We start from the raw sequence: 57,671 nt of genomic DNA, 5'->3' as shown, positions 1-57,671 counted from the left end.
GCCGACCTGCAACATCGTGCCGGCCCCGGCGGCTGTCGCTTCGACGAAAAACGACAGCTGGTGCCTGAAGCAGGATTTGGAAGGTGCAAACAAGCTGCTCGACGATGCAGGCTGGGTGAAGGGCGCCGATGGCATCCGCGCCAAGAACGGCGTGAAGCTGTCCTTCCTCTACCAGACCTCCACCAACTCCGTTCGCCAGGCAGCGCAGGAACTGGTGAAGGACATGTGGTCGCAGATCGGCGTTGCATCCGAACTGCGCAATGTCAGCGCCTCGGTGTTCTTCGGCGGCGATCCGGCAAGCCCGGATACCTTCCAGAAATTTTATGCCGACGTTGAAATGTACACCAACAATTTCGACGGCACCGACCCGGAAAAATATCTGGCGGAATGGCTCTGCGACAAGATCCCTGCCCCCGCAAACGGCTGGCAGGGCCAGAATGTTCCGCGTTATTGCAATCCGGAATTCGACAAGCTGGTGGGCGTCCTTTCCAGGACGACGGACTTTGCCAAGCGAGGGGAAATCGCCAAACAGCTAAACGACATGCTGACGGAAGAAGGCGCGCATATTCCGCTCATCCACCGCGGCAGCGTCTCCTCGCACTCACTGACACTCGAAGGCGTTCGCATGAATGCCTGGGATTCGGAACTCTGGAACGTCGCGGACTGGTCCCGCAAAAAGTAACACGCAAATGCGCGGTCGCCCCAAAAAGGGCGGCCGCGCTCGTTTTGCGAGACCCTGACGGTCTGGAGACTTTCCGATGTTTACCTTTACGCTCCGGCGGCTTGCCTTTGCCGTACCGACGTTGCTCGTCATCAGCTTCGTCATCTTCGCCCTGCTCGATCTTGCGCCGAATGATCCGACCGGCGACCTGCCGCTGACCATTCCGCCCGAAGTGCGCGAACAGATCCGCGCCTCGCTCGGCCTCGACCAGCCGTTCTTCATCCGCTACCTGCTCTGGCTGCAGCAATTCTTCATCAATGAGCCGCTGAACCTGTTCGAAAAGCTGACCGGCTGGCAGATCGGCGACGGCAATCGCATGCGCGTGCTGTCCTGGGCAACGCGCAGCCCGGTGGTCGATCTCGTCATCCAGCGCATGCCCCAAACGCTCTGGGTGGTGGGCCTTGCCTATCTCTTCGGCGCGCTTCTGGCGATCCCGATCGGCGTCATTTCCGCCTACAAGCAATATTCGATCTTCGACCAGATCGGCACCTTCGTCTCGATGGTCGGTTATTCGGTGCCGACCTTCTTCACCGGCGTGCTGCTGGTGGTGATCTTCAGCTCTTACCTGCAATGGTTCCCTTCCGTCTATGACACCAATCTGCAGGTAACGGACTGGGGAAGCTTTGTGGCGCAGATCAAACAGATGTTCCTGCCGGTGCTGGTATTGACCCTCTACAATGTCTCGCAGATCAGCCGCTTCGTGCGCGCCTCCATGCTCGACAATCTGCATCAGGACTATGTGCGCACCGCAAGAGCAAAGGGCGTGAAGGAAAAATCCGTGCTGCTCGTTCACGTCCTGCGCAACAGCCTGATCCCGGTCGTGACGGTGATTGCACTCGGCGTGCCGACGATCTTTTCCGGCGCCATCATCACCGAGCAGATATTCCGCGTGAACGGGCTTGGCCAATTGCTGATAACCGCCGTTCAGGGCGCGGATATTCCGCTGGTGCAGACGCTGACCTTCATTTTCGCGGTGCTGATCGTGCTCTTCAACCTGATTGCCGACGTGCTTTACGGCATTCTCGACCCGAGGATCCGCTATGACTGACGCCACCATTACAGCACCGACGGTTGCGGCCACCCCAACACAATCCGCCCTTGCCGATATCTGGAAACAGTTCCGCGTCCACAAGGGCGGCGTTGCCGGGCTTTTTGTCTTCATCTTCATCCTGCTTGCGGTCTATGTCGGCCCCTATATCCACACCGTTGCGCCCAACGTCATCAACGTGAAGGAACGCAACCAGTGGCCGTCGCTGGCGCATCCCTTCGGCACCGACAATCTCGGCAAGGACATGCTGGCGCAGGTTCTGGCCGGCGGGCGCATCTCGCTTGCCGTCGGCATCACCGCCATGTTGCTGGCGCTGTTTCTCGGCACGCTGGTGGGGGTATTGTCAGGCTATTTCCGCAGGCTCGACGGGCCGCTGATGCGGCTCACCGACCTGTTCCTCGCCCTGCCGCTGCTGCCGCTGCTGCTCGTCATCCTCATGCTGTTTCGCGATACGCTGCGCGCCGCCTTCGGGCCGGAAACCGGCATCTTCATCCTCATCGTTTTCGTGATCGGGATAACCAGCTGGATGCATACCGCGCGCATCGTGCGCGGCGATGTGCTGACGATCAAAAGCCAGGAATTCATCATGGCGGCGAAATCGAGCGGCATGCGCGAATACCGCATCATCCTCAGGCATATTCTGCCGAATGTGCTGAGTTCGATCATGGTTTCGGCCACGCTCGGCATCGCCTCGGCCATCATCACGGAATCGGCGCTGTCCTTCCTCGGCCTCGGTTTTCCGTCCGACTTCCCGACCTGGGGACGGCTGCTGTTCGACGGCGCCAACTTCCTGCAGCTGACGCCCTCGCGTGTGCTGTGGCCGGGACTGGCGATTTCGCTGACGGTTCTGAGCGTCAATTACATTGGCGACGCCGTGCGTGATGCGCTCGACCCGAGGGCGCTGAAGAGCTGAGAAGATATGCGAGAGAGGGGAATCGTGGAACCATTCCCACGTCATCCTCGGGCTTGTCCCGAAGATCTAATCACGTCGAAAAAAACGATACGTCGGCAGATCCTCGGGACAAGCCCGAGGATGACGTCGAGTGTACTGTGACCGCCTAGTGGTAATTCACCTGCTCCGCCTCAAGGATGCTGTCCGCATCCAGTGCCGCAATCGGGATATCGCTGCGCGCCGGAATATCGCCGGAAAGCTGAAGCGCAAGATAACGCCCGCAGCAGACCCGCAAAAACGAGGTGAAATTGCCGAGATCATGCCCGGCGTCGATCGATTCATTATAAAGCTTGGCGATAAGCTGCACGCTGTTCATGCCATCCCGTCGCGCGATCTCGTCCAGCGTCGTCCAGAAGAAATTCTCGAGCCGGACGCTGGTGACCATGCCATCGATCCTCAGCGACCGCGTATGGCTTTCCCAAAGCGCCGGGTCTGCCTTGATGAAAAGCTTGCACATGGTTTCCTCCCTCACCACGCTTCAAAAGATAAACGGGAAACGGGGCTGGAAAAAGCCCCGTTTCGCAGGTCTTATTTGCCGAGCACCGCCATGAATTGCGAAAGCCATGCCGGATGCGCCGGCCATGCAGGGGCGGTCACCAGCTTGCCGTCAGTAACGGCCGCATCGATGGCGATATCGGCATAGGTGCCGCCGGCAAGCTCGACCTCGGGACGGCAGGCGGGATAGGCCGAGCAGGTGCGGCCCTTCAAAACGCCGGCAGCCGCGAGCAATTGCGCACCGTGACAGACGGCGGCCACCGGCTTGTCAGCCTCGAAGAAATGTTTCACCACCGCAAGCACATCCGCATTGAGCCGCAGATACTCCGGCGCGCGGCCGCCCGGAATGACCAGCGCATCATAATCCGCAACCTTGATATCGGCGAAGGTGGCGTTGAGCGCGAAATTATGGCCGCGTTTTTCCGAATAGGTCTGGTCGCCTTCGAAATCATGGATGGCCGTCGCGATCGTCTGGCCCGCCTTCTTGCCGGGGCAGACGGCATGGACCGTGTGGCCGACCGCAAGCAGCGTCTGGAACGGCACCATGGTCTCATAATCCTCGGCGAAATCGCCGGCGATCATCAAAATCTTCTTCGGCATGTTTGCTCCTCCCGTTTTCGAATGCCTTTGGGCAACGTAACAGGCCGGGCGCGGATGCGGGTATTATGGCAATACTACATGGTCGATAAAGGCGCGGTCAGCCACCCCGCGGCGGCTCCGGCCAGCGACGCACACCGCCGCCCCAGGTCTCAAAGGCTCTGGAAAGCTTCAGCACGAACAGATCTTCGTAACGCGGGCCGACGATCTGCAGGCCGATCGGCATGCCCGATTTCGAGAAACCGCAATTGATCGAGGATGCCGGCTGTTCGGACATGTTCCACGGCACGGTGAAGGCGATATGTTCAAAGGGCCGTGCGGGATCATTGGTGGGCGAGGCCCAGTCGGCCGGATAGGAGACGATGGGATTGACGGGTGAAATCACCGCATCAACCAACTGCATCAACCGCCCGCAGAGCTTACGCATTTCCATGGTCTGGTTGAAACCGAAAACGGCGCGTGCGCCGGAAATATCCGCCCCCTTCTGTGCCCATTCGTGAATATAGGGAAGGATCGCGGCGCGGCGGTCTGCGCTCAGCGCCGCCATATCGCCCCAGAACTTCGCCCGCCAGAAATCATCCAGCCCATCCAGCATCTCCCGCGTCAGCACCGGCTCGACCGGAATGACAGTGGCGCCTGCCTCTTCGAACAGTTTGGCGGCGGAGAGCACGGCATCGCGCACCTCTTCCTCCAGCGGCAGGCCGCAGCCGGCATCCAGCATCAGGCCGATTTTCAGGCCCTTCACGTCGATATCGAGGTCCATCCAGTTGATATCGTTGGGCGGCAGCGCGGTGCCGTCGCGCCAGTCGGGGCGGGAAAGCGTGGCCATGGCATAGGCGGCATCGATGACGGTCCGGGTCATCGGCCCGGCGCAGCGGCCAGTATAATAGGGATCGACGGGAATGCGGCCCTGGCTTGGCTTGAAACCGAACAATCCCGTCCACCCCGCCGGCAGCCGCACCGAGCCGCCAATATCCGTGCCGATATGCAGCGTGCCGTAACCCGCAGCACCGGCAGAGGCCGCACCGGCGCTGGAGCCGCCGGGGTTCTGTGTCGGGTCCCACGGGTTGCGGCTGAGCTTGTGAAAACTGGAAAGGCCTGATGATAACATGCCGTAATCCGGGCAGGTCGTCTTGGCGTAAAGGATCGCGCCATCCTCGCGGCAGCGGGCGGCCACCGGCGCGTCTTCAACCGCAGGCACCAGTTCCACCGCTTTGGTGCCAAGCGGAACGGGATGGCCTTTCGTGGCGATCAATTCCTTGAGCGATACCGGAATTCCATCAAGGGCCCCACGCGTTTCACCCTTTTGCCAGCGCTCCGTCGCGGCCAGCGCCTGCCTTCGTGCGTCCTCCGGATCATAGGCGTAAAGCGCGTTCACGACCGGTTCGAACGCCTCGATACGAGCCTCCACCGCCTGCCAATATTCGGATGGCGAAAGCCTCTTATCCCGGTAAAGCGCCAGGATTTCGAGCGTGTTGAGGTCTATGAGATCGGTCATCAGCTTCGTCTCGTCAGAAAAACAGGAAATAGGGGCGACAGCTTTCTTGGGCGGTCAGCTAGTATCGCGCGGGTCCAGCAGGTCGCGCAGCCCATCGCCGAGAAGGTTGAGGCCGAAGACGGCAAGCGCAATCGCCAGGCCGGGCATGATGGCGAGCCAGGGCGCCACGCCAAGATAGGTCTGAGCGTCCGCGAGCATCCGCCCCCAGGTGGCGGCGGGCGGCGGCATGCCGAGACCGAGGAAGGAAAGCCCTGCCTCCGTCAATATCGCAAGACCGAGCTGGATCGTCACCTGCACGATGATCTGGTTGGAAATATTCGGCACGATATGGAAAAGCGTGATTCTCGCGCGGTTCTGGCCGATGCTGGTGGCGGCGGTGACATATTCCCGCGACCATATCTGCAGCGCCGCCCCCAGCGTCAGCCGGGCGAAGACCGGCACCATGAAGGTGGCGATGGCGATGATGGCGGTGAAGCGCCCCGTGCCGATGAAGGCGCCGAGCATCATCGCCGACAGGATCGGCGGCACGGCGAAAATGATATCGCAGACGCGCATGACCACGGTTTCGGTGAAACCGCGCAGCGCCGCGACCGCAACGCCGATGGCCGTGCCGATAGATGCGCCGATGGCAACGGCGGCGATGGAGGTGGACAGCGAGTTCCAAGCACCCGCCATCAGCATGGACAACACGTCGCGGCCGAAATGATCCGTGCCGAGGCCGCCATAGACGAACGGTGATTTCAGCTTCTGGACGATCTGCATCTTCGTGGGGGACACCGGCGTCCAGACCAGCGACAGCAGTGCGATGGCGACCAGAAAGATCGTGACGGCGATGCCGACGGCAAAGGCGGGGCGGCGGCGGATCAATCGCATCATCGCGCACCTGCCCGCAGTCTGGGATCGATGAGGAGATAGGCGATATCGACCACGAAATTCATGATGATCACCAGCGCCGAAAAAAACAGCACGACGGATTGCATGACGACGATATCGCGCTGGGTCAGCGCCTGATAGGCAAGCCGCCCGAGGCCCGGCAGGTTGAAGACATTCTCGACAAGCACCGCGCCGGCGATGAGAAAGGTGAATTGCAGGCCGATCATGGTGACAACGGGGATCATGGCGTTCGGCACCGCGTGCCGCCACAGCGCCACCCGCTCGCTCAGGCCCTTGGCGCGGGCGGTGCGCACGAAATCCTCGTTCATCACCTCAAGCACGGCGGAGCGGCAGACGCGGGTGAGAACGCCCGCCTGCGACAGCGCCAGGGCAACCGCCGGAAGAATGAGCGCCGTAAGACCCGCTGAAAAACTCGGTGTCCAGCCGGGAAAGCCGCCTGATGGCATCCAGCCGAGCGTCGTGGAAAAGACGATGATGAGCAGCAGCCCGACCCAGAAACCGGGCACGGCAATGCCGACATGGGAAAACAGCCCGGCTGCGAAATCCACCGGCCCGTTGCGGCTTCTCGCCGCCGCAACGCCGAGCGGAATGGCGATGGCGACCGAAAGGCAGACGGCCAGCAGCGCAAGCGGCAGGGTGACGGCAAGCCGCTCGACAATCAACCCCGCCACCGGCACGCCATAGGTATAGGATTGTCCGAGATCGCCATGAAACACGCCAGCGAGCCAGTGGAGATAACGCAGCGGCAGCGGCTGATCGAGGCCCATCTGCTTTTGCAGCGCGGCGAGCGTATCCGGACTGGCGGACGTGCCGAGCATGATTGCCGCCGGATCGCCCGGCAGCAGACCCATGACGAGATAGATGATGAGGGAAACGGCAAACAGCGTGATAACGAGGCTGACGAGACGCCGGATGAGGACGGCTAACATCTGGCATCTGCTCCTTGCATGGTTTCGTAGCCGAATATCGTGGTAAGATTTGTTGTCATCCCGCGCATTCCTCCCTCATCCCTGTGCCTGTCACAGGGATCCAGTCGACGCGCGTCTGCGCGGCGGAAAGACTCCCCTCAACCCAAGAACTTGGGCTGGCTGGATTCCTGTGACGAGCACAGGAACGAGGTGGAGGAGAGGAGTGCGCCCCGCCATTCACGACAAACGTCACTCTTCCCAATGCACATCCGTCAGCACATTCGAGGGAATGGGTTCGTTTTCCCAGAGCCCCTTCACCTTCTTGTCCCACACGCCGAGCTTCGGCATGACAAAAAGGTAAAGTGCCGGCACATCTTCTGCGAGGATTTTCTGGGCGTCGCCGTAAAGCGCTTCCTGCTGGGCCGCATCCGCCGTCTTTTCGACGTTGCCGACGACCTCGTTGAAGGCCGGGTTCCTGTAATTGAAATAATAGGGATCGCGCGCATAGATATCGATATCCATCGGCTCCGCATGGGCAACGATGGTCATGTCGTAATCCGCACCCTTCAAGACATCCGCCACCCATTTCGCTGGGAATTCGGTCGTCTCGATGGTCATCGTCACGCCGATTTCGGCAAACATCGCCTGCAGGATTTGCGAGGTGCGCTGGGCATAGGCCATCTGCGGCGCCTTGATGGTGAAGCTGAAACCGTCAGGATAACCCGCTTCGGCAAGCAGCGCCCTCGCCTTGTCGACATCGTAGGGGTGCACCCCTGTCGTATCGATGTAGCCGCGATCATTCGGGGTGTAGTGGCTGCCGATGGCCGTGCCGAAACCGGACCATGCGCCTTCGATGACGGTGCCGCGATCCACCGCCATCATCAGCGCCTGGCGCACGCGCTTGTCATCAAAGGGCTTGCGGGCATTGTTCATGCCGGCCACGACCTTCAGTTCGGTATTGCCGACGAAGGTGCCAAGGCGTTTGTCGCCCTCAAAGGAGGTCATCAGCTCCGGCGCGCCGAATTCCGGAAAGGCATCGATATCGCCTGACTTCAGCGCCGCCGCCTGCGCCTGCGGGTCGGAGACAAAACGGAAGGTCGCCTTGTCCAGCTTCACCGCCACGGCCTTGTCCCAATAGCCGTCGTTCTTCTGCAGCTCGACCTTGTCGCCCTTGGCCCAGTTCGCGAATTTGAACGGGCCCGTACCGATGGGCGTGGTCCGGTTATTGTCAGCGCTTTTCGGCGCCACCATCACGGATGCCGGCCAGCCGAGCCAGTAGAGAAGGCTGCCGGCCGGCTGCTTCAGCTTCAGCACCAGCGTTGCGGCATCCGGCGTCTCGATACTGTCGATGGCGGCGAAGAAGCGCTTCTGCGGATTGACCGAGCTTTCGCCACGCGCCCGATCCAGCGAAAATTTGGCGACAGAGGAATCGAAAGCTTCGCCATCATGGAAGGTGACGCCCTTGCGCAGCTTGAAGGTGTAGGTCTTGCCATCAGGGGAAATTTCCCAGCTTTCGGCAAGCTGCGGCTTCACCTTGCCTTCGCGGTCAATCGTCACCAGACCTTCGAAGACATTCTGCCAGGTGACCTGGCCGATGGCGACGGGGGCGGCGATGGTCGGATCGAGACCGGCGGGCTCGACGGCCATACCAAGCGTCAGCGCGGTTTTCGGAGCGGCGTCTGCGGTCGTTACCGAAAGCGGCAGCCAGAGCGCCGTGCCCAGTGCAAGGCCCAGCGCGGCGCGGCGCGAAAGCGTTGCCGCCTGCGAAAGATAAATGCGTGGCATCATTGTCCCCTGTCTGGCGGCCGGGGCATTTTTGCCCTTCCAAAGACCACCCGTTGCAAAAAGAGTGTCATGTTGCAGGCGCACACACAATCTCGATTTTTGTGTGCTCCGTGTAGCTGAAATGGCTACACGGAAATGCGGATGGAAATCAACCTTCCGCGCGGATAGTCATCCGCCTTGCTTACCCCGCCGTCGCTTCACGCATGAAGCGCTCGATGAAATCGGCAAGCTTGGAGGCGGCGAAGGACAATTGCCGGTCGGGAGCAACACAGAGATCGATCTGGGTGTGGATACCCTTCTTGCCGGAGAGCGGAACCGCGACCATCTGGCCGCTGCGGATTTCACGCGCCACCGAAAGCGCCGGTAGGAGCGTGGCGGCGGCGTGGCCCATCACCAGCTCCTTCAGCATTTCCAGCGAACTGGTGATGAAGACGGGATCAAGCTCGATGCCCGCATCGGCAAACAGGGTATCGAATGCCTGGCGTGCGGCAAAACTCTTGTCCGGCAGGGCAAGCGGCAGGCCCGCCAGTTCCTTCAGCGAGACTTCCGCCTGCGCGGCGAGCGCATGGCCGGCGGGGAAGATGGCATCATAACTGATGCGGGTGCGCGAGCGCACTTTCACGCCCGATAGTTTTGGCGCAAACAGGCTGACGACCAGATCGGCTTCCGCCGCACCCAGCGCCTCCATCGCCTGACGAGCGCTGGTAATATGCACCTCGAAGCGCAGCTTCGGATATTTGAGGCTGAACTGCGCCAAGACCGGCGCCAGAAGGTTCGCCACCGTCGCGCCATTGGCATAGACCGTGACCCGGCCGCGCTGCAGGCCTTTGAGATCGTCTATCAGCTGGTGCACATGGTCGAGTTCGCGCAGCGTCTTGCCGGCGCGGGCGGCGAGCAGCTCCCCCGCTGCCGTCAGCTTCACACCCCGGCTGGAGCGCTCCACCAAGGGAGAACCGAAATAATATTCGAGGTTTTCGATCTGCCGGCTCACCGCCGTCGGCGCGACATTCAGGTTTTCCGCCGCGGCGCGCATGGAATTGGTGCGAACGAGTTCATCGAAATACATCAAGGCGCGCAATTGCATGGGGTGGGTACCTTGTTCGGGTGGGCCGGTGTGGCGGGCCAGCATATCATCGAGGCGGGGCGAGAGAATACTTCACGCGGAAAGATCGCTCGTGAAAGCAAAAAACGCGCCGCTTGTTTCTTCTCCCCGCCGGGGAGAAGGTGGCGCGCAGCGCCGGATGAGGGGGCTAGGGTGGAGATATTCGGAGAGCTTGCCCCCTCATATGCCCCGTTCGGGGCATCTTCTCCCCGGCGGGGAGAAGAATGGGAGGCAAACCTCACGCCAAAATCAAACGCGCTTGAAACCCTCACTCGCCACCAGCAGCTGGCGGGTATAATCAGCGCTGAACTCGCGGCTTTCCAGCGCCTCAGCCTCCAGCATTTCCACCACCTTGCCGCTTTTCATCACCGCAAGGCGATCACACATGTGGCTGATGACGCCGAGATCGTGACTGACCATGACGAAGGTGAGGTTGCGATCCTTGCGGGCCTGTTCGAGCAGGTTGAGGATTTCCGCCTGAATGGAGGCGTCAAGCGCCGAAGTCGGCTCATCCAGCAGCAGGATTTTCGGCTCGACGATCAGCGCGCGGGCAATGGCGATACGCTGCCGCTGGCCGCCGGAAAGCTGGTGCGAATAGCGGAAGCGGAAGCCTGAACCGAGGCCGACTTCATCCAGTGCCCGGGCAATGCGCTGCTCGCGATTGTCGAGACCGTGGATGACCAGCGGCTCCAGCAGCAGCGCATCCACCGTCTGGCGCGGGTGCAGCGAACCATAGGGGTCCTGGAACACCATCTGCACATCGCTATAAAAGCTCTTGTCGCGATGCTTGCTGGAATAGGAGCGCCCGGCCACCATCAAGGAGCCTTCGTCGAAATGGTTGAGGCCGGCAATAGCGCGCAGCAGGGTCGACTTGCCGGAACCGGACTCACCGACGATGCCGAAGGATTCACCCTCGGCCACATCGATGCTGACGCTGTCGAGCGCGATGTAACCGTCGAAATCGACCACCATGTCTCTGATAGAAAGAACCATGCTCATGCGCGCCACTCCGGCTTGCGTTCCAGAACCGGCAGAGGATGCCGGTGGCCGCCAATTTCCGGCAGGCAGTTCAAAAGCCCCTGCGTATAGGGGTGTTTCGCTTCCTTCAGATTGGCGGAAGAAAGCTCTTCCACCACCTTGCCCGCATACATGACGAGAACGCGGTCACAGAAGGAGGAGACGAGCCTCAGATCATGACTGACGAAGATCAGCCCCATGCCGCGATCCCGCACCAGCTTGTCGAGAATGTCGAGCACTTCGAGCTGCACCGTGACGTCGAGCGCCGAGGTGGGTTCGTCGGCGATCAGCAGTTCCGGGCCGCAGACCAGCATCATGGCGATCATCACACGCTGGCCCATGCCGCCGGAGACCTCATGCGGATAGAGATCGAAGACGCGCTCGGGATCGCGGATCTGCACCGCTTCGAGCATGGCAAGCGTGCGCTGACGCGCCTCGCTGCCGCCGATCTTTTCATGGGTACGCAATGTTTCCATGATCTGGCGGCCAATGGTCATGACCGGGTTCAGCGAATATTTCGGGTCCTGCAGGATCATGGCCATGCGCTTGCCGCGCATGATCCGCCGCTCCTTTGCGGACGCCTTGAGCAGGTCGATATCGCCGAAACGCAGGGCATCGGCCTCGATGCGCGCGCTTTTCGGCGTCAGCCCCATGATGGCGCGGCCGGTCTGCGACTTGCCGGAGCCGGATTCGCCGACGATGCCGAGACGCTCACGCCCGAGCGTGAAGGACACGCCGCGCACGGCTTCCACCAGCCCGGTGCGGGTGGGGAAGGAAACGCGGAGATTCTGAACGGTCAGAAGCGGCGCACTCATTGGCCCGCCTCCTTGGGATCAAGCGCATCGCGCAACCCGTCGCCCAGCAGGTTAAACCCGAGGCTGACGATGAGGATCGCCACGCCGGGCATGGCCGCGACCCACCATTGGTCGAGAATGAAACGACGCCCCGAAGCGATCATCGCGCCCCATTCCGGCAGCGGCGGCTGCGCGCCAAGTCCTAGGAAGCCGAGACCTGCGGCGGTGAGGATGATGCCCGCCATATCCAGCGTGACGCGCACGATGAGCGACGACATGCAAAGCGGCATGACGTGTTTCAGGACGATGCGGAAGGGCGATGCCCCCATGAGCTTCACCGCCGCGATGAAATCGGAATTGCGGAAGGTCATGGTTTCAGCGCGCGCGATGCGCGCATAGGGCGGCCAAGACGTCACCGCGATGGCGAGCACCGCGTTTTCAATGCCCGGCCCAAGGGCGGCTACCAGCGCCAGCGCCAGAACCAGTTTCGGAAAGGCCAGAAAGATATCGGTGATGCGCATCAGAACGGCATCCACCCAGCCGCCGGCATAACCCGAGACGGTGCCGACGATGAGCCCGATGGGCGCCGCGATGATGGCCACCAGCAGCACCACGAACAGGGTCAGCCGCGAACCGTGGATGAGGCGCGAGAGAATATCGCGCCCCTGATCGTCCGTGCCGAGCAGGTAACCTTCCGTCCCCGGAGGCAGAAGCCGGGCATTGCGCAGATCGCCCTGCACCGGGTTGTGCGGCGCCAGCACATTGGCAAACAGCGCGACGAACAGCAGCGCAACAATGATGCCGAGGCCGAGCAGCGCCAGCCGGTTTTCCGAAAACCGCCGCCAGATTACATAGGCCCGGCCAAGACGCGCCTGCCTGCGCGAGGCCGGCCGGTCGGAGAGCAGCCATTCGCGGCTATAGGGTTTGAGTGTGTCGGTCGAAATCGTCATCGGCTGCGCGTCCTTGGGTCGAGCGTCCGGTAGAGCAGATCGGAAAAGAGATTGATGCCGACGAAGATGGCGCCGATCACGATCGTGCCGCCAAGAACGGCATTCATATCCGCATTCTGCAGGGAATTGGTGATGTAGAGGCCAAGCCCCGGCCAGGCAAAGATGGTTTCGGTCAGCACCGAACCTTCCAGCAGACCGGCATAGGACAGCGCAATCACGGTCACCAGCGGCACGGCGGCGTTGCGCAGCGCGTGGAACCAGATGATGCGGGTTTCCGAAAGCCCCTTGGCGCGGGCCGCAACGATATATTCCTGGGCGAGCTCGTTCAGCATGAAGGAACGCGTCATGCGGCTGATATAGGCCAGCGAAAAATAACCGAGCAGAGAGGCGGGCAGGATGATGTGGCGGAACAGGTCCCACAACACATCCCATTGCCGCTGCCAGATCGCGTCGATCAGGAAAAAGCCCGTGACCGGCGTGAAGGTGAATTCGTAAACGATGTCCATGCGGCCGGGATAAGCGACCCATTGCAGCCGGGCGTAAAAGACGAGGAGCGCCAGAAGCCCGAGCCAGAAGATCGGCACGGAATAACCGATGAGGCCGATGACGCGCACCACCTGGTCGGCAAAGCTGCCGCGCTTGACGGCGGCAAGCACGCCGAGCGGTATGCCGAAGACGGCGCCGATGATGGTACCGATCGTGGCAAGCTCTATGGTTGCCGGGAAAACCCGCTTGATATCCTCCATCACCGGATTGGTGGTGAGGACGGAGATGCCGAAATCGCCCGAAAGCGCCTGCTTCAGATAAAGAAAGAACTGCTGCCAGAGCGGCAGGTTGAGGCCCAGCTGCTCACGCACGCGCTCAACCACATGGGCAGGCGCGCGGTCGCCGACGATCGCCAATGCGGGATCGATCGGCACCACACGGCCAATGAAAAATGTGACCGCCATCAACCCCAGAAAGGTGGTGATGACGGTGACGGCGAAGCCGAGAACGGCCTTCACACGGGCGTTGGCACGGCGTTTGCCCTGCCTCGCCCGGCTGTTCGTTTCAACGATGCTCAAGAGACCGATCCTTCCGGATCATTCCTTGGAGATCGTATAGACGTAGTTGGTGTCGAAGCTCGGTCCGAGCTTCAGGCCCTTGAGCTTGGCGGAATAACCGGCCACTTCCGTCTGCTGGAAGATGATGACGAAGGGACCCTTCGCCAGAACTTCCTTCTGCAGGTTTTCATAGATGGCGGCGCGCTTGGCGCTGTCCTTCTCCAGCAGAGCTGACTGGGTTTCCTTGGTCAGATCAGGAACGTCCCAGGCATTGCGCCATGCGAGCGTCTTGTTCTTGCCCTCATCGGAATTGTCGTAGTTGATGGTGAAGGTTTCCGCATTCGAGTTCGGATCGAAATAGTCCGAACCCCACTGGCCGATATAGATATCATGGGTGCGGGCGCGGTACTTGGTCAGCGTCTGCTTGCCGTCGCCGGGAATGATTTCGAGCTTGATGCCAGCCTGCGCCAGCGTCTGCTGCACGCTTTCGGCAATGCCGGTCACCGGCTGCGTGTTGCGCACATCCATGGACACGGTAAAGCCGTCCTTCAGGCCGGCCTTGGCCAGAAGTTCCTTCGCCTTGGCGACGTCGAGCTTGTAGGGGTTCTCGTTGAGCGCACCCAGCTGGCCCTTCGGCAGGAAGGTCTGGTGGACTTCGCCGATGCCCTTGATGATCGTCTCACCGATCGCGTCATAATCGACGAGATATTTGAAGGCTTCGATGACCTCAGGCTTCTTCAGGTTCTCGTTCTTCTGGTTGAGGCTGAAGTAATAGACGGTGCCCTTGGGCGCAGAGGTGACGGCAAGGCCTTCCTTCTTGGAAACGGCTTCCATGTCGCCTGGCTCAAGGTTGCGGGCAACGTCGATATCGCCGTTTTCAAGCGCCAGGCGCTGGCCGGAGCTTTCCTTCATGTGGCGATAGACCACGCGCTTCAGCTTCGGCTTCTCACCGTAATAATTCGGGTTGGCCTCCAGAATGACCGCCTCATTGGCCTTCCAGCCGAGGATCTTGTAGGGGCCGGAACCGGCATAACCCGTCTTCAGGAATTCATTGCCGAAATCCGTGTCGTATTTGTAATCGGCGCTCGGCGTGACCGACTTCGCCTTCTCGGTGATGAGCTTCTTGTCGACCACCGACGCAACGGTTGCGGTCAGCACGTTCAGCACGAAGCTCGGCGCATAGGGCTTGTCGACCGTCAGAACGAAGGTGTTTGCATCCGCAGCCTTCGCCTTTTCGGTGACATTGTCGCCCTTGAGGCCGAACTGCGTCAGCAGGAATGCGGGCGACTTGTCGAGCTTGACAGCGCGTTCGAAGGAGAAGGCGACGTCGACAGCGGTGATTGGATTGCCGGAGGCGAATTTCAGGCCGGATTTCAGCTTGAACGTATAGGTCAGGCCATCCTCGGAGGTCGTCCAGCTTTCGGCGAGATCGCCGATAACCTTGGACGTGTCGTTGAGATCGATGGAAACCAGCTTGCTATAGGTGTTGCCGGTGACTTCAGCGGCGGAGAGTTCGAATGCCTCACCCGGATCGAGCGTGATGATGTCGTCGATGGCGAAACCTTCCACCAGCGTATCGGCCGGCGTGGCGGCAAAAGCGTGCGGCGCAGACAGCATCATCAGCGACAGGGCAGCACTGGTGCTGAGAATACGCATGGATTTGTTGAGCGATTTGATCATAGGATCTCCCCTTTTGTTATAAGATTGATTTCGTTCGCTTTTATGTGTTCTCAGGCGGCCTCATGCCAGGCCTGGGATAAGACGCGCAGCCAGTTTTCCCGGCATATTTTAGCAAGTTCTCCATCACCGTAGCCCGCCGATTTCAGCGCCGCAACCAGATTGTGATTGCCGCTCGCATCAGCAACGCCGACGGGTATCGTCGCGCCGTCGAAATCCGATCCCAGCGCCACGCAATCGATGCCCATGCGCTCCACCATGTAGTCGATATGGCGCACCATGTCGGAAAGCGGCGTGTCGGCAATGTCGCGCGCATCTGCCCTGAGCATGGTCACGGCATAGTTGAGGCCGACCAGTCCGCCGCTCTCCTTGATGGCATCCATCTGCCTGTCGGTGAGATTGCGGGCAACCGGGGTGAGCGCATGCGCGTTGGAATGGCTGGCGATCAATGGCTGGCTGGTGGTCTTGGCCACATCCCAGAAGCCCTTTTCGGTGATATGCGCGAGATCGATGAGAATGCCGAGCCGGTTGCACTCCTTCACCAGCGCAAAACCGGCATCGGTGAGGCCGGGCGCCGTATCTGGCGACATGGGGTAAGAGAAAGGAACGCCGTGGCCGAAAATATTGTGCCGGCTCCAGACAGGGCCGAGCGACCGCAGGCCGGCGGCGTAAAACACCTCCAGCGCGTCGAGATCGGCGCCGATTGCCTCGCAGCCTTCCATATGCAGCACCGCGGCGAAAATATCCTCGGCAAAGGCCTTGCGAATATCGGCCGTGGAGCGGCACAGCCGCCAGGCGCCGGCGCGATCGAGCCTCAGCGCAATCGCCGCCTTCTCCATGGCGATATCCAGCGAAGGCAGGCGCTCCAGCGGAGCGGCGAGCGGCGTGTTGTAATGGCCGCTTTCATCCGGTTCCTGCAGAATGAGGTCGCCGGAAGGAATATAAATGGCGCAGATGCCGCCGCCGAGACCGCCTGCCCTTGCACGGGGGCCATCGATATGGCCTTCCCGCGTACCATTCTTGAATTCGGCCACCGGATCGGCACCGGCCTTGCTGTTGCGCCACAACCGAAGCAGCACATCATTATGACCGTCGAACACTGCATGCATGGGAAGAAATTCCAGTCATCGGAAAGAACAAAACGGGGGCGGGCAGACGCCGGGATGACACCGCGCGAAAGCAAACCGGCGCATTATTCGCCGACCGCTATTGTCTGTCGGAGCCGATCTTAGGACGATCTCTTCGAGCTTCGCAAGACACAAATTAGGCAGCGGTGAAATTATCACCACTTGCCTTTTGCCGGAATTTGCGCTTCGTCAGGCGCGCCAGCCATCTTCCGCTTTGGTGAGCAGCGGCGTGGCGAAAACGCCCCTCACCCGCTCCGGCCATTCCGGCCCGAAAGCGGCGATTTTTTCCCGCCAGCGATCCGATTGCAGCATGGCCGCACCGATGACAGCGGGCCGGATGCCGGAGGCGGCGAGAAGCGCAAGACCTGATACGATGGAGCTGCCGCTGGAGATCACGTCATCCACCAGCGCCACCCGCCGGTTCTCGATGAGCGGCAGCATGCGGGGATCGATATAGAGCCGTTTTTCCTGCCGGGTGGTGATGGAGGACATCGGCACCGACAGTTCCTCCAGATACCAGAATTTGCGTGAGGTGCCGAGCGGCACGTAACGGGAATGGCCGAGATGCCGGGCAACGGCGGCGGCGAGCGTCAAGCCCAGCGTCGGCAGGCCGATAACGACATCCGGATTGAAGGGCGCGAGCTTGGCGGCGAGATCGGCGGCCAGCGCCTCCAGCACCGCGAACGACGCCTGATTGACGATGAGCGATGCCAGCGCGTGCTCCCCATCCGCAAGCGGCCGGACGGGCAGGCAGATCTGCCTTCCATCATCCAGTTCCGCCGGAAAGAAGCTGGAATGCGGACCCGCCGTACCGAAGGTGGCCGGCGGAAGAATATCCTGCCAGAACTCATGCGGCGCGGCGGGAGAATGGGCGGCGGGCGATGCGGATGGCGGCATCGGTTTTCCTTTCAGGATCGGGATCGCGCAAGGCGGACGCGGTTTTCGGCCGCGCCGATCCCGTTCGGCGCATCAGGCATTTCAACAACCGCGAATATGCGGCGGGTTCATTTCATTGGCTTTTTCCGCTAGAACGGAAACAAAGCAACAGGCATTCGGACAAACCCACCTATGACGCGGGTTTTTCCCATATTCAAGGACAAGCTTCCCATGAGACTGCTGGATCGCATCGGCGAGGATCTGCCATTCCTGACGGAGCTTCGTCATGATCTGCACGCGCATCCGGAACTGGGTTTCGAAGAGGAGAGAACCAGCGCCATCGTCGCCGATCTTCTCGAGCGCGCCGGGCTGAAGGTGCATCGCGGTCTTGGCGGCACCGGTGTGGTCGGCACGCTGCAGGTGGGTAATGGCACCCGCAGCATTGGCCTGCGCGCCGATATGGATGCGCTTGCCATGCCTGAGGTGCCCGACCGGCCCTATAAATCGAAATTTCCCGGCAAGATGCATGCCTGCGGTCATGACGGCCATACCGCCATGCTGCTTGGCGCCGCGCGTTACCTCGCAAAGACCCGCGATTTCTCCGGCACCGTGCATTTCATCTTCCAGCCAGCCGAAGAAGGCCGTGGCGGCGCGAAGAAAATGGTGGAGGACGGGCTTTTCACGCTGTTCCCCTGCGATGCGGTCTATGGCCTGCACAATATGCCGGGGCTTGGTATCGATGAGATGGCCGTGGTGGAAGGCCCGCAGCTTGCCTCTTCCGATAGCTGGCGCGTCACCTTCAAGGGCATCGGCACCCATGGCGCCAAGCCGCATCTTGGCCGTGACCCGGTAACGGCCGCCGGCACCTTCCTCGCCTCGCTGCAAACCATCGTCGGCCGCGTGGTCGATCCGCTGCAGCCCGCCGTGGTCAGTGCCTGTTCGGTGCAGGCGGGTGACCCGAAGGCACTCAACGTCATTCCCGATCTCGTCGAAATCGGCGGCACGGCGCGCGCCTATGCGCCTGAGGTGCGTGACCAGCTGGAAGCGGAAATCGACAGGCTGGCAAAGGGCACGGCGTCGATGTTCGGCATCGAGGCGCATTACGAATTCATCCGCCGCATTCCGCCCGTCATCAACGAGGCGGATGCAACAAAACGGGCGCTGCGCGCCGCCAAAACCGTCTTCGGCAATAAGGCCCGCACCGCCTTCCCGCCCTCGACCGCCGGCGACGATTTCGCCTTCTTCGCGGGTGAAGCCCCCGGCTGCTACGTCTGGCTCGGCAATGGCCCGGCGGTGGACGGCGCGCTGCACCACAACACCTCCTACGACTTCAACGATGCGGCCATCGTGCCGGGCGTCGCTTTCTGGGCGACGCTGGTGGAGCAGGAACTGGCGGCGGAGTAAAACCTCGGCGATGGCCGCTCAGGCGCGCCGCGCGCCCGGACTGGCAAGGCTGGCTAAAATTCCGGCAAGCGCGCAGCCGGCGGTGATGGCCATGATGCCGGGCCAGCCGGCATGGATCCAGAACCAGCCGCCGATCCAGCCGGTGATGCTCGCGCCGCAATAATAAAACAGCAGATAGAGCGCGGAAGCATGGCTTTTGGCGCTTCCCGCATTGGCGCCCACACCACTGCTGGCAGCCGCATGCCCAATGAAAAATCCGACGGTTATCGCCGCAATCCCCGCCACGATGAGGATGATGCTTGAGGCGAAGGTCAGCAGGATACCGGCAAGGATGGTGGAAAAGGCAACCACCAGCATGATCCGCCGGCTGAACCGGTCAACCAGAGCACCGCCATAGGAGGAAGCCACGATACCCAGGGCAAAGGTCAGGAAGATCATGCTGACGGCGGTGCGGCCCAATTCGTAAGGCGGCGCGACGAGGCGAAAGGCGCAATAGTTGAAAACAGTGGTGAACACGCTCGTCAGCATCGCGCCGAGGAAATAGAACCGCCGAAGTTCAGGATTTCCAAGATGTTGCGCCCATATTCTCAGATGATTTTTCAGCGGCATATGCTGCGGCCGGAAATTCCGCGAAGGCGGAAGCAGCAGCAGGAAGCCGATGGCCGCGAGGATGCAGACCGCCCCCAGCGCATACATCGCCACCTGCCATGAGGTATAGGCGGATACCAGCCCCATGCCAACACGTCCCGCCATGGAGCCGAACGCCGTGCCGCCGACATAAAGCCCCATCGCCTTGCCGAGACTGGAAGGTTCAATCTCCTCGGCAAGATAGGCCATGGCGACGGCGGGAACACCGCCGAGCACGAAGCCTTCCAGCGCGCGGGCGGCAAGCAGCCATGCCCAACCTTCCGTGCTTGCTGCAATGATATTGGCGATAGCGGCCAGCATCATCGAAACGAACATCAGATTTCGGCGGGTGAAGAGCTGGGCAAAAGCACCGCTGAGAAGAATGGCGAATGCAAGCGTTCCCGTCGTCAGCGACAAAGCGAGCGATGCGGTTGCGGGGTTGATGCCGAATTCCGCCGGAAATTCCGGCAGCAGCGGCTGCACGCAATAAATCAGCGAAAAGCTGGCAAAGCCGGCCAGAAAGAGCGCCCAACTCGCCCGGCGAAACTGGCGGCTTCCCTGCCGGATCCAGAGCACATCCGGCGGCTCCTCCGTCATGACGATCGGCGGGGTGAAATCCTGTTTTTTGAGCTGGCGCATCGGGTTTGTCCTTTTCGCTCCCAGCTATAGCGCAGCTCTGTCTTTCATTCTAATATATGGAAGGCGTTCATGCCATATCTGGATCTAATATCATGGAACTCAGGCACATCCGCTATTTTCTGGCCATCGCCCATGAAGGCAGTTTTACGCGGGCGGCAGAACATCTGGGAATCGCGCAGCCGCCGCTCAGCCAGCAGATAAAGGTTCTGGAACAGGAAATCGGCGTGCGGCTGTTCCGGCGTCTCGCGCATGGCGCGGAACTAACGCCGGCAGGTCATGCGTTTCGCATCGCGGTGACCCATATTCCGCATCAGGTGAGCGAAGGTATCCGGCTTGCACGCAGGGCGGCGGCCGGTGAAACCGGTATCCTGAGAATAGGCGTTACCGGCACCGCGGCGCTCAACCCTCTGGTTCCGGCCTGCATCCGCACTTACAGACGCAAATACCCTGACGTAGAACTTCAGGTGATGGAGGCAGCTGCTCTCGCACTGACGCCAGCCCTGCTTGAAGATCGGCTGGACGTGGCGTTGCTGCGCCCCTCACAATCCGACCCTGATACGTTGCTAGAGGAAGTGCTCACTGACGAACCGCTTCTGGTCGCCCTGCCGGCATCCCATCCACTCGCGCGGCGCGGAACCGCCATAGACCTGATAGAACTGCGCGAAGACCCTTTCATTCTGACGCCACGCAGCATCGGCACCAGCCTTCACGATGCATCGATAAAAGCCTGCGAGGAGGCTGGATTCACGCCGCGTCTCGGGCCGGCTGCACCACAAATCGTCTCGATATTGTCGCTGGTCGCGGCCGAACTCGGGGTTTCCCTCGTTCCGGAATCCGTCGCGCAGGTCAAAATGCACAACATCGTCCTGCTGCCCTCCAGCGGCCCGCCGCCACAGCTTTCAATATCGCTCGCCTATCGGCGCGGAACGACATCGCCCGTGGTGAAGAATTTCGTGATGGCAGCGCGCATTGCCGCGCGTGAAACACAGACGCCTGACGGGCCCAAGGTGGAATAAATCGCAGCGCGCAGATGCGAACCGCCGCTATTCGAGAACGGCAATCACCGGGCTTTCCATCACCTTGCCCGTAAGCACATCGGCAATGCCCATATCCGTCTGATGCGGGCCGATATTGCAGGCGAGCGTCGCGCCGAAGCAGGCCTTGAAGACGAGATAGGGCGGCTGCCACTCCACCACCTTGTCGACGGCGGCGCGTAATTCCTCGAAAGCCTTTGCCACGTCTTCAAGCGGCGCATCGGAAACGAGGCCGGAAAGCGGCAGTGGGAGAAGTGCGGTGACCTTGCCCTTGGAGGCGACAGCCATGCCGCCGCCTGCCGTTATCACCGCATTGGCGGCGAGCGCCATGTCCTCGGCATTGCCGCCGAAGACGGTGAGGTTGTGGCTGTCATGCGAGACGGTGGTGGCGAAGGCGCCGTTCCAGTTTCCCCAGCCGGTGAGGAAGCCGGTCTTCGTGACAGGCTCGGCCTTGCCGTGACGGTGGGTAACGGAAATCATCGTTGCGCCTTCGGGCGGAACGATGAAACCGTCCTTCACATCGGCTTCCGCTTCGCCCCATTGTGTGAAGCGCGGGCGGTCGATGGTGGCGAGACGCACCTTGGCGCCTTCGGAGGCAACCCGGAAATCATCGGCTGCGCGCAGCGGCAGCTTCATCGAACCTTCAAGCGCCGTCGCATCACAGGCGGGAACCTCGGCGAGCATATGCCCGCCTTCCGCAACCGCCCTGCCCTCGGCTAGGACGTGGCGGGCGGCAAAGCCGCTCAGATCCTCGAAGACGACGATATCGGCGCGGCGGCCGGCGGCGATGAGGCCGAGATCGGAACGGCCGAGCCTTTGGGCGGCATTGAGCGTTGCGGCGCACAGCGCCCATTCCGGCTTCAGGCCATAACGCACAAGGCGGCGCACCACATCATCCAGCCCGCCGCCCTGCAACAGGTCATCGGGGAAGACATCGTCGGTGCACAGCGTCACCGTCTGCGGCAGATGGCCGAGCGTATTCAGCGCCTCCACGAATTCCGGCAGCAGGTGATCGTGCGAGCCGCGCAGCTCGATGGTCATCCCGGCCCGCAGCTTCGTCATCAGGTCTTCACCCGAGACCAGTTCATGATCGGAAGAGACGCCCGCCGCCATGAAGGCATTGAGATCGACGCCCTTCAGGCCGCGTGCATGGCCGCAGACCAGCTTTTCCGAGACAAGCCCAGCCTGCACGATGCCGCTCATGCGCGGATCACGCTCGATGACGCCGCGCATATTCATGATTTCCGCAACACCGCCAACCTGCGGCCATGACAGGATATCGGCGAGAACGGCGGCATCGAAATCAGCCCCGCCGCGTTCCAGCCCCGGTGCCGAGGGCACGCAGGAGGGCACCAGCAAAATGGCGCGCAGCGGCAGGTTTTCGATAGACTTTGCCGCCCATCGCACGCCTTCCACACCGTGCACATTGCCGAATTCATGCGGGTCCCAGACGATGGTGGTAACGCCGCGTGCGACCACAGCCGCCGCATAGGCGGCCGGTGTGACCATCGAGCTTTCAATATGCATATGCGTATCGATGAGGCCGGGTGAGATATAGCCCCCCGTCGCATCGATGATCTGCTCAGCATCGGTGCGGCTTGCCGGTTCGTGAACGCTGGCGATCAGCGCGCCGACGACGCCGATATCGGCGGCGCGAAGCTCCCCCGTCACCACATCCACCAATGTTCCGCCGGTGACGAGAACATCAAAAGGCGCATCGCCGCGTGCGGCGGCAACGGCGCGGGCGCGCAGCGCATCCTCGGTGAGATCGGCCGGCTCGCATATCCGTGAATTGGCGCTCATCGGGCGGCCTCCCGGCGCAGCGCCTCGAGAACCGCAGCCTTTGCGGCTTCGGCATCCACCGTTTCGGCGAAATGCGCATTGAAGTCTTGCGCTTTCTGAGCGCGCGTCTCGACCACGGTTCGCCCGCGTGTCAGCGTCGCGTGAAGTTCAACGTCGATCCTCGCATGACGCCAGCCGAGAAGGCCGGAAGAAAAGCCGACAGCGGCGACGGGATCGTAAAGCGCCATGGCGGGTCTGCCACGGCTGGTGGCGATGCCGATGAAGCCTTCCAGCAGATCGGCAATCAGCCCGGCGTTTTTGCCACCGGCATTGCGGATCGGCAGCACATCGGCCGGTGAGGCGGTGACCTTGCGGCAGGCGTCCAGATCGACCATGCGCAGCGGCAGGCCATGGGAGAGCACGATGGCCAGCGCTTCCGGATCGGCGAAGGCATTGAATTCGGCCGAGGCCGTGTGGTTGCCGCTCGTCACGCCGCCCCCCATCCAGGTGAGGTCGGAAATCCTGCCAGCAAGATCGGGCAGGGCGAGGCAAAGTGCGGCAATATTGGTGAGCGGTCCAAGCGCGAGAATGCGCTTCTCGCCTTCCCCCTCCAGCCAGCGGCAGAGGGCGGTAAAGGCATCGCTTTTCGGCAAGGCCGGCGCATCCGGCAGGCTTTGGCCGATGGTCGGGATGCCACAATCACCGAGGATCGACTGGGCGGTTTCAAGCGCGCCGAGAACCGGCATGGCGCGGCCCTGATGGATCGGCATCGACCAGCCGAAGGCGGCAACGGCGCCCGCGGCATTGCCGCAGACCGCTTCCAGCGTTGCATTGCCGAAGACCAGCGAAATGCCGTCAATGGCAAGGCCTGCCGATTGCACCACCATGATGGCGGCGATGTCGTCAAAGCCCATATCGGTATCGATCCATACACCCATGATCAGCCAAACACCTTGAGGCTTGCCGCTTTTTCGACCGGCAGGTCAAAGGCAAGCGTATCACCGATCGTATGGGCGGTCAGCGCAGCGTCGGTTTCCGCCTTGATGGCGCCAAGCGGCGTATCGAGCAGATATTCGCGGGTATTTCCGGCAAAGGATGTGCCGCGCACGGTTCCCTGGAAAGGACCTGAACCAAGGGTTACCATGCGCGGCCGCCAGGCCAGTCCAGATGCTGAAGGGACTGGTCCGGGAAGCGGTGTTGTGCCGTTTGCGGTTTTCAGCGCGCCGCCTTCCAGCGCGAAGATGTTTTCGAAGCCGACGAAGTCTGCCACGAAGGATGAAACCGGTGCGTTATAAATCTCTTCCGGCGTGCCGGTCTGCTCAATCTTGCCGCCCTTCATGACGACAATGCGGTCGGCCAGCGCCAGAGCCTCGATCTGGTCATGGGTGACGAAGATCATCGTCACGCCGGTTTCCTTCTGCACGCGCTGCAATTCGGTGCGCATTTCGAGGCGCAGACGGGCATCGAGGTTGGAGAGCGGCTCATCGAGCAAAAGCACTTTCGGCTCCATGACCATGGAGCGCGCCAATGCCACGCGCTGCTGCTGGCCGCCTGATAGTTCCGCCGGTTTGCGCGAGGCGAAGTTGGACAGGCCCACAGACTTCAGGCCGGAGGCGACCTTGTCGTCCAGCGCCTTGCCGCTCGAGCCCTTGAGTTTCAGGCCGAAGGCGACGTTTTCATAGACCGTCAGATGCGGGAAGAGCGCATAGGACTGGAACACCAGCCCGACGGCGCGCTTGTTCGCAGCAACGCGGGTGATGTCGACGCCATCGAGATCGATGCGCCCGCCCGCCACCGGCATCAGCCCGGCAATGGCGCGCATCGTCGTGGTCTTGCCGCAGCCGGAAGGCCCGAGCAAAGCTAGAAGCTCACCCTTGCGGATATCGAGATCGAGATCCCTGACGGCGACATTGCCGCCATAGGCGAGCGAGACTTTTTGGAGCGAAAGGTAATTTGCGTCAGACATAACGGGAGAACCCCAGAAAACGTTCGGCCATGAAAACAATGCCGATGGAAAGGAAGGCGAGCAGCGAGGAGAGTGCGGCGACGGACGGATCGAAGACGATTTCCATGTAGCCCAGCATGTCGATAGGCAGCGTGCGCACGCCCGGACCCGACAGGAACAGCGACACCGGCACCTGGTTGAAACTCGTCACGAAACCGAGAATGAAGGCGGAAAGAATACCGCCGCGAATATTGGGCAGCACCACACGGAAAAATGCGCCAAACCGCGACGAGCCGAGCAGCACCGCCGCCTCCTCGATATCAGAACGCAGATTGTTGAGGCTGGCCGAAACCACCCGCACCGCATAGGGCAGGATGAGCGCCGTGTGGGCGAGAAACAGGGCAAGCGTGATGCCGATGCCGAAGGGCACGACGAAATAACGCAGCAGCGCCAGACCGACGATGATGCCGGGCACGATGATCGGCGCGGAAACGATGGTGCGCACCGTCTCGCTGAACGGCAGCTTGTAGCGCGACATGGCGTAGGCGGCGGGAATACCGAGGATCAGCGCCGTGAATGTGCCGCCGATGGCAAGGAACATCGACATCGCAAAGCTCTCGCGGAAGCTTTCGACCGTAAAGACCTTGGCGATCCATTTCAGCGAAAAACCCTGCGGCGGAAAGGCGAGCGTATCGCCAGCCGAAAACGAGGCCGCGACGATGATGAGGAACGGCCCGATCAGGAAACCGACGACAAGAAGGAGCGTGAGCGGAATGAAGAGCTGCCGGGTCATTTCTTGCTCCTTGCGGTGGCGATGCGCTTCAGCAGGATATTGGCGGCAAAGCTCATGACGATCAGGATGAAGGCGATGACGCTGGCGGCGACGAAATTGTTGGAGACCGTCACCTGCTGGTAAAGCAGGGTTTCGAGCATCAGCACCTTGGAGCCGCCGAGAATGGCGGGCGTGATATAGGCCGTCAGCGAACCGGTGAAGACCAGCGTGCCGCCGACGACCAGCCCTTCCTTGGTGAGCGGCAGGATGACCTTCCAGAACACCTGAAACCAGTTTGCGCCGAGAACCCGGGCGGCGGCGATGGTATCCTTCGGCATGTTCTCCAGCGCGCTGATGAGGGAGATGATCATCAACGGCAGGAACAATTGCAGAAGGCCGATGAAGACAGCCGTTTCGGAAAACAGGATGCGGATCGGCGCGTCGCTCAACCCCACCGCCTGCAGCGCCTGGTTGACAATGCCGGTTCTGCCGAGAATGACGATCCAGGCATAGGTGCGGGCAACCGGCGAAATCATTAGCGGCAGCACGACGAGATTAACGACGTGTCCCTTCGATCCCGGCGACAGGTTGACGATGGCGAAGGCCGCCGCATAACCCACCACGGCCGAAACGGCGGTGACAAGTGCGCCAAGCTTCAGTGTGCGCAGGAAAACGGTCTGGTTCAGCGGATCGGAGAAGAAATCGGCATAGGCCGACAACGTCCAGCCGTCGGCGGTGCGGAAGCCCTCCGATAAAAGCATGAAGACCGGCACGAGAAAGACCGCCGCCGCGAAAATTGCGGCGGGCAAGGCAAGCGCCAGCGCTTCGGCCCGGTTCTGAAACATGGGTTTATTCCCTGAACGGCCTGCAGGCCGGTTGTTTTTTGGCCAGACGCGCCAGCCTGCGAGATTGCGGGGTGGAAAAGCGGTCAGGGGACGACCGAACCGCTTTTCCCGGAATGGAGCCGTCCTCACGGACGTTTCGATGCCCCATTCCAAACGGTGAAAGGACTTATTGGCCGACCTTGGAATTCCACTCCGACAGCCACTTGTCGCGGTTATCCAGCGTCACGTCGGAGGGGATGAGCTGCAGGCTTTTTGCGGTTTCGTCGCCATAGGTGATGTTGTTCGCCACCTCGTCGGAAACCTTGACCTCCCTGTTGGTCGGGCTGTCCACCAGCTTTTCGGCGAGAGCCTTCTGAACATCGGTCGAAAGCCAGAAATCCATGAACTGCAGCGCGAGATCTTCGTTCTTGGTGCCCTTCGGCACCACGAGCACGTTCATGCCGCCGGTCTGGCCTTCCTTGGGTGTCGCCCAGGCGAGCGGCAAGTCAAGCTTGGTGAACGGCGCCCAGGAGAAGCGGCCGATCGGCGCTGCCCAGATTTCTTCCTGCTGCATGAGCTGCACCAGCTGCGAGGACTTGACGTAGAAGGTGACGATATCGTCCTTCTTTTCGCCAACGGCCTCGATTGCGCCGGAAAGATCAGGCGTGTCCTTGCCGATGGCCTTGCCGAGCATGTAAAGCGCCGGCGGGCCCTGATTGGTGGTGACATTCGGGAAGGCGACGTGATCGACGATACCGTCCTTCAGGAGATCGGCCCAGCTATCGATCTTCATCTTGTCGGTACGGTAGACGATTGATGTGGCGTAGAAATTGACGCCGACGCTCATGCCGTCGCCATTCGGATCCTTGGCGATGTCATAGAGCTTTGCGATATTCGGAACCTTGGCGGCGTCGATCTTCTGGATCAGGTCCTTGCGGGTGGCGGAAAGCGCATCCGCCATGGAAACGATGGCGAGATCGACCACCGGATTGGCCTTGTTGGCCTCCATCTTGGCCAGACGCTCGACGCTGTTGCCGGTCTCGACCACCAGCTTGCAGCCGCATTGCTTTTCGAACGGCGTATAGACCAGTTCCTTGAATTCGTCCTGCGCGAAGGCGTAGACAGAGATCGTCAGCGTCTTGTCCTGCGCCTGCGCTCCGCCCATCGTCAGCATCAGGGCGACGCCCGATGCAAGAATGATTTTTTTCATGGTGTGAGTTCTCCTGCTGTCGTTTTTTTGGCTTCAATCGCGTCATGCTTTGCCTTGCCGGTGGAACCGCGCATGATCAGCGCCATCGGTACTTTCGAGATGTCCGCCGTCACATCGACAGCGACGCCGTTTTCACCCGCACCGTCGATTGCGCGCAGCAGCGCGCCGACGGCCAAATCGGCTATGCGGCCCATATCCATGCGCATGGTCGTCAAGGGCGGGGTGACCACGGCGGAAAAGATGAGATCGTCGAAACCGGTGACGCTCGCCTCTTCCGGCACCTCGATGCCCTCACGCTGCAATTCGGTGAGCGCGCGCAGCGCATGCAGATCGGATACGGCGGCAAAGGCGGTGAAACCTTCGGCAACCCTGTCGGCAAGACCAAGCCGGCAACCCGCGCCGTCCGCCTGTTCAATGGCGTCCACCCAGAGCGTCTGCGTCACGCATGCCTTGCCAAGACCATCGCGAATACCGCCAAGACGGTCGTTCTGCACATTGGAATCCCGGTTTTTGCCCACCAGCACCACCTTGCGATGGCCAAGCCCCGCCAGATATTCGCCAACCTGCCGGCCGCCATCCCAATGGTCGGCGGCAACCGTGTTTCCGGGTGTCGAGGGACTGTCGATAACCGCAACAGGGCAATCGACATCGGCAATGCGCGTACCGCGGCGGGGGACAACCACCATGCCATCCACACCGCGCTCGATCAGCCGGTTGATGGCATCCGTCTGCATGGCGATCTCGCCGCGCGCATCGGCAATCAGCACACCGTAACCGGCAGAGACCGCCGCCTTTTCGATGGCCTGCGCGATCTGCGGGAAAAGCGGATTGGCAATGTCAGGCAGAACCAGCCCCAGAACACCTGATCTGCCGGTGCGCAGCGCCCTGCCCGCCGAACTCGGCACATAACCAAGTTCGCTTGCGGTTTTGCGGATGCGCTCCACCAGTTCAGGCGAAACACGACCCTTGCCGGAAAGCGCATTGGACACGGTTGCCACCGACACGCCGAGTGCCGCTGCTATCGCGCTCAGATTGGTGGCAGGCCGTGAAGACGCCATGATGGTCCGAAGGGGTTGATTAAACGTTTAATCACGATAATCCAGCTAAGCTTTCCTGTCGAGTCCACAAGACAGCGAAACACGGCGAAAACCTGGGCATAAAGTCTAAATGCCCGAAAAAAGTGCGATTATTTTTATGAGGCTGTCATGCTCGCCGCACGATAGGCCTCAACCTGCCGCACCAGCCAGTCGCGAAACAGCACGACCGGAACGTGATTGGCGCGCGAGAGCGGCGCTACCGCATAATAGGAGCTTGGACTTTTGGCCTGATGATCGAAGGCTGTTATCAGTTGCTTCGATTTCAGCTCGTTATCGATCAGGAAAAGCGGCATCAGCGCCACACCGAGGCCGGCTATACAGGCCTGCGCCACGCTGGAAAACTGCTCGAAGCGCATGCCTTGCGGCAAGGCAAGCGACAGGCCGAGGCTTTCGAACCAGTGGCCCCACGCTCCCGGCCGCGAGGCCATGTGCAGCAAAGGCAGGGCGGCGATGTCCTCTCCCTTTTCGACGGGATGAGCGCTGAGGAATTGCGGGCTGCACACCGGCGCAACCATTTCATGCATCAGAAAGGTGCTTTCCGCCCCCGGCCAGTCCGCCTGACCGATATGGATCGCCATATCCAGCTGCTCGCGCTCAAAGTCGAATTGCCCGATGCGGGTGGCGAAATTGATGGTGATTTCGGGGTGGTTTGCCACGAAATCCGGGATACGCGGCAGAAGCCAGCGGGTGCCGAAGGTGGGCAGCATAGCGAGGTTCAGCGTATTGCCATGCGTTTTGGTCATGATCTGCAGCGATGCAGACCGTATTTCGCCGAGGGCGGAGGCAATCGATTTTGCATAAGCGCGCCCCTCCGTCGTCAACGCCACGCCGCGCGCGCCGCGTTCGAACAGGCGCACGCCAAGCTGTTCTTCCAGTGACATAACCTGCCGGCTGATCGCCCCTTGCGTCAGCGCCAATTCTTCCGCCGCAGCGGAAAAGCTGCCGAGCCTTGCAACGGAATCGAAGGCGGCGAGAGCGCTGGTGGAGGGCAGAAGTTTGCGGCTGAGAGACGTCATGAGCCATTACTATATGTAATGCAAAAATGAGTAAACATGGCTTGTGCGTGCGCGCTCCAATACGAATAATCCGGCCAGCAAATCCGGAGGCATAAAGTGAGCGAACACGCAGCATTCAATTGGCAGGACCCTTTTCTGCTCGAAGACCAACTGACCGACGACGAGCGGATGATACGCGACTCCGCCGCCGCCTTCGGCAAATCGGAACTTTTGCCGCGTGTCTCCGAGGCCTATCTTTCCGAAACAACCGAACCGGAACTGTTCCGCCTGATGGGCCGGCAAGGCCTGCTCGGCGTGACCCTGCCGGAAGAATATGGCGCGGCCAATGCGAGCTACGTCGCCTATGGCCTCGTCGCCCGCGAGGTGGAGCGGATCGACAGCGGTTACCGCTCGATGATGAGCGTGCAGTCCTCGCTCGTTATCCACCCGATCTTCGCTTATGGCTCGGACGAGCAGAAGAAGAATTACCTGCCCGGCCTCGTCTCGGGTGAGCTGATCGGCTGTTTCGGCCTGACCGAGCCGGATGCCGGCTCCGATCCCGGCGGCATGAAGACCCGTGCCGAAAAGATCGCCGGCGGCTATCGCCTGCGCGGTTCGAAGATGTGGATTTCCAACGCGCCGATGGCCGATGTCTTCGTCGTCTGGGCGAAATCGGAAGCCCATGACAACCAGATCAGGGGCTTCGTGCTGGAAAAGGGCATGAAGGGCCTCTCCGCGCCCAAGATCGGCGGCAAGCTGTCGCTGCGCGCCTCCATCACCGGCGAGATCGTCATGGATGGCGTGGAAGTGGGCGAAGACGCGCTGTTGCCCAATGTTTCCGGCCTGAAAGGCCCGTTCGGCTGCCTCAACCGCGCCCGCTACGGCATTTCCTGGGGTGTGATGGGTGCTGCCGAAGATTGCTGGTTCCGCGCCCTGCAATATGGTCTCGACCGCAAGCAGTTCGGCAAGCCGCTCGCCGGCATGCAGCTTTACCAGAAGAAGCTCGCCGACATGCAGACCGAAATCGCGCTCGGCCTCCAGGCATCGCTGCGTGTCGGCCGGCTGATGGACGAGCATAAAATGGCGCCGGAAATGATCTCCATCATCAAGCGCAACAATTGCGGCAAGGCGCTGGATATCGCCCGCCAGGCCCGCGACATGCATGGCGGTAACGGCATCCAGATCGAATACCACGTCATGCGCCATGCGCAGAACCTCGAGACGGTCAACACCTATGAGGGCACGCATGACGTCCACGCGCTTATCCTCGGCCGGGCGCAGACGGGCATTCAGGCGTTTTTCTGAGGTTTTCTCGGCGTCGAGGAGTTAGGTTTTACAGAGGCCTGAAACCTCTCCTTCGTCATGCTCGGGCCTGTCCCGAGCATCTGCAACCGATTGATCTAACGCTACGTGGTTGGATCCTCGGGACAAGCCCGAGGATGACGGCGAGTGTGAAGGATTCTGCATCAAAAAAAGGCCTTCGAAGATCGCTTCGAAGGCCTTTTTTTCGAGTTCGCTGTTTGGCTCAGAACGTGCCGCGCACGCCGATGCCGAACATGCGCGGTTCGGTCATGCTGGCCTCGATGCCGCCAATGCCGCGGTTTTCCTTCATCAGCGTCGGCGCGCGCTCGTCGAAGACATTCTTGACGTAGGCGTAGAACTCAAGCTCGTCCTGGAACTTGTAGCTCGCCCGCACATCCGCGATCGTATAGGGATCGATCGCATAAACGGCCTTGTTGTCCGTGTCGGAATAATAACCGTCGAGATGGCGCACCTGGCCTGAAACGGTGAACTTGTCCGTCACATCCCAGCTTGCGCCGATGGTGAAGCTGTAACCCGGTGACTTGGCGAATTCCTTGCCGACATAGGCGGCGTTGCTGGAAATCTCGTCGATTTTCGTCTTCAGCAGACCGGCGCTCGCCTTCAGCGTCAGATTGTCGAGAACCCGGTAATCCGCCCCGATTTCCAGACCGTAAGCATGAGCCTCTTCGGCATTGACGGTGTAGGATTCGCTGATACCCGTGGAGACGACGACCGGCACGTTAAACTGGGCGTTCTTCATGTCCATGTAGAACAGGTTGCCGTTCACCGTCAGCGTATCGTCCAGCAGGCTGGCGCGGGTGAAGAGTTCGTAGTTCCAGATTGTTTCCTTGTCGAAGCTCCGCCATTTACTGGTGGTCAGGTCGAATGCGACGCCGCCGGGGTTATAACCACGGCTGACGAGGCCGCCGACTGTCCAGTCGTCGTTGATGGCATAGGCCAGCGACGCCTTGGGCAGGATTTCCGAGAAGGTTTCGTCGTAATTGACCGAGCTTCTGCTGGTGGCGCTCAGCGTCCGGTAACCGGCGCGCTGGATCTGGTCCTGCTGGTAGCGCAGGCCGCCCGTCAGGGTCCACTGGTCGGTCAGGCGATAGCTCAACTCGCTGAAGAGGCCGAGATTGTCCTTGGTATCGTTGAAGCGCGATGTTCCGCGCAGATAAAGCACCTCGTCGGCTTTCGTATGCGCGTAATAAATGCCCGCGACACCGCTCAGCACATCCTCTTGATCGCCAAAGGTGACGCGAGTTTCGTGCGAGGTGTTCTTGAGATCGACATCCGCATCGCCGTTATTTGCAATACCAACCCGGCGTTTGGCGGTGGAGGCGGAAAACTGCGTCTGGTTGAACAGTTTCACGCCGTTCTCGAAATCGTAATTGATATCGAGAATGCCGGTATTGGTGTACTGCCTGAAATTCGGCATGGTGGTGGTGATGTGGTTGAGATCCTCGAAGGGACGCGACGCCGCCTCCTGGCTCGGCCGGTTCGAAGCATTATAGGAATAGGTCAACTTCGTCGAAAGGCCGGGGATTTCCGACGGCTCCCACAGCAGCTTGAAGCGGCCGTTGAATTCCTTGAAATCCTGATCGGTGCCGTCATGGGCAAATGCGGAATTGATATAGTCGATGAAGGTATCGCGGCCGGAATAATCGATCGCCATGCGCGCCGCCAGCTCGTCCTCGATCAACGGTCCGGAAAAGGCAAATGACGCCCGCTTCTGGTGATAATTGCCGATTTCGGCCTGATAGGAAGCCTCAGGCGTAAAGGTCGGGTCCTTGGTGTTGACGAGGATCGCGCCGGCGATGGCGTTGGCGCCCTGCGAGGTGGTCTGCGGGCCGCGGAAGACCTCGATGCTGTCGACATCCCAGATGGAGCTCGCGCCATAGATGAACTCGTTATAACCGAGATAATGGCCGTCGACATTGATCGTGGCGCGCGGCACCGTGCCTGTGAAGAAGGCGATGGAGCCGGTATTCGGTCCCTGTGTATCCTGTCCGCGGATGATGGGAGCGCTGACATTATCGGTATAAACGATGTTCGGGATATCCTTGATCGCTTCCGACACGGTCGGGTCGCCGGTCTTTTCCTTCCTGATTTCCTCGGCGGTTTTGACCGAAACGGACGAAGCCGTGTTCTTCATGTCGCGCGCCACTTTTTCACCGGTCACGACGATCGGTTTCAACACGGTCGTGCCCGCCGCCTCAGCCTGCTGATCCTGACCGAGAACCGGCGTCACAAACATCGTCGCCAGCGTCAGAGCGCTGACCCCGCTCATCAAACGACCGCTAGAGCTAAACCCCATCACACACCCCTAAAAAACATGAGTATTAAAGTCATATTCAAGTAACGGAAGCGTTATCCGTTTCGCAATAGAGAATGCGTTCTGTATTGCGGACAAAAAGGCTTCCGTAACGGGATGTGCCATATTTACAACAAAGTTTAATCAGCGCCTCGTCGGCAATCACGGCGTTGCGAATGAAAGCCACTGAAAAGTCCGCAGAAATCGATTCCGATTTTCACCCGGATGCGTTAGGCATTTCTCGATACACGGGGGGAACAAGCTTGAACGCCATGGATGACGAAGCGGACGAAGCGCCCGAAAACGAGGGCGAAAAGCGCTCGGCGCTTATTCAATCCGTATCGATCGCGGCGCGTTTTCTCAACCTTCTCGCCAGATCGGATACGGCGCTTGCGCTTGGCGAACTGGCCAAACGCGCCGGCACCGGCCGTTCCACCGCCCATCGTTACATGCAGAGCCTGGTGCGGGAGGGACTGGTGACGCAGGACCCCGCAAGCGGCAGTTACGATCTTGGACCGGCGGCGCTGGGGATCGGCATCAGTGCGCTCCGGCGAATCAATCCGGTCGAAACCGCCGGTCGCCAGATGAAAGCGCTCGCCGCCCAAATCGGCGCCAGTTGCGGCGTGGCGATCTGGACTGAACGCGGCCCGACCGTGGTGCGATGGGCAAGAAGCGCCAGTTTTTCCATCAGCACCGTGGCGCTCGGCGATGTTCTGCCGCTGGATAACAGCGCCTGCGGGCTGGTCTTCCAGTCTTACCTGCCGCCAGAGAGGATAGCCGCGGTGCGCAAGCTGCAACCTGCCGCCTTTCGTGGCTCCCGCCCGGATGCCAGAGTTCTGGAAACCATTCGCGAGGTGGGTGGTGCGGAACTCAATGAACATCTGTTCTCCGCCCTGACGGGCAAGGCCGCGCCGGTCTTTGACGCCCAGGGCGAACTCTGTTGCGTCGTCACCACCGTATCCTTCGTGGCCAACGCCGAGGCCGAACAGCATTTTTCCCGACTGATCGAGGCGGCCAGACAGGCGACGGCCGAATCCGGCGGCGCATAAGCCTATTCGGCCAGATGTTCCGCGAAGGTGCGGCCGGAATAGGCCGTGCGGAACAGCCCGGCATCGGCGAGTTTCGGCAGCAACCGCTCCAGCACCAGCCGCATTGATGCCACCGAACCGCCGGGCACCGCGACAAAACCGTCAATGGCGCCGGCCGCCGCCCATTCACGGATGGTCTCGAAAGCATCGTCAACCGTGCCGATGATCTGCCAATGGCCGGAACCCATCACCTCTGGCCGTCGCAGCAAATCGGCGACGCTCAGCGTCTCCCGTTCGATCAGCCGGCGCAGCAGATTTGCGTGGGTACGGCTTCTCGGTGTCTCCGGTGGCGGCGGCAGGTCAGATGCAGTCACGACCCGCTGCAATGGCCAGTCCGAAAGATCGAGGCCGGTCATATCGCGGATGGAGGCAAAGGCGCGGCCGCGGTTGGCGCGGGCATGGGTTTCCGCAAAGAGCTCCAGCGCCTCCTTGCCGCTATCCGCCAGATAAAGGCTGAGGCCCGGCATCAGCTTCACACCGTCGGGGTTGCGGCCATGGCCCTCAGCACGCCGCCGCAAATCCGCCCGGAGCTCGATGGCAGCCTGCATATCCGGCGTTGAGGCAAAGACGGCGTCCGCCACCGACGAGGCGAAATCACGGCCCTCGGGCGAAGCGCCCGCCTGCACCAGCGGAATACGGCTGGCATGGGCCGGCAGGTTGAGCGGGCCTTTCACACTGAAATGCCTGCCCTCATGCGCGACCGGATGCACCAGCGAGGAATCGGCGAACCGCCCGCTTTCCCTGTCGAGTTTAAGAGCTTCGTTTGGAAAACTCGCCCAGAGCTGCTGTACGACCTGCGTGAACTCGGCGGCGCGCTCATAGCGCTCCTGCGGTGAAGGCATCTCTCTCAGGCCGAAATTTTCGTGCCCGTCCAGCGCCGTAACGATGTTCCACCCCGCCCTGCCGCTGCTCAGCCAGTTCAGCGACTGGATCTGGCGGGCGACCACATAGGGCGGCAGAAACGTGGTCGACACGGTGGATAACAGGCCGACATGGCTGGTTTCCCGGGCGATGGCGGCGAGAAGCATGGTCGGGTCCATGCTGGCAAATCCGCCGCCGGTTTCCAGCCCCTCGGTGCGCAGGAAAAGTGTATCCGGCCTGAACACGAAATCCACATGCGCGGCTTCCGCGCGCTGCGCCAGATCGACAAAATAATCGCTGGAAAACACCCCGTTTATGCCGCTGTCGGCACGCCGCCACGCCTCGCCGCTGAGCCAGGTTGGGGCCAGCGACATGCCGACATGAAGCTTGGTCGCGACTGACATGATGCACCTCGACTGAAATAACCGGTAAGAAATTCACGCCCTGAATCGGCAAATTTCGATTTGTGGAGAGTTTTACTATAGTTTAGTGTCGCTTCAAGACCACACCGTCACCCTTGCCGGAAAGAAACACGTTTTCTGCAAGTCAGGTGTTTAAATTCAAATAGTTATAACGGCCTTGCGGCGTCTCGACGCATGGTCGCATGAATAACAGGAGTTGTATCCGGTGCTTGACGCCACGGACCTTCACGCCAGTTATGGCCATGTTCCCGTCTTGAGAGGACTGTCCGCCCGCTTCCGAGCCGGCCGCGTTACCGCGCTGGTCGGCCCCAATGGCTGCGGCAAGTCGACGCTGCTGAAGACCATCATGGGTTTCCTGCCTTTGTCATCAGGCAGGATAAGCCTGGGCGAGCGTTTGATCGGCGAGATCGGACGCCGGGACCTCGCCCGCCGCATCGCCTATCTGCCTCAGGAATGCCATTGCCCTGACTATATGACGCTTGGCGAGCTGATCGAGCTTGCCGGTTACGCCCGTTACGGTCTTGCAGGCGGTCCGACCGAACGCGACCGGGCGCTTTTTGCCGAGGCGCTGAAGACTGTCGGGCTGGAAGACAAGGCGAAAGCACAGGTCAACACGCTGTCCGGCGGCCAGCGCCAGCGCGCCTTCATCGCCATGGTTCTGGCGCAGGACACCGACGTGATCCTGATGGACGAGCCGGTCAACCATCTCGATATGAAATATCAATATGCCGTTCTCGGCCTCGTGCGCGAACTGAGCGACAGGCACGGTAAGACCGTTATCGTCGTGCTGCACGATCTCAACCTCGCCTCCACTTTCGCCGATGATGTCATCATGCTGAAGGCCGGGCGGGTTCTGGCGTCCGGGCCGGTGACGAGTACGGTCACATCAGCCAATGTCGCCGAGGTCTTCGATCTCGAAGCCGATATCTTCTCCCGTCAGGGACGGCTCATCTGCGTGCCCCGGCTGGAGCGGCAGGAACAGGCCATTCCGGCATGACCTCTAAAATAACGCTGATTTTCGCCGCCGCGCTGCTGCTGGCCGCCATCCTCATCTTCGATCTGGTGGTGATGGCTGCCGAAATGCCGCTTGCCGAAATCACGGCGACGCTCTGGCGTGGCGAGGCCGACACCTATCAGCAGTCGGTGCTTCTCTATCAGCAAATCCCACGCTCGCTGATTGCCATCTATGTGGGCGCCACCACGGCCGTCAGCGGCTGCGTGCTGCAGGGGCTTGTCCGCAATCCCCTCGCCTCGCCCGCAACGCTGGGGCTGAATGCCGGGGCGACGCTTTTTGTGATCGCGGGCGCGCTGGTGTTCGATTTCTCTCCCGAGGTGCAGGGGCTTGCGGCGCTCGCGGGCGCCGGTTTCGGCTTTGCCGCCTGCTTTTTCGTCGCGCGTCTCGCCGGACGATCAAACGATCCGCGCGGCCTGTCGCTCATCCTTTCCGGCGCGCTGGTTTCCATGCTGCTGATCGGCGTGACCAATGCGCTCATGCTTTCCAACCCCACGCGCCGCGCCGAATTCCTGAGCTGGGTGGGCGGCAATATCAATCATGTCTATGCTGAGCGCCTGTTCGATTTCTGGTGGATCGGCGCGATTGCGCTGGTGATATTGTGGGCGGTCGCCCGGCCGCTGACGCTTGTTCTGCTGGGCGCGGAAAAGGCCGCTTCCGCCGGTGTGAATGTCACGCGTATTTCCCGGGTTGCGCTTTTCGCCACCATGCTGGCCTCAGGCTCGGGGGTGGCGATCTGCGGCCCGATCGGTTTCGTCGGCCTCATCGTGCCGCATATGATCAGGCCGCTGGTGGGTGTGAATTTCACGCTCGCCTTGCCGGCGTCCGCCCTTGTCGGGGCAGGCCTCTGCGTGCTGGCCGATCTTGGCGCGCAAAACCTGTTTGCGCCCTATGTGGTCAATACCGGGCTGTTCATGGACCTGCTTGGCGGCCTCGTTTTCATCGTCATCGTCAAACGCTTCTATCTTTCGCCCTCGGCAAGGGGGCTTTCATGAAGCGGCATTTCGCCACCGATGGCAAAGCGGTGCTGCGGCTGCCGAGCGGCCTGCAGATCGGCATCGGCAATCTGAAAGCCGGCCTTGTCTTGATTGCGCTGGTGCTGGTGCTCGCCGCCCTGTCCGCCAGCCTCGGCAATACCGAAACCGGCCTTATCGAGCTGCTGCGCGGCCTCGCCGGCGGGCATCTCAGCGACGATCAGGCCTATGCGCTGTGGACGGTGCGGCTGCCGCGCATCCTGCTCGGTTTCATGGCCGGTTGGAGCGTGGCGCTGGCAGGCGCGATGCTGCAATCCGTCGCCCGCAATCCGCTGGCAGATCCCGGGCTCTTCGGTCTGAGCCAGGGGTCAATGACCACCATCATGCTGCTTCTGGTGCTGGTGCCGGCCGCCCCCAAGACCCTGGTGGCGCTTGCGGCTATCGGCGGCGGTCTTGCCGTGGCCTTTCTTCTCATCGCACTCGTCGGGCGCGAACGCTCGAGCGGTCTAGCCATATTGCTGATGGGGATCGCAATCGAATCAGCGCTTTCCTCCGTCTCATCGGTGCTTCTGCTCTATACGCCGGCCGAAACCTCGCTGGCCCTGGCGGACTGGATGGCGGGTTCGCTGTTTCAGGCAAGCTGGCCGACCATCCTCGTTTTCGCACCCCTCTTCGGTGCAAGTCTTCTGGGTATTTTTCTCATCGGCCGGGCGCTCGCCGTTTTCGATCTCGGCAATGAAATGGCCATGGCGCTTGGCGAAACGGTCAGGCATTCGCGCCCGCTCGTCATTGTTTTTGCAGTCATCCTCAGCGCCGCTTCCGTTACCGCCGTCGGCCCGCTGACCTTTCTCGGTGTCATCGCCCCGCATCTCGCCACCTTCGTTTCGCCGGCAGTCGGCCGCGCCAGGCTTTTCCTCTCGGGGCTTACCGGCGGCATATTGGTGGTAACCGCCGATACGCTGTCGCGCGGGCTGGTGGCCGATACGCCGATGCCGATCGGCCTTGCGCTGACGCTGATCGGCGTGCCGCTTTTCATCCTCACGCTGCGCCTGCAGGCGCTTCGCAGAAACAACAGCCACTGAAAAAATCAATAAAGGGAATGCCATGCGAATTGCCATCCTCATCGCCGCCCTTCTGGCCGCCGGAACCAGTCTCGCCGCCGAGCGAACCGTGACCGATGCCGCCGGCCGCACCGTCTCCGTTCCGGAAAAGCCGCAGCGCATCGTCGTCATGCACGAGCCGCTCTTGGGAGTGCCGCTGATGGATCTCGACGCCAATGTGGTTGGCGCCTATGGCCGCAACAGCGACGGCAAATTCGCAACCGCCGTCGATTTCATCGATACGGTTCTCGGCGAGGGCCGCACGAAACCCAAGGGGTTTGGCGCTGTCGGCCAGATCGATCTCGAGAAGCTGCGGGCGCTGCAACCGGACCTGATCGTTGCCACCGAAATGGATAGCGGCAAGGCCGCGCAGCTTTCCACCGTCGCACCCGTCTATCTGCAAAAGGCAAGCGCCGGCAAAGCCTATGGCTTCAGCGTGGAGGAGGACCTTGCCGGTCTGGTCGGGCGAAGCGATGTCTTTGCGGAGCGCCGGAAGACCTATGAAACGAAGCTTGCCACGGTCAAAAAGGCGCTGGGCGAAGAGGCGAAAGGCAAGACCTATCTGGCGATCCTGCTGACCGACCAGATCAACGCGGTGGGTGACATGTCCGGCGCAGTGCAGGCGCTGGAGGATCTGGGATATGCCCGCCTGAAGATCGACAATGCCGCCTCTTCCGGCGGAATGGGCTCGACCCTGGTGATACCGCTCAGCGCCGATGCCTTCGGCAAGCTCAATCCCGATCTGCTTGTCGTGATGAACAGCTATACCAGCCCCGCCCGCGGCGAGGCGGGAACGCGCGCCGCACTTGAAAAGATCATTCCCGGCTGGGAACGCTTCGTGAAGCCGGCCCGCGAGGGCAGGATCGTTTTCCTCGATTCCACCAGGGTGACGACGCCTTCCGTTCCGAGCGCACTGCACACATTGGATGAGGTGGAAAGCTGGGCCAGCCGCCGCTAATCGGCCAGCGGCAATTCAGCAGAAATCGGCGGCGATATAAACTTGAGTTTTTGAAGAAAGTTATATTGCAGCAGCGAAAACTGCCTGTTATGGTTCGCGCATCTTGACGCAACAAGGCCGGATCGCTCGCCGGAAAATTCCGACGCGCGATCGTCCGGCCCGCCGATCCGGGACTGCGACACCGCCGACCCCATCGGCAATATCCCAGGAAAGACAACAGCATGAGCATGCCAGAAACGATAGGTTCCGCAGCACCGGACCGCACGCCCAAACGCCATCGCCACGCCGTCGCGCTGCGCGCACTCCATGTCACGCGTGTCGAAAAGCTCAGCCGGTCCATGGTGCGCATCGTCCTGACGGGGCCGGAACTGGAGGGTTTTGTGAGCCTCGGTTTTGACGACCACGTCAAGATGTTCTTTGCCCAGCCCGGCGAAACCGAACCGAGCCTGCCGGTGATCGGCCCGAACGGCATTGAATTCCCGGAAGGCGCGCCGCGCCCGCTGGCGCGTGACTACACGCCGCGCAGCTTCGATGCCGAAAAAGGCGAACTCGCCATCGATTTCGCCACCCATCACGACGGCCCCGCCAGCAACTGGGCGAAAGCCGCAAAGGTGGGTGACAAGGCGTGGATCGCCGGTCCGCGCGGCTCCTTCACCGTTCCCTTCACCTATGACTGGCATCTGCTGATTGCCGACGATACCGGCCTTCCCGCGCTGGCGCGGCGACTGGAGGAAATGCCCGAGGGCACCCGTGTCGTGGCGCTGATCGAGGTCGAGACGGATGCGGATCGGCTGGAACTTACGACGAAGGCGGACGCCTCGATTGTCTGGGTAACGCAGAAGACAGAAAGCGGAACCGATCCCGACGCATTGGCGGGCGCGCTGCGCAAGCTGGAGCTGCCGAAGGGCGATTTCTCCAGCTGGGTCGCCTGCGAATCGAAGGCCGCCAAGGAGGTTCGCGCCCTTCTGGTCGAGGAGCTCGGCGCCAATCCCAAATGGACGCGCGCTTCCGGCTACTGGCGTCGCGGCGCCAGCGGCGTTCACGATCATTTCGATGAATGAACCGGTAATCGCGGCGGGTGCCATGCTGGAAGCGAAAACGATGATGATGGAGCTCAAGGCCCTTCTCGCCAGGGTTCTTGATGATGAGGTGCGCGATATCGAACCGGGGGACAACCTGTTCGGTCGCGGCCTTCATTCGCTTGCACTCATGCGCCTCATCCCGCCGCTTTCGCAGCTTGCGGGAGTGCGGCTGGAATACGACAATCTGGCCCGGCAGCCCACGCTTGCCGCCTGGCAGGCGCTCATCGAACGGTCGCGCGCGGGGCATTGATCCCGCCAAACAGATCAGCCGCTTCCCCAGGGCGGCAGCCGAATATTTCCAAGGAGAGGACCATGGCAGCAGACAATATAGGTGTGCTCGCACGTCGCATCGAAGAAACCTTCGACAAGGCGGATGCCGCCCCGCCGAGCCAATACGAAGAAAGGGTCTGGTTCGAGCAGTTTCAGGATCCCGATCAGGTCTTCCGGCAGCTTCTGGCCTATCGCATCGGTGAAGAATGCGATCTGCTGCGCCTGACCTCGGCGCTGAAGACGGTTTGCGAGGGCTGGCCCGAGCTTCGTGCACGCTTCGCCTTCGGCGAGGACGGCACGCTTGCCAAGAGCATCGAAGCCCCGTCCGCATCCATCGTGCAATTGCTGCATGTTCCCTCTGCAGGCGAGGCCCTCACCTTGCTGCACGACCTTCAGGCAAGACCCTTCGATGCCGAAATCGACCCGCCGTTTCAGGCCGTCGTGCTCTTAAGCGAAGGAGAAATCCTGCTGGCGTTTCTGGTCCACGGCCTGCTCGGCGAAGTCCTCTCGCCGCAGATCCTGCTGGAAGGCATCGCGGCGGCCTATGCCGGTGAGACGCCGAAACCGCTTTCGCCGCGTGCGATCGAAAGTGGCAGCATCGACCCGCTTCCGCTCGGCTGGCTGCAACGTCCGGCGTCCGGCTCGACCGTCGTGGCGCTGCGGCAAAACGGGATCGACAGGCCGGCAAGCCACAGCCACGGCGTCGATCTTCCCGCAACCCTGCTCGGCCTCAACAATTCCACGGCGGCGAATGCGCTTCTGGCCCGCGCCGGATCGCGTTTTGCCCTTTTCCTCGCAAAAAACGGTGATCGGGAGACAGTAACCCTGCGCCTGCAGCCGAGCGTAGCCATGCCAATTTCAGCCGAGGCGGCAGCACAGGTGGCGATCTCCCGCGACCAATCGCCCGAACAGGCTGAAAATGCAGTGCTGACAGGGCTGGAACAGCGAAATGACAATGAAGGTGGAACCGCCGCCTTCACGCTGCACGCGCTTGCGACACCCGCTCAGGCCGTATCCGAGCATGGCCTCCAGTTTGAGCATCTGCCCCTGCCCTCCCTGCAGTCCGGTCTCGGCCTGACCCTTGCTGCCGGTCCGACATCGACTGGCGATATCCGCCTCGAACTGACGGGCGGCAAGGAGACATCGCCGCACGCGACGGCCTTCCTCTTGGAGCGTTTCGTCAGCCATCTTGAAGGCGGCGCGGATTTTTCCGGCATCGTCCATCAAAACGCCTCGCCAGCTTCGGAGCATGCAGCCCTTTCGCCTGCCGCGTCCGGTCAGAACAACGACACCGCCGCGACGATCCTTGCCGAATTCCGCGAAGCACTTGCTTCGCCGGACATGGGACCGGATGATGATTTCTTCGATTTCGGCGGCCATTCGCTGATCGCCACCCGCATCATCGGGCGTCTTCTCGCCAATCACGGCATCGAGTTGCGCTTCAACGATCTCTTCAGCTACCCGACCGCCGCCTCGCTCGCAAAACAGGCGACCCGGCTTGAAACCGCGGCGCCCGCGCAGGCCGAGGCTACGGCGAACGGCTCTCTGACTGCGCCGCTTTCGCTGGCGCAGATGTCGCTCTGGAAGGCCTATGCCGCCTTCGGTTTCGGCGAAATCTTCAACATTCCCTTCGCGCTCGATTTCCTTAATCCCGTGGATGAGAATGCCTTCGAATGCGCCTTCCTCGATATCATCGAGCGCCACCCCGGCCTGCGGACCCATTTCTACGTCGAAAACGATACGGTTCTGCAAAAGATCGTGCCGATGCATGATCTGCCCGGTTACAAATGGTTCTGGACCAGTGAAGAAAGCCAAGGTGTTGATCGGAATGCGGAGGCCGGCTGGCGCTTCGATCTTGCGCGTGAACTGCCGATGCGGCTGCGCTTCCTTAAGGATGCGCAGACCGGCCGCCAGGTGCTTTCCTTCCTCTTCCATCACATCGTGCTGGACGAATGGTCGGTGAACCTGGTGATGGACGAGCTGACCGAGGCCTACCGGGCAAGGGCTGCGGGCAAGGCCCCGGTCTTTGCGACCAGGCCGGCGCCCTTCCATGAGTTTGCGAGAAAACAGGTCGCGTCAGGTGTGAATGCCAGCCACCTTGCCTATTGGACCGATATGCTGCGGGATGCGCCGAAAGGCCTTACCCTCCACGGGCGGAATGGCACACGGCACGAGGCATCGCAGGACGAAGCACCGGCAGGCGGCTGGATCGAGTTCAAGCTGGGAAAACATGTCAGCGATGGGCTTTACGCCATTGCCAGGCAGAACAGCGCCTCGCTGTTCAACGTGGTTTACGCCGCCATTGCCGCGTCGCTGCGCCATCTCGGCGGGTTGAGCGACCTTGTGGTCGGCACTTCTGCTTCGGGCCGCACGGACAGCGGTTATTTCGATACGATCGGTTATTTCACCACTGTCGTCGCCCATCGCGTGCGTTTCGGCGAGACCATGACCATTGGCGAACTGATTTCTTCGGTGAAGAACACCATCAACGGCTCGCTGGAACACAGCGAGATTCCGATTGATCTCGTTGAGGAGGCGCTGGGCATGACGCCCGGCCGCGATCATCTGTTCGAGGTCTTCATTCAGATCCACGCCAAGAACAAGCTGAACGGCACCCTTGCCGGGCCGGATGGCAAGCCGGTGGAATTCCGCCAGATCGACCCCGACAAGCATGAATCCATGCTGGGGCTGCAATTCGAGGTGATGGAGGAGACGATCGGCGGCGAGCGTTCCATTCGCGTCTTGATGAGCTACCGTTCGGACCGCTACGGCCCTGACGATGTCGAGCGGCTGCGCCACACCACCAGCCGCATCTTCGCCCGTTTCGCAGAAAACGGCGCTTCGAACCGTGTGCTGACGACACTCGCCTGAGCCGGACACAGGCAAGGAAAACCCGGCTTTGCGTCGCAGAGCCGGGTTTAGTTTGTTGACAAGTCCCTTGTCTGCCTTCGCTTAAACCGCCAGACGGAACGTCGTGGACGCCTGCGCCGCCGCAAGCGTCAGCGCCTCCTCGCGCAGCATGGCGTCGAGGAACAATGGCAGCTCCTCGCGGTAGCGGGCAAAATCCTCCGCTGGCGTCAGCGCCGAATCCGCATCGATATGCAGGTTCAGTTCGCTACCGTCGTCCTCGCCGCGGAAGGTAAGGTTAAACCCGTCACCGGGACCATTGGCAAGAATGTGCCTGATAACGGTAAGCCCCGCAAAAACCGGTGCGCTGAAGGGCAGGACATTAATGAGCGGCGAGAAGAAGAAACGCCGGCCCTTCGGGATTTCCCGATCGGCGGCGATCTGCTCGATGCGGTAGCGGCCATGCAGGCGCTGCTTGCGCAGATTGGCGGCGTTGCGCGCCAGAAATTCACCGAGGCTCTCACCCGGCTCGACGGTGAGATGGAAGGGCAGGATATTGACGAGCATCGCCGGCATATGCGCACCGACGCTGCCCCAGCGGCTCATGAAAGGCAGCCACAAGGTCAGCACATCGCGATCCGGACGCGGCAGAACACGGTGGAGATAAAGGCCTGAGAGCAGTACCAGAAGATCCGGCCAGCCGATCTCCAGCGCACCCGCCACCTGCTGCAACCGCGTGCTGAACCCCTGCGGCAACGCCGCGTCCGTATGCAGGCCGCCGCCGCCATAGTCCTCGCAATCCTTGTCCAGCACCGGCAGATCGGCGGGTGCGGCGAGATAGGCCGCCCAGAAATCACGGTCCTTCTCGAAACGCCGGCTTTGCCTGTAGGCATCTTCTTCGGCAAGGAAATCACCGAAGGGGTGGAAATCCGGACCCGCTTCGCCGTTGCCGCAATAGTGCCCGTAAAGCTGTCCGCAACGCTGCTCGACCAGCGTCAGCCCATAGCCATCCACGACGATGTGGTGGGCGCGGATGTACCAGAGATAACGGTCATCGGCGATGCGGTAGAGCAGCTGGGCCGAAAGCCTGTCGGTTCTGAGATCGAGCCTTGCTTCCACATCTGCGTTCATGCGCCGCAGCGCCTCTTCCAGGGGAGCGGGACTGGTGCGCAGATCGACCAGTTCCACCACCGGGGCATGGCTTGGATCGCAGCATTGCTGCGGTGTCTCGCCATCGCCGCCAATCCGGAAACGGATCGACAGGACTTCGGATTCGCGCACGGTGCGTTTGATCGCCTGAAGGAGCGCGCTTTCATTCACCGCACCGGAAAGATCGATGTAATGGGCGACGGTGGAAACCGGCTCGTCGGGATGGAAGGAAAACTCCTCCCAGAAATCGAGTTGCGGCTGCGTCAGTGGAAGCCAGTCGCCGGCAGGATCGATATGCGCCATCTGTTTTTCCTTGAACAATTCCTGTTATCGGGCGCGAAATCCCGCCCGAAATGATTTGGGTTCACGCCGCCCGGGCGGCCAAAAGTGAGGTCACCTGTCTGGCGCTGCGGCACCGCAGAAGCTGCTGCGGCGTCAGTTCCACGCCGAAGGCAGTGCGGATTTCAGCCGAAACGATCTTCAGATGCGAAGGCAAAAGACCGAGCGCCAGCAGGTCGCTGTTCGCATCCACATTCGCCGGTTTTTTACCCAGCACGCCAAGATAGATATCCAGCACCCGGCGGTCGCCCTGATCGGCGGCGGGGGCCGCAGGGGCGGAGATTCTTGCCGGTTCCGCAGAACTGGTCAGCAATTCACGGGCGCGACGGCGATCCGGCTTGCCATTGGCCGAGAGCGGCAGATCGTCGACCTTGAGAAACCGGCCGGGCACATGCGATTCCGGCAGATGGCCCCGGGCAAAATTGCGCAGATCGGCGGTGGAGAGTTCGAGGCCGGGCGAAACGACGTAGAGCACACCGATGGCCGCCTCGCCCTTTTGCTCGATACCGTAATCCACCACCAGAACGCGCTGAATGGAAGGATGGCGGATAAGCTCGTTTTCCACATCCGGCAGCGAAACGCGCACGCCGCGCACCTTGACGTAGCCATTGACGCGGCTCGCAAACATGATCCTGCCATCCGGCCGGTAGCGGCCACGGTCTCCGGTGCGGAAGGCGCGCACGGGCTTTCCCTCGGGATCGACAACCGTCACGAAATCCGTCTGGGTAATCGCGCCATCTTCGAGATAGCCGATCGACACATTCACGCCGGCCGTGTGGATGCGGCCAACGACGCCAGCCGGGCAATGGTCGCCCCGATCGTTAAGGACGAAATATCGATTGGCGGGCAGCGGGTGGCCATAGGGCACGGCTACTACATCTTCCGCAACGATCTCGTGCCAGATGCTCCAGATCGTCGTTTCCGTCGGCCCGCCGAGCGATATCAGCCGCAGATCGGCCTTCAGCCCGCGAAGCTCTTCGACAATCATCGGCTTGATGTAGTCGCCACCCTGCGCGACGAGCCGCAGCGACGAGAGCTGGTCACCACGGCGGCAGGAGAGAAGCATTTCGAGGATGGCCGGCACCGAGCACCAGAGCGTGACGCCATGTTCGGCCACCAGCTCGTTCCAGCGCACCGCGTCCTTTTCCTCGCCCGGTTCCGGCAGCACCAGCGTCGCCCCTGCGACAAGCGCGCCGAAGACATCGAAGACGGACATATCGTGATGCAGCGGCGTGACTGACATGAACACGTCACTGCCTGTCACCGCCCATTCCGCAAGCGTGCTGCCGATGACATTGGCGGTGGCGCGGTTGGAAAGCACGACGCATTTCGGTTTGCCTGTCGTACCCGACGTATAGAGATAATAGGCAGGCTCCTCGTTTAGGGAAAGCGCTGCCATCTCCGCCATGGTAACGGGCGCACCAGCCGGCGCGGGCGCGGACAGAAGCTCCGCCGGATCGACAGCCTCAAAACCCTGCGGGACGCTGCGGGCGACGATGACGGCCGGGCGGCAATTGGCCAGCAGGTAGCGCAGGCGATCTTCCGGCGAGCCGGCATCGACCGGCACCCAGACCGCTCCCATAAATGCTGCGGCGAGCGTGATGGCCGTATGTTCCGGGCTGCGCGGCAGGCAAACAGCCACGACATCGCCCCGGCCGATGCTGCGCGCCTTAAGGCCCGCCATCGCCCCGGCCACCATCTCTCCCAGCTCCCCATAGCCGATGCGCCGCTTGCCGCTGACGAGCGCCGTGCGTGACGGGTCACCCTCGAAAAGATGGCCGGCGATCCGCTCCAGAAATGGCGGGCAGACGAAGCTGCGCTCGTCACCATTCAGCCTGTAATGGGACAGGTCGACAATATCGCGCCTATTGAAGGAGTAAGCGCCGCTATCCGCGATCCCGGCAATCGCACGCTCGATGGCTGCGAGAATATCCGCCACCATCGCCGCATCGATCGCCTGCTCCGCATAGTCTATATCGAGGACAAGATCGCCCTGCGGATTCTGCGAAAAGCGGAAATCCAGCGCCACCTGCGGCGTCTGCGTAAGCCCACCCATCCATCGCATCTCCGATTCGGGCGAGAGCGTCGGCCAGGTCAGACCGTTGGTAATCACGACGGGCAGAGCGAGCCCGCCCGGATTGGCATTGAGAAGCACGCGATTGAGATCGATGCCCGAAAAAGCCAGATGGTTCAGGCCATCAAGCACATCCGTCTGGAGGCCTGCCGCCCGCTCCGCAAAGCTGCCTTTGGCCGCATCCCATTGGACGGCGATGAAGCTCGAGCGGTTGGCGAAGGCCCCTTCCACCTGCGGCGCAACAGGAATGCCGACGACAAGAGCGCCTTCATTGAGCCAGAGTGAGAGCACATCGAGGATCACTGCCGTCAGCGCCGAATTCTTGAACAGCCGCTCTTTTGCACCGATCCGCGAAAAGGCGGTGAAGCGCTGCTTTTCGACGAGCAGGCTCTGGCGGCCGTAACGCGACGTGGCAATGGTTTCGAGCGGCGCTTTCCAGGGTAGTTGCGAGGGCACCTCGGCATCTTTCAGCTTGTCCGCCCAATAGGCAGCGTCCAAGGCGCGGGCCGCCGAGATATCCTCCTTCGGCGTTCCGGTCACAGCGGCGGGTTGCGGCGGCAGGAGGCCGTCGAAGAGTTCCGCCGCAAGGCTGGCAATGGCCCGCCCATCAAGGATAAGCGCATCGAAACGCAGGAAAACGACGACTTTATGCCCCGCCGTCCCGGTATCCGGCATATGGAAGATCGTGACCTGCCATGGCGATGCCGCGAGATCGAAATGTGCATGGGAAAAATCCCGTCGCGCCGCCGCGATCCTTGCCTCGGCTTCCGGAACAGACAGGGCCGAAAGATCGACACTATCGAGATTGATCTTCGGCTCGTCGGAGACCATCTGCGCCAGACGCCGCTCATCGATGCGGGTACGCAGGCTTTCATGTCTCCCGACCATTGCGGCAAGGCGCGACTGCAACAGCTCCAGGTCGATATTGCCGCGATATTCGCGGAACTCCTGCATCGCCACGCCGCTGAGCGGCAGATGGGTGCCGCGCCCGAGCAGATAGGCCTGTTGCAGGGGTGAGAGTGGACGTTCCATGGGTTTTCCTTTTGCCTCGGCTGCCGCTTCCGGCTGCCGTGCGACCAATCGCTCCACGCTTGCAGAAGTAAGATCGGGGCTTTCCGCGAGCCGGCGGAGAAGAGCGACGTAGGTTTCGAACAAAGCGCGCAGCCAGCTCTCCGGCAGCACATCGAGCCGCACGTCCCAGTTGATCAGCAGGCCACCATCCAGAGCCGCCACCTGCGCATCCAGCGCGACGCCCGGCCCCTGCGAGACGGTGTGGACCATCGGGCCGAACAACCGCCCGACCCGTTCCGAAAACAGCTCTCCGCCCGGAAGATCGACCCCGGCGGTAAAGACCACCTGCGAGGTCTGCAAACCACCGCGCAGGCGGGAGAGATCGCGCATGACGCTGACGCCCGGATAGGACTGGTGCGCGAGAAGGCCGTTCATTTCATCGAACAGCCGGCCGAGCAGCGCCTCGACGCTTTCTTCAGGCCTGATTTCCACGCCGAGCACGAGCACGTTGGAAAATTCGCCGACGATCTCATCGACCCCTTCCACCAACGGCGCGCGCCAGAAACCCGGCACGGAAAGCCGGAATTTCTCCGCCCCCGCCGCCTGCGACAGAGCCACCGCGAAAACGCCGAGCAGAAGGGTCGATGGCGTCACGGAGCAGCGCCGCGCCGTCCGCTCCAGACTGCCGCGCTCGGCCGCTGAAAGCAGCGTGGCGAGCCGGTCCGTGCGAACGGCGCGCGAGGGGTCATCGGGCAGAAACGGCAGCGTTGGAGCGTCCGGAACATCGGCAAGCCGTTGCCGCCACCATAAACGGTCCCTTTCGCGCCGGCCCCTCAAGTCAGGATCGGACGCAAGACGTTCCGCCCAGTCGAAAAACGAGGGGGGCACTGATTCGAACGTCTGGGTTTCGCCTACGCCTGCCGCCGTCTCGTAGAAGCGGACAAGGTCTTCCATCACGATCCGCACGCTGGCCGGATCGATGGCAAGCATGTCCGTGTCCACATGCAGACGGCAACGCCCTTCCGGCAACAGGCTGAGCGAAATCGCCGCTGGTGCGGCAACACGAAGATCGGCCCGGCGATGGCTCCACTCCTCGCGTTTCGTCTCAAGACGGCGAGCAAGCGCCTCCGAATCAAGCGCGGTCATATCTTCCACATCGAGGCGGAGCCGCCGACCGAGGGGATCGACAGACTGACACCCTTCGGCGTCGATCCGGAGGCTCAGCATCGGGTGACGCCGGCAGAGCCTTTCAACGGCAACGGCCAGTTTTTCCGCATCCACGGCCTGGCCGTCGAATTCGAGGTAGAGATGCGGCGTAACTTTCCCGAGTATTCCATCCGCCTCACGGCCGACCCAATAGGCCACCTGCATCGGGGTTAAATTTAGCATGTGAATTTGTACCGGTTGACAAAACATGATTAGCATACTCAAGTATAAGCCATCGTCAACCACTCGCACAGGAGGCATCCCATGAAAACGGGAGCACTCAGGACGAATGACGTCGAATCCGACGAAATTACTGAATTTAATAGAGAATTTCTGTTTACTTCCGGCAGCGGGCAATTGCGCGCCAAGGGCATTCGCGAAAGGATCGCGATTCCCGCCCGGGGCGGCGAAGACATTGCCAGCCCGCTGCAGCAGGCACTGGCCGGCGCCTTCGAGCGTGCGCAGCGGGAGGGACAGGAGAACCCCATCGCCATCGGCGCTATCCCCTTCGATGTCAGCGAACCTTCATGCCTGTATATTCCATACAACCATGAATGGAATTCCAAAGATGCGGAACCGATCGTCGCCGATTCGGCCATGCCCGCACTTGTCGGCCAGAACAGCCTGCCGGACGAGAGCGGTTTCAAGCACGCCGTCGAACATGCCATCGTCAATTTCCGCCATTCCGAAGTCCGCAAGGCGGTGCTTTCCGTCATGCGTGAACTGACTTTCGCCTCCGAGGTCAATGTCGAAAGATTGCTGGCGAGCCTCGCCAAGCAGAACCGCGAAGGTTACCAGTTCCGCATTCCGCTTCCCGACGGCGGCGACCTGATCGGCGTCAGCCCGGAACTCCTGATCCGCAAGCAGGGCGAGAAAATCATCTCGAACCCGCTGGCGGGATCGGCAAAACGCATGGTTGATCCGGCAGCGGACAAGGCCAATGCGGATCGGCTCTCGGCTTCCGAAAAGGACCATTACGAGCACAGCCTGGTGATCGAGGATATCCGCTCGCTGCTTTCGCCGGTCTGCGCCGAACTCGATGTTCCCGACAAACCCTCCCTCATCAACACCGCCGCGCTCTGGCATCTTTCAACGCGTATCGAAGGCCGCCTTGCCGATCCCGAGACCAATGCGCTGCAGCTTGCTTGCCTGCTGCACCCCACACCGGCCGTCTGCGGCTTCCCCACCGAGCGCGCCCATCGCCTCATCCGCTTTGTCGAGCCTTTCGAGCGCGGCCTCTTCACCGGCATGGTCGGCTGGACGGATTCTGAAGGCAATGGCGAATGGGTTGTGACCATCCGTTGCGGCACCGTGCAGCGCGAAACCGTGCGGCTCTTCGCCGGCGCCGGCATCGTGGAGGCCTCGGAGCCCGAATCCGAATGGGCCGAGGTGCAGACCAAACTCAAGACCATGCTGAACGCCTGCGGTCTTTCTGCCTAATTTTCCCAGGAACGAACCATGACAATCGAATTTGAACGCTGGCCCGACGATCTCGTTCGCCGATACCGCGAACGCGGTTACTGGATCGACCGGCCGCTGAGCGGCATCCTTACTGAGCAGGTGGAGCGTCGGCCGGATGCGACGGCGCTGATCTGCGGCGACCGCCGCTTCAGCTATGCCGATCTCGACCGGCAATCCTCCAATCTTGCCGGCCATCTCTCCGCCGCCGGCATTGGCAAGGGTGACACCGCGCTGGTGCAATTGCCTAACATCGCCGAGTTTTATCTCGTCTTTTTCGCGCTGATGAAAATCGGCGCAGCCCCCGTCAACGCACTTTTCAGCCATCGCCGGCTGGAAATGACCTCCTATGCGGAGCAGATTGCACCGAAGCTGGTGATTGCCTCGCGCAGCCACGAGCTTTTCGCCGATGACGCATTTGTGGAGACGCTGAAAGCGGTCTCCCCGAAGCTTGCGGTGACCCTGCTGCTCGGCGAAGCGGATCCGCAGCGCAGCCTTGAGCGGATGCTTGCCAATCCCGCCGAAAACCCGCCCGCCTATGCCCCTTCGGCGGCGGACGAGGTGGCGTTGTTCCAGCTTTCCGGCGGCAGCACCGGAACCCCGAAACTGATCCCCCGGACGCACAACGACTATGATTACAGCGCCCGGGCCAGCGCGGAGATTTGCGAACTCTCGTCTGAGACCCGTTTCCTTTGCGCCATTCCGGTGGCGCACAATTACCCGATGAGCTCGCCCGGCGCGCTCGGCGTTTTCCACGCCGGCGGCGCCGTGGTCATGGCCGCCAATCCGGAGCCGCTTTCCTGCTTCGATCTCATCGAAAAACACGAGATCGACATGGCGCCGCTGGTGCCGCCGGCCGTGGCGCTGTGGCTGCAGGCTGCACCCGCCCATCGCGAACGGTTGAAATCCCTCAAGCTGCTGCAGGTCGGCGGCGCAAGCTTTGCCGAAGCCCTGGCCCGCCAGGTGCCGGAAGTGCTGGGCTGCGACCTGCAGCAGGTATTCGGCATGGCGGAAGGGCTGGTGAACTACACCCGCTCCGGTGATCCCGACCACATCGTCTTCACCACGCAAGGGAGGCCGATCAGCCCGGACGACGAGATCCGCATCGTCGATGAGGACGGCAACGACGTGCCCGAGGGCGAAGCAGGCATGCTGGCGACCCGTGGCCCCTATACGTTCCGGGGATATTACCGCGCGCCCGAACACAGCGCCCGGGTCTTCGACAGGGATGGGTTCTATTATTCCGGCGATGTCGTGCAGCGCACGCCCGAAGGTTATCTCCGGGTCGTCGGCCGGGTGAAGGACCAGATCAATCGCGGCGGCGAAAAGGTCGCTTCGGAGGAGGTCGAAAACCTTATCCTGCGACATCCGGACGTCACCCATGCCGCGCTGGTGGCGATGCAGGACGAACTGCTTGGCGAAAAGAGCTGCGTCTTCGTCGTTTCCCGCAATCCCGCGCTCAAGGCGCCGGCCATCCGCCAGCATCTCGCCGGTCTCGGCGTCGCGGATTACAAGTTGCCGGATCGCGTCCGTTTCATCGAGGCCATGCCGCTCACCGCCGTCGGTAAGATCGACAAGAAACGTCTGCGCGACCTGCTTGTGACACCCGCCGCCATCAGCGCCTGACACGCGGCACAAACAAAGGGGGCGCTCAAAAAGAGCGTCCCGAAACCCGAGATTAAGCGCCCCTGGCGCAGCAAACCACCGAGGTCATCATGACAATCCCCAGTATTTCCGACTATCCGATGCCGGTCGCCGCAAGCTTTCCGGCCAACAAGACAAAATGGCAGCCCGATGCGAAACGGGCCGTACTCCTCATCCACGACATGCAGCGTTATTTCCTGCGGTTCTATGAGGCCGACGGCAAGCTGATGACCACCCTCATCGACAATCTCGCAAAGGTGAAGGCATGGGCGGTTGAGAACGGCGTACCTGTTATCTACACCGCCCAGCCGCATGACCAGCCGCCTGGCGACCGTGCGCTCCTCAATGATATGTGGGGACCGGGCCTCACCGTCGTCGATCCAGAACTGCAGAAGGTCGTGGATAAGCTCGCCCCGACGCCTGACGACGTGGTGCTGACCAAATGGCGTTACAGCGCCTTCCAGCGTTCCGACCTTACTGAGCGCATGAAGGGCTGGGGCCGCGACCAGATCATCGTCGGCGGCGTTTACGCCCATATCGGATGCATGATGACGGCGGTGGAAGCTTTCATGAAGGATATTCAGCCCTTCATGATCGGTGACGGCGTTGCTGATTTTTCCGAGGCCGAACACCGCATGGCCCTGCAATATGTGGCGACGCGCTGCGGCGTGGTGATCGACACTGCAAGCCTCGTCGGCGCGGGAGAAGCCACCGGTATCAGCGAATGGCTGAAAGCCCGCGTCCTGCAGATGGTGGAGGATGAAAGCGACATCGACCCCGACGAGAACCTGATCTTCTACGGCCTTGATTCCCTGCAGGTGATGAAGCTTGCCGGCGAACTGAAGGAGCGTGGTGTCACCGTCGGTTTCGATGAACTTGCGCGTGTGCCCACACTTTCCGCCTGGTGGGCGCTGATCGAAGAAAAGCGGCTCGCAGCCTGAGCGGACGGACAAGATGACGCAACAGAGATTTACCGGACGGCGTGTGCTGGTGACGGGCACAGCCCAGGGCATCGGCCGCCGCATCGCCGAACGTTTCATCGAGGAAGGGGCCGAGGTCATCGGCCTCGACCTTCTGGCCGGGACGGCGCAAGCGCCCTTCCGCCAGATCGCGCTCGACATTACCGATGCGACGGCGGTGGAGACGGCCTGCAAGGCAATCGAAAGCGAATGGGGCGGGCTCGATATTTTGGTCAACGCCGCCGGCGTCCTGCGGCTCGGCGACAGCGAAAGCCTGACGCCGGAAGACTGGAAAGCCTGCATGGATGTCAATGCGGCGGGACCGTTTTATATGCTGCGGCAATGGAGCGGCATCTTCAAACGGCAGCGGCGCGGTGCGATCGTCAATGTCGGCTCCAACGCCGCCGTCGTGCCACGCATCGGCATGATGGCCTATTGCGCCTCCAAGGCGGCGCTGGTCAGCCTCAGCCATTGCGCCGCCCTTGAGCTTGCACCCTATGGGGTGCGCTGCAACGTCGTTTCACCCGGCTCCACCGATACGCCGATGCTTTCAGGCATGTTGAGCGACCCGGCCGGCAAGGAGCGGCTGGTCGCCGGCCTGCCGGAGCAGTTCAAGCTTGGCATTCCGCTCGGCAAGATCGCAAGGCCTGATGATATCGCCGATACGGTGCTGTTTCTCGCCTCCGATCAGGCCGGCCATGTGACGATGCAGCAGATCGTGGTCGATGGCGGCGCCACGCTTGCGGCTTAAATTCGAGCCGTTGGATTGAGGGTGAAGACTATGGCCGTCGCAACGGCGTTTCATCGCAAAGCCGTCTTCGGCGATCCACCGGAGGCCATCTGGCCTTGGCCGGACGACAGCGGCGATTGCCATTGCCTCACCCTTCGTTACAGCGCCGAAGAAGGCGGCGGCGGCGAGGTCCCTCCCTTGCCGCCGCAGCTTTTAAACGCCGTGCAGAAACGCAAGGCGGAATTCATCGCCGGCCGCAGATGCGCGGCGGAAGCCACGCGCCGCCTCACCGGCTACGCCGTTTTTCCCGGTATGGGTGAGGATCGCGCCCCGATCTGGCCCGAGAGCGTCATCGGCGCGATTTCCCACAGCCATGAGCGGGCGATTGCGCTCGCCGGCTCTTCCCAGCGATTTCGCGGCATCGGCATCGATATCGAAAGGCTGCTGACCGAAGAGGAGGCCCGCGATATCGCCCCGCAGGCCTTGACCGCGAATGAGCGCCACGACCTCGGCAAGGATATCGATCCCTTCATGACCGGGTTGGTTTTTTCGGCCAAGGAAAGCCTGTTCAAGGCGCTTTATCCGACAGTGAAACGGCTTTTCTTTTTCGAGGCGGCCGAATTATCCGGCTTTGACGCAAACGGCTCCGCATCATTGCGCCTGACGGCCGACCTCAGCGAAGACTGGCGCCGCGGAACGAAGGTTCCCTTCCGCTTCTGCCGCTTCGAAGGCCTGCTGCTCACTCGCATCCTTCTCCCGCATTGAGGGAAAAATAGTAGATTCATAACTGAGAAGATCATATTTTAAACCCGTCTTCCCGTCATCCGAGTGAAACACTCGGAAGGTACGCAGCCTGTTGGAATGATTCCAAACATTGAACGGTGGAGACAGACTATGACCGACATCGATACGAGCAAATTGTCCTGGGACGAGTGGGACGAACTGCAGAACCCGCCGCCGGCCGAAACCGATTTCGACCGCGTGGTTGAAACCGCGATTTCCCGCCGCGGCTTTCTCGGCGGCGTGCTGGCCTTCGGTTCGGCCGCGGCCGCCATGGGCACGCTCGGCAACCTGTTGAGCAGCACCTCCGCCGAGGCGCAGGAAGCCGCCGCCGGCCGTTTCCCGTTCAAGCCGGTTGCCGCCGCAACCGACCACACCATCCATGTCCCGGAAGGCTATAACTGGAAGCCGCTGGCGAAATGGGGCCAGCCGCTGTTCTCCAACGTTCCCGATCTCGACCCCGCCAAGGGCGTCAGCGTTGAAAATTCCGACAAGGTCTTCGGCGAAAACACCGACGGTATGGAACTCTTCGTGGTCGGCAGCCATCAGCTGATCGCCGTCAACCACGAATATGTGAACCCGGAAACCAACCTGCCGCACGCTGAAAAAGGCAACCCGAAGACGGCCGACGATGTGAAGATCCTGCAGAACATGCAGGGCGTCACCGTCATGGAAGTTGCGGAAGACAAGGACGGCTGGAAGATCGTTCTCGACAGCCCCTTCAACCGCCGTATCCACCACAACACACCGATGAAGCTTTCCGGCCCGGCCGCAGGCTCCGATCTCGTCAAGACCGCCGCCGACCCTGATGGTATCGACTGTCTCGGGACCTTCAACAATTGCGGCGCCGGCCGCACGCCGTGGGGCACCTACCTCACCTGCGAAGAGAACTTCAACGGCTATTTCGGCACCACCGACGCCACCTTCAAGCTGCCTGATGATTACAAGCGCTACGGTATCGTGGCCGAGACGCGTTATGCCTATGAGAAGTTTGACGAGCGTTTCGACGTCGCCAAGAACCCCAACGAACCGCGCCGCGCCGGTTATGTGGTCGAGATCGATCCTTCGGACGCCAAGTCCACCCCGATCAAGCGCACCGCACTTGGCCGCATCAAGCATGAAAACGCCGCCGTGGTGATTGCCCGTGACGGCCGTGTCGTTGTTTACATGGGTGACGACGAGCGTGGCGAATTCCTCTATAAATTCGTCTCCAACGGCATCTACGTGCCGGGCGGCGACACCTCCAGGCTGCTTGACGAAGGCACGCTTTACGTCGCCAAGTTCTCCGATGACGGCGCCGGCGAGTGGCTGGCCCTGACGCCGGAAACGACAGGCATGAAGATCGACGAAATCTGTGTCTTCACCCGACAGGCCGCTTCCAAGGTCGGTGCAACGACGATGGACCGCCCGGAATGGGTCGCCATCAACCCGGTCGCCATCGAAGCCTATTGCGCGCTGACCAACAACAGCCGCCGCGGCGAAATGAAGGACGGCAAGCTGCGCGCCAATGCCGGCGGCGACGCCATGGCGATCAATGCCGCCAACCCGCGCGAGAAGAACGAATACGGCCAGATCGTGCGCTGGTATCCGGAAAATGACGACCATGCGGACGGCAAGTTCAAATGGGACCTGTTCTGCATGGCCGGCAACCCCACCGTCCACAAGGACGCCTATGCGGGTTCTTCCAACATCAACGAAGGCAACATGTTCAACTCGCCTGACGGCATGATGTTCGATAGCACCGGTCTGCTCTGGATCCAGACTGACGGCGAAGACACCAATGAAGGCAACTTCGCCGGCCAGGGCAACAACCAGATGCTGGCGGGCGACCCGGCCACGGGCCGCATCGAGCGCTTCCTGACTGCCCCGAAGGGTTCCGAAGTCACCGGCCAGACCTGGTCCGGCGACAAGCGCACCCACTTCGTCGGCATCCAGCACCCCGACGCTCCCTTCCCGGATGGCGAAGGCAAGCTGCCACGCTCGACCGTCATCGCCATCAAGCGCGACGACAACGTGAAGATCGGCTGACATATGGCTGAAGCAAACCCGGCCGTAGTTAACCTGCGGTCCGGTTTAATAAAGGAAACGCCGTGCATCCAAGAGGCTGCACGGCGTTTTGTTTTGCCAGACACATCAAAAAACGTTCCGATGCACATCCGTCATCGCACGCCTCAGGTCATCCACCGCAGAGGCTGTCGGGCCTGGTTGGTCGTTCAGTGCCGGCGGCATTTTCCAGCCGGGGTCGATGCCTTCCATATTGGGCAATTCATGGGCGATG

Annotated in this window: 49 protein-coding genes (2 of these 49 running past the window's edge); 20 read left to right on the top strand and 29 right to left on the bottom strand. The window is 61.4% G+C overall.

Annotated elements, in window-relative coordinates:
- From WDZ78_RS18190 to WDZ78_RS18180, 3 genes are all read left to right on the top strand, one after another.
- Window positions 1-682, top strand: partial view of a peptide ABC transporter substrate-binding protein gene (locus WDZ78_RS18190; RefSeq protein WP_425673813.1) — the final stretch only. Its footprint begins 1,028 nt before the window's first position; 682 of the gene's 1,710 nt are visible here — the last part of the coding sequence; the start codon falls outside the window, past its left edge; it ends in the stop codon at window positions 680-682.
- A gap of 76 nt (window positions 683-758) precedes the next feature.
- A complete protein-coding gene (locus tag WDZ78_RS18185) occupies window positions 759-1,769 on the top strand; it encodes an ABC transporter permease (RefSeq protein WP_425673812.1) in 1,011 nt (336 codons plus the stop codon).
- Window positions 1,762-2,682 carry an ABC transporter permease gene (locus WDZ78_RS18180; protein ID WP_020010380.1) on the top strand — a complete coding sequence of 307 codons (921 nt, stop codon included), beginning with the start codon at window positions 1,762-1,764 and terminating at the stop codon, window positions 2,680-2,682. Before WDZ78_RS18185 ends, WDZ78_RS18180 begins: the two co-directional genes overlap by 8 nt.
- 145 nt (window positions 2,683-2,827) lie before the next feature.
- Here WDZ78_RS18180 and WDZ78_RS18175 read toward each other — a convergent pair whose 3' ends face one another.
- From WDZ78_RS18175 to WDZ78_RS18110, 14 genes are all read right to left on the bottom strand, one after another.
- Window positions 2,828-3,178 carry a ribbon-helix-helix domain-containing protein gene (locus tag WDZ78_RS18175; RefSeq protein ID WP_020813240.1) on the bottom strand — a complete coding sequence of 117 codons (351 nt, stop codon included), beginning with the start codon at window positions 3,176-3,178 and terminating at the stop codon, window positions 2,828-2,830.
- A 71-nt stretch (window positions 3,179-3,249) separates the two neighbouring features.
- Entirely contained in the window at window positions 3,250-3,816 is a 567-nt protein-coding gene (locus WDZ78_RS18170) for a DJ-1/PfpI family protein (protein WP_020010378.1), read from the bottom strand.
- Between the two features lie 97 nt (window positions 3,817-3,913).
- Window positions 3,914-5,311, bottom strand: coding sequence for an amidase (locus tag WDZ78_RS18165; protein ID WP_020010377.1), 1,398 nt, complete (start codon window positions 5,309-5,311; stop codon window positions 3,914-3,916).
- A gap of 54 nt (window positions 5,312-5,365) precedes the next feature.
- The gene (locus WDZ78_RS18160) at window positions 5,366-6,187 is read right to left on the bottom strand and encodes an ABC transporter permease (protein ID WP_020010376.1); all 822 of its coding nucleotides are present in this window, start codon (window positions 6,185-6,187) and stop codon (window positions 5,366-5,368) included.
- Window positions 6,184-7,134 (bottom strand): ABC transporter permease, encoded by a 951-nt coding sequence (locus WDZ78_RS18155; protein ID WP_020010375.1) that lies wholly within the window; start codon window positions 7,132-7,134, stop codon window positions 6,184-6,186. Before WDZ78_RS18155 ends, WDZ78_RS18160 begins: the two co-directional genes overlap by 4 nt.
- Before the next feature lie 228 nt (window positions 7,135-7,362).
- Window positions 7,363-8,898: an ABC transporter substrate-binding protein gene (locus tag WDZ78_RS18150; protein WP_026363648.1), complete on the bottom strand. Its 1,536-nt coding sequence runs from the start codon at window positions 8,896-8,898 to the stop codon at window positions 7,363-7,365.
- A gap of 181 nt (window positions 8,899-9,079) precedes the next feature.
- Window positions 9,080-9,982, bottom strand: a complete 903-nt coding sequence (locus WDZ78_RS18145; protein WP_026363647.1) for a LysR family transcriptional regulator — start codon at window positions 9,980-9,982, stop codon at window positions 9,080-9,082.
- Between the two features lie 267 nt (window positions 9,983-10,249).
- The gene (locus WDZ78_RS18140; protein WP_425673811.1) at window positions 10,250-10,999 is read right to left on the bottom strand and encodes an ABC transporter ATP-binding protein; all 750 of its coding nucleotides are present in this window, start codon (window positions 10,997-10,999) and stop codon (window positions 10,250-10,252) included.
- Window positions 10,996-11,832, bottom strand: coding sequence for an ABC transporter ATP-binding protein (locus WDZ78_RS18135; protein ID WP_003504759.1), 837 nt, complete (start codon window positions 11,830-11,832; stop codon window positions 10,996-10,998). The genes WDZ78_RS18140 and WDZ78_RS18135 overlap by 4 nt, the downstream gene beginning before the upstream one ends.
- Window positions 11,829-12,761, bottom strand: a complete 933-nt coding sequence (locus WDZ78_RS18130) for an ABC transporter permease (RefSeq protein ID WP_425673810.1) — start codon at window positions 12,759-12,761, stop codon at window positions 11,829-11,831. Before WDZ78_RS18130 ends, WDZ78_RS18135 begins: the two co-directional genes overlap by 4 nt.
- A complete protein-coding gene (locus WDZ78_RS18125; RefSeq protein WP_003499026.1) occupies window positions 12,758-13,825 on the bottom strand; it encodes an ABC transporter permease in 1,068 nt (355 codons plus the stop codon). Before WDZ78_RS18125 ends, WDZ78_RS18130 begins: the two co-directional genes overlap by 4 nt.
- 18 nt (window positions 13,826-13,843) lie before the next feature.
- The gene (locus WDZ78_RS18120) at window positions 13,844-15,484 is read right to left on the bottom strand and encodes an ABC transporter substrate-binding protein (RefSeq protein ID WP_425673809.1); all 1,641 of its coding nucleotides are present in this window, start codon (window positions 15,482-15,484) and stop codon (window positions 13,844-13,846) included.
- 50 nt (window positions 15,485-15,534) lie between these two features.
- On the bottom strand, window positions 15,535-16,590 hold the full coding sequence (locus tag WDZ78_RS18115; protein ID WP_425673808.1) for a dipeptidase: 1,056 nt from the start codon (window positions 16,588-16,590) through the stop codon (window positions 15,535-15,537).
- A 207-nt stretch (window positions 16,591-16,797) separates the two neighbouring features.
- The gene (locus WDZ78_RS18110) at window positions 16,798-17,505 is read right to left on the bottom strand and encodes a phosphoribosyltransferase (protein ID WP_020810855.1); all 708 of its coding nucleotides are present in this window, start codon (window positions 17,503-17,505) and stop codon (window positions 16,798-16,800) included.
- A 210-nt stretch (window positions 17,506-17,715) separates the two neighbouring features.
- Here WDZ78_RS18110 and WDZ78_RS18105 point away from each other — a divergent pair, with 210 nt between their 5' ends.
- Window positions 17,716-18,888 carry a M20 aminoacylase family protein gene (locus WDZ78_RS18105; RefSeq protein ID WP_425673807.1) on the top strand — a complete coding sequence of 391 codons (1,173 nt, stop codon included), beginning with the start codon at window positions 17,716-17,718 and terminating at the stop codon, window positions 18,886-18,888.
- An 18-nt stretch (window positions 18,889-18,906) separates the two neighbouring features.
- On the opposite strand, the gene WDZ78_RS18100 is transcribed toward WDZ78_RS18105, so the two are convergent.
- Complete coding sequence (locus tag WDZ78_RS18100) at window positions 18,907-20,154, bottom strand: MFS transporter (RefSeq protein WP_020010366.1); 1,248 nt, start codon at window positions 20,152-20,154, stop codon at window positions 18,907-18,909.
- 92 nt (window positions 20,155-20,246) lie between these two features.
- On the opposite strand from WDZ78_RS18100, the gene WDZ78_RS18095 reads away from it, so the two are divergent.
- Window positions 20,247-21,170 carry a LysR family transcriptional regulator gene (locus WDZ78_RS18095; RefSeq protein ID WP_020010365.1) on the top strand — a complete coding sequence of 308 codons (924 nt, stop codon included), beginning with the start codon at window positions 20,247-20,249 and terminating at the stop codon, window positions 21,168-21,170.
- 27 nt (window positions 21,171-21,197) lie between these two features.
- Here the strand turns inward: WDZ78_RS18095 and WDZ78_RS18090 are convergent, their stop codons facing one another.
- The 8 genes from WDZ78_RS18090 to WDZ78_RS18055 form a co-directional block, all read right to left on the bottom strand.
- The gene (locus WDZ78_RS18090; RefSeq protein ID WP_425673806.1) at window positions 21,198-22,991 is read right to left on the bottom strand and encodes an adenine deaminase; all 1,794 of its coding nucleotides are present in this window, start codon (window positions 22,989-22,991) and stop codon (window positions 21,198-21,200) included.
- Window positions 22,988-23,908 carry a nucleoside hydrolase gene (locus WDZ78_RS18085; RefSeq protein ID WP_425673805.1) on the bottom strand — a complete coding sequence of 307 codons (921 nt, stop codon included), beginning with the start codon at window positions 23,906-23,908 and terminating at the stop codon, window positions 22,988-22,990. Before WDZ78_RS18085 ends, WDZ78_RS18090 begins: the two co-directional genes overlap by 4 nt.
- A 2-nt stretch (window positions 23,909-23,910) precedes the next feature.
- Window positions 23,911-24,936 carry an ABC transporter ATP-binding protein gene (locus WDZ78_RS18080; RefSeq protein ID WP_425673804.1) on the bottom strand — a complete coding sequence of 342 codons (1,026 nt, stop codon included), beginning with the start codon at window positions 24,934-24,936 and terminating at the stop codon, window positions 23,911-23,913.
- Window positions 24,929-25,708, bottom strand: a complete 780-nt coding sequence (locus WDZ78_RS18075; protein WP_425673803.1) for an ABC transporter permease — start codon at window positions 25,706-25,708, stop codon at window positions 24,929-24,931. The genes WDZ78_RS18080 and WDZ78_RS18075 overlap by 8 nt, the downstream gene beginning before the upstream one ends.
- The gene (locus WDZ78_RS18070; protein WP_020010360.1) at window positions 25,705-26,532 is read right to left on the bottom strand and encodes an ABC transporter permease; all 828 of its coding nucleotides are present in this window, start codon (window positions 26,530-26,532) and stop codon (window positions 25,705-25,707) included. Before WDZ78_RS18070 ends, WDZ78_RS18075 begins: the two co-directional genes overlap by 4 nt.
- 166 nt (window positions 26,533-26,698) lie before the next feature.
- The gene (locus WDZ78_RS18065; RefSeq protein ID WP_425673802.1) at window positions 26,699-27,721 is read right to left on the bottom strand and encodes an ABC transporter substrate-binding protein; all 1,023 of its coding nucleotides are present in this window, start codon (window positions 27,719-27,721) and stop codon (window positions 26,699-26,701) included.
- Window positions 27,718-28,779, bottom strand: a complete 1,062-nt coding sequence (locus WDZ78_RS18060) for a LacI family DNA-binding transcriptional regulator (protein ID WP_020010358.1) — start codon at window positions 28,777-28,779, stop codon at window positions 27,718-27,720. Before WDZ78_RS18060 ends, WDZ78_RS18065 begins: the two co-directional genes overlap by 4 nt.
- A gap of 134 nt (window positions 28,780-28,913) precedes the next feature.
- Window positions 28,914-29,834, bottom strand: coding sequence for a LysR family transcriptional regulator (locus tag WDZ78_RS18055; RefSeq protein ID WP_425673801.1), 921 nt, complete (start codon window positions 29,832-29,834; stop codon window positions 28,914-28,916).
- Window positions 29,835-29,930: 96 nt separating this feature from the next.
- Between WDZ78_RS18055 and WDZ78_RS18050 the strand changes: the two genes are divergently transcribed.
- Window positions 29,931-31,118 (top strand): acyl-CoA dehydrogenase, encoded by a 1,188-nt coding sequence (locus WDZ78_RS18050; RefSeq protein ID WP_425673800.1) that lies wholly within the window; start codon window positions 29,931-29,933, stop codon window positions 31,116-31,118.
- 220 nt (window positions 31,119-31,338) lie between these two features.
- Here the strand turns inward: WDZ78_RS18050 and WDZ78_RS18045 are convergent, their stop codons facing one another.
- Window positions 31,339-33,405: a TonB-dependent receptor gene (locus tag WDZ78_RS18045; protein WP_077998773.1), complete on the bottom strand. Its 2,067-nt coding sequence runs from the start codon at window positions 33,403-33,405 to the stop codon at window positions 31,339-31,341.
- A gap of 296 nt (window positions 33,406-33,701) precedes the next feature.
- Here WDZ78_RS18045 and WDZ78_RS18040 point away from each other — a divergent pair, with 296 nt between their 5' ends.
- Window positions 33,702-34,478 carry an IclR family transcriptional regulator gene (locus WDZ78_RS18040; RefSeq protein WP_113007839.1) on the top strand — a complete coding sequence of 259 codons (777 nt, stop codon included), beginning with the start codon at window positions 33,702-33,704 and terminating at the stop codon, window positions 34,476-34,478.
- Between the two features lie 2 nt (window positions 34,479-34,480).
- On the opposite strand, the gene WDZ78_RS18035 is transcribed toward WDZ78_RS18040, so the two are convergent.
- Window positions 34,481-35,782 carry an NtaA/DmoA family FMN-dependent monooxygenase gene (locus WDZ78_RS18035; protein ID WP_425673799.1) on the bottom strand — a complete coding sequence of 434 codons (1,302 nt, stop codon included), beginning with the start codon at window positions 35,780-35,782 and terminating at the stop codon, window positions 34,481-34,483.
- Window positions 35,783-35,996: 214 nt separating this feature from the next.
- Here WDZ78_RS18035 and WDZ78_RS18030 point away from each other — a divergent pair, with 214 nt between their 5' ends.
- Genes WDZ78_RS18030 through WDZ78_RS18015 form a run of 4 tightly spaced genes read left to right on the top strand, consistent with a single transcriptional unit; the run spans window position 35,997 to window position 39,844 of the window.
- Window positions 35,997-36,797, top strand: coding sequence for an ABC transporter ATP-binding protein (locus WDZ78_RS18030; protein ID WP_020010352.1), 801 nt, complete (start codon window positions 35,997-35,999; stop codon window positions 36,795-36,797).
- Window positions 36,794-37,807 (top strand): FecCD family ABC transporter permease, encoded by a 1,014-nt coding sequence (locus WDZ78_RS18025; RefSeq protein WP_425673798.1) that lies wholly within the window; start codon window positions 36,794-36,796, stop codon window positions 37,805-37,807. The genes WDZ78_RS18030 and WDZ78_RS18025 overlap by 4 nt, the downstream gene beginning before the upstream one ends.
- Window positions 37,804-38,868 carry a FecCD family ABC transporter permease gene (locus WDZ78_RS18020; protein WP_020010350.1) on the top strand — a complete coding sequence of 355 codons (1,065 nt, stop codon included), beginning with the start codon at window positions 37,804-37,806 and terminating at the stop codon, window positions 38,866-38,868. The genes WDZ78_RS18025 and WDZ78_RS18020 overlap by 4 nt, the downstream gene beginning before the upstream one ends.
- A 22-nt stretch (window positions 38,869-38,890) precedes the next feature.
- Window positions 38,891-39,844 (top strand): ABC transporter substrate-binding protein, encoded by a 954-nt coding sequence (locus tag WDZ78_RS18015; protein WP_425673797.1) that lies wholly within the window; start codon window positions 38,891-38,893, stop codon window positions 39,842-39,844.
- Here the strand turns inward: WDZ78_RS18015 and WDZ78_RS18010 are convergent.
- Window positions 39,841-40,038, bottom strand: coding sequence for a hypothetical protein (locus tag WDZ78_RS18010; protein WP_425673796.1), 198 nt, complete (start codon window positions 40,036-40,038; stop codon window positions 39,841-39,843). The two genes, WDZ78_RS18015 and WDZ78_RS18010, sit on opposite strands and share 4 nt — an antisense overlap.
- A 27-nt stretch (window positions 40,039-40,065) precedes the next feature.
- On the opposite strand from WDZ78_RS18010, the gene WDZ78_RS18005 reads away from it, so the two are divergent.
- From WDZ78_RS18005 to WDZ78_RS17995, 3 genes are all read left to right on the top strand, one after another.
- On the top strand, window positions 40,066-40,905 hold the full coding sequence (locus WDZ78_RS18005; protein ID WP_425673795.1) for a siderophore-interacting protein: 840 nt from the start codon (window positions 40,066-40,068) through the stop codon (window positions 40,903-40,905).
- Entirely contained in the window at window positions 40,898-41,176 is a 279-nt protein-coding gene (locus tag WDZ78_RS18000) for a phosphopantetheine-binding protein (protein WP_020010347.1), read from the top strand. Before WDZ78_RS18005 ends, WDZ78_RS18000 begins: the two co-directional genes overlap by 8 nt.
- 62 nt (window positions 41,177-41,238) lie before the next feature.
- Window positions 41,239-44,067, top strand: a complete 2,829-nt coding sequence (locus WDZ78_RS17995) for a condensation domain-containing protein (RefSeq protein WP_425673794.1) — start codon at window positions 41,239-41,241, stop codon at window positions 44,065-44,067.
- An 81-nt stretch (window positions 44,068-44,148) separates the two neighbouring features.
- On the opposite strand, the gene WDZ78_RS17990 is transcribed toward WDZ78_RS17995, so the two are convergent.
- Window positions 44,149-45,495, bottom strand: coding sequence for a condensation domain-containing protein (locus WDZ78_RS17990; RefSeq protein ID WP_026363644.1), 1,347 nt, complete (start codon window positions 45,493-45,495; stop codon window positions 44,149-44,151).
- Between the two features lie 61 nt (window positions 45,496-45,556).
- Complete coding sequence (locus WDZ78_RS17985) at window positions 45,557-50,005, bottom strand: amino acid adenylation domain-containing protein (protein WP_425673793.1); 4,449 nt, start codon at window positions 50,003-50,005, stop codon at window positions 45,557-45,559.
- A gap of 81 nt (window positions 50,006-50,086) precedes the next feature.
- On the opposite strand from WDZ78_RS17985, the gene WDZ78_RS17980 reads away from it, so the two are divergent.
- The 6 genes from WDZ78_RS17980 (at window position 50,087) to WDZ78_RS17955 (ending at window position 57,421) form a co-directional block, all read left to right on the top strand.
- A complete protein-coding gene (locus WDZ78_RS17980) occupies window positions 50,087-51,262 on the top strand; it encodes an isochorismate synthase (RefSeq protein WP_425673792.1) in 1,176 nt (391 codons plus the stop codon).
- Between the two features lie 18 nt (window positions 51,263-51,280).
- Window positions 51,281-52,906 carry a (2,3-dihydroxybenzoyl)adenylate synthase gene (locus WDZ78_RS17975; RefSeq protein WP_425673791.1) on the top strand — a complete coding sequence of 542 codons (1,626 nt, stop codon included), beginning with the start codon at window positions 51,281-51,283 and terminating at the stop codon, window positions 52,904-52,906.
- Between the two features lie 89 nt (window positions 52,907-52,995).
- Window positions 52,996-53,865, top strand: coding sequence for an isochorismatase family protein (locus WDZ78_RS17970; protein ID WP_425673790.1), 870 nt, complete (start codon window positions 52,996-52,998; stop codon window positions 53,863-53,865).
- A gap of 13 nt (window positions 53,866-53,878) precedes the next feature.
- A complete protein-coding gene (gene dhbA / locus WDZ78_RS17965; protein WP_026363642.1) occupies window positions 53,879-54,634 on the top strand; it encodes a 2,3-dihydro-2,3-dihydroxybenzoate dehydrogenase in 756 nt (251 codons plus the stop codon).
- Window positions 54,635-54,664: 30 nt separating this feature from the next.
- On the top strand, window positions 54,665-55,378 hold the full coding sequence (locus WDZ78_RS17960; protein WP_425673789.1) for a 4'-phosphopantetheinyl transferase family protein: 714 nt from the start codon (window positions 54,665-54,667) through the stop codon (window positions 55,376-55,378).
- A 129-nt stretch (window positions 55,379-55,507) separates the two neighbouring features.
- Window positions 55,508-57,421 (top strand): PhoX family protein, encoded by a 1,914-nt coding sequence (locus WDZ78_RS17955; RefSeq protein ID WP_425673788.1) that lies wholly within the window; start codon window positions 55,508-55,510, stop codon window positions 57,419-57,421.
- A 105-nt stretch (window positions 57,422-57,526) separates the two neighbouring features.
- Here WDZ78_RS17955 and WDZ78_RS17950 read toward each other — a convergent pair whose 3' ends face one another.
- Window positions 57,527-57,671 carry the 3' end of a cytochrome c3 family protein gene (locus tag WDZ78_RS17950; protein WP_425673823.1) on the bottom strand. Its footprint extends 551 nt past the window's final position, so only the last 145 of its 696 coding nucleotides appear in the window; its start codon lies off the right edge, out of view; the stop codon is at window positions 57,527-57,529.

Origin of the sequence: Agrobacterium sp. M50-1 (assembly GCF_049843495.1) — a bacterium.
In the GTDB taxonomy this organism is placed as follows: domain Bacteria; phylum Pseudomonadota; class Alphaproteobacteria; order Rhizobiales; family Rhizobiaceae; genus Agrobacterium; species Agrobacterium radiobacter.
This window is presented reverse-complemented; position numbering and strand designations above follow the sequence as displayed.

Bases quoted from the DNA above. Each gene is read 5' to 3' on its own strand.
- WDZ78_RS18185 (WP_425673812.1), top strand. From the start codon at position 759: ATGTTTACCTTTACGCTCCGGCGGCTTGCCTTTGCCGTACCGACGTTG.
- WDZ78_RS18180 (WP_020010380.1), top strand. From the start codon at position 1,762: ATGACTGACGCCACCATTACAGCACCGACGGTTGCGGCCACCCCAACA.
- WDZ78_RS18175 (WP_020813240.1), bottom strand. From the start codon at position 3,178: ATGTGCAAGCTTTTCATCAAGGCAGACCCGGCGCTTTGGGAAAGCCAT.
- WDZ78_RS18170 (WP_020010378.1), bottom strand. From the start codon at position 3,816: ATGCCGAAGAAGATTTTGATGATCGCCGGCGATTTCGCCGAGGATTAT.
- WDZ78_RS18165 (WP_020010377.1), bottom strand. From the start codon at position 5,311: ATGACCGATCTCATAGACCTCAACACGCTCGAAATCCTGGCGCTTTAC.
- WDZ78_RS18160 (WP_020010376.1), bottom strand. From the start codon at position 6,187: ATGATGCGATTGATCCGCCGCCGCCCCGCCTTTGCCGTCGGCATCGCC.
- WDZ78_RS18155 (WP_020010375.1), bottom strand. From the start codon at position 7,134: ATGTTAGCCGTCCTCATCCGGCGTCTCGTCAGCCTCGTTATCACGCTG.
- WDZ78_RS18150 (WP_026363648.1), bottom strand. From the start codon at position 8,898: ATGCCACGCATTTATCTTTCGCAGGCGGCAACGCTTTCGCGCCGCGCC.
- WDZ78_RS18145 (WP_026363647.1), bottom strand. From the start codon at position 9,982: ATGCAATTGCGCGCCTTGATGTATTTCGATGAACTCGTTCGCACCAAT.
- WDZ78_RS18140 (WP_425673811.1), bottom strand. From the start codon at position 10,999: ATGAGCATGGTTCTTTCTATCAGAGACATGGTGGTCGATTTCGACGGT.
- WDZ78_RS18135 (WP_003504759.1), bottom strand. From the start codon at position 11,832: ATGAGTGCGCCGCTTCTGACCGTTCAGAATCTCCGCGTTTCCTTCCCC.
- WDZ78_RS18130 (WP_425673810.1), bottom strand. From the start codon at position 12,761: ATGACGATTTCGACCGACACACTCAAACCCTATAGCCGCGAATGGCTG.
- WDZ78_RS18120 (WP_425673809.1), bottom strand. From the start codon at position 15,484: ATGATCAAATCGCTCAACAAATCCATGCGTATTCTCAGCACCAGTGCT.
- WDZ78_RS18115 (WP_425673808.1), bottom strand. From the start codon at position 16,590: ATGCATGCAGTGTTCGACGGTCATAATGATGTGCTGCTTCGGTTGTGG.
- WDZ78_RS18110 (WP_020810855.1), bottom strand. From the start codon at position 17,505: ATGCCGCCATCCGCATCGCCCGCCGCCCATTCTCCCGCCGCGCCGCAT.
- WDZ78_RS18105 (WP_425673807.1), top strand. From the start codon at position 17,716: ATGAGACTGCTGGATCGCATCGGCGAGGATCTGCCATTCCTGACGGAG.
- WDZ78_RS18100 (WP_020010366.1), bottom strand. From the start codon at position 20,154: ATGCGCCAGCTCAAAAAACAGGATTTCACCCCGCCGATCGTCATGACG.
- WDZ78_RS18095 (WP_020010365.1), top strand. From the start codon at position 20,247: ATGGAACTCAGGCACATCCGCTATTTTCTGGCCATCGCCCATGAAGGC.
- WDZ78_RS18090 (WP_425673806.1), bottom strand. From the start codon at position 22,991: ATGAGCGCCAATTCACGGATATGCGAGCCGGCCGATCTCACCGAGGAT.
- WDZ78_RS18085 (WP_425673805.1), bottom strand. From the start codon at position 23,908: ATGGGTGTATGGATCGATACCGATATGGGCTTTGACGACATCGCCGCC.
- WDZ78_RS18080 (WP_425673804.1), bottom strand. From the start codon at position 24,936: ATGTCTGACGCAAATTACCTTTCGCTCCAAAAAGTCTCGCTCGCCTAT.
- WDZ78_RS18075 (WP_425673803.1), bottom strand. From the start codon at position 25,708: ATGACCCGGCAGCTCTTCATTCCGCTCACGCTCCTTCTTGTCGTCGGT.
- WDZ78_RS18070 (WP_020010360.1), bottom strand. From the start codon at position 26,532: ATGTTTCAGAACCGGGCCGAAGCGCTGGCGCTTGCCTTGCCCGCCGCA.
- WDZ78_RS18065 (WP_425673802.1), bottom strand. From the start codon at position 27,721: ATGAAAAAAATCATTCTTGCATCGGGCGTCGCCCTGATGCTGACGATG.
- WDZ78_RS18060 (WP_020010358.1), bottom strand. From the start codon at position 28,779: ATGGCGTCTTCACGGCCTGCCACCAATCTGAGCGCGATAGCAGCGGCA.
- WDZ78_RS18055 (WP_425673801.1), bottom strand. From the start codon at position 29,834: ATGACGTCTCTCAGCCGCAAACTTCTGCCCTCCACCAGCGCTCTCGCC.
- WDZ78_RS18045 (WP_077998773.1), bottom strand. From the start codon at position 33,405: ATGAGCGGGGTCAGCGCTCTGACGCTGGCGACGATGTTTGTGACGCCG.
- WDZ78_RS18040 (WP_113007839.1), top strand. From the start codon at position 33,702: ATGGATGACGAAGCGGACGAAGCGCCCGAAAACGAGGGCGAAAAGCGC.
- WDZ78_RS18035 (WP_425673799.1), bottom strand. From the start codon at position 35,782: ATGTCAGTCGCGACCAAGCTTCATGTCGGCATGTCGCTGGCCCCAACC.
- WDZ78_RS18025 (WP_425673798.1), top strand. From the start codon at position 36,794: ATGACCTCTAAAATAACGCTGATTTTCGCCGCCGCGCTGCTGCTGGCC.
- WDZ78_RS18020 (WP_020010350.1), top strand. From the start codon at position 37,804: ATGAAGCGGCATTTCGCCACCGATGGCAAAGCGGTGCTGCGGCTGCCG.
- WDZ78_RS18015 (WP_425673797.1), top strand. From the start codon at position 38,891: ATGCGAATTGCCATCCTCATCGCCGCCCTTCTGGCCGCCGGAACCAGT.
- WDZ78_RS18010 (WP_425673796.1), bottom strand. From the start codon at position 40,038: ATGGGGTCGGCGGTGTCGCAGTCCCGGATCGGCGGGCCGGACGATCGC.
- WDZ78_RS18005 (WP_425673795.1), top strand. From the start codon at position 40,066: ATGAGCATGCCAGAAACGATAGGTTCCGCAGCACCGGACCGCACGCCC.
- WDZ78_RS18000 (WP_020010347.1), top strand. From the start codon at position 40,898: ATGAATGAACCGGTAATCGCGGCGGGTGCCATGCTGGAAGCGAAAACG.
- WDZ78_RS17995 (WP_425673794.1), top strand. From the start codon at position 41,239: ATGGCAGCAGACAATATAGGTGTGCTCGCACGTCGCATCGAAGAAACC.
- WDZ78_RS17990 (WP_026363644.1), bottom strand. From the start codon at position 45,495: ATGGCGCATATCGATCCTGCCGGCGACTGGCTTCCACTGACGCAGCCG.
- WDZ78_RS17985 (WP_425673793.1), bottom strand. From the start codon at position 50,005: ATGCTAAATTTAACCCCGATGCAGGTGGCCTATTGGGTCGGCCGTGAG.
- WDZ78_RS17980 (WP_425673792.1), top strand. From the start codon at position 50,087: ATGAAAACGGGAGCACTCAGGACGAATGACGTCGAATCCGACGAAATT.
- WDZ78_RS17975 (WP_425673791.1), top strand. From the start codon at position 51,281: ATGACAATCGAATTTGAACGCTGGCCCGACGATCTCGTTCGCCGATAC.
- WDZ78_RS17970 (WP_425673790.1), top strand. From the start codon at position 52,996: ATGACAATCCCCAGTATTTCCGACTATCCGATGCCGGTCGCCGCAAGC.
- dhbA (WP_026363642.1), top strand. From the start codon at position 53,879: ATGACGCAACAGAGATTTACCGGACGGCGTGTGCTGGTGACGGGCACA.
- WDZ78_RS17960 (WP_425673789.1), top strand. From the start codon at position 54,665: ATGGCCGTCGCAACGGCGTTTCATCGCAAAGCCGTCTTCGGCGATCCA.
- WDZ78_RS17955 (WP_425673788.1), top strand. From the start codon at position 55,508: ATGACCGACATCGATACGAGCAAATTGTCCTGGGACGAGTGGGACGAA.